Origin of the sequence: Pseudomonas sp. A-B-19, from assembly GCF_019947515.1 — a bacterium.
GTDB lineage: Bacteria > Pseudomonadota > Gammaproteobacteria > Pseudomonadales > Pseudomonadaceae > Aquipseudomonas.
Genome location: NZ_JAGYGN010000036.1, coordinates 1 through 57,671 on the forward strand (window position 1 = coordinate 1; position 57,671 = coordinate 57,671).

The following is a 57,671-nucleotide window of genomic DNA, read 5'->3' on the forward strand; positions in this document are numbered from 1 at the left end:
CCACCCACCCGGCCCACTGTTGCTCGGGCTCTTGCACAACTGTGCCGTAGAGGCGCTTGATGCGATTCTGGAGCAATGCACTGCAAGCGGAAGAGCGCTGGAGCGGTAACGCGAAGCAGCCCGTCAGGAGCTTTGTAGGCCCCAAACGGCGTGCAAACCACATGTCCTTGCGGTTGTCTGAAAATGGCAGCTGCCTTTCGGCCCGGCACAGCTGCGGCACGGCGAAAGTCGCAAGGGTTAGGGCTAGCGGACTAACTGCTCGCCGAGTCGTAAGGCTGGCCGCTGAACCATAGGCATTGCCGGCGATAAATACGCGCCCGGCCCTGATCTCACCTCGCTCAGTTTTGACGGCAACCCAGCCTTCCTTCGGTCGAACATCGAGCGCACTGCAACGTTCGATGATATGCCCACCTTTGCGGTTGACCGTGTCCGCCAGTTGGTACACGAACGCGAGGGGATTGATGGCACCAGCATCACTAAAATGGAGGCCTTCGGCATACTCAGTAGTCCCTAATGCAGTCTCCAGTGCTTCGGGCTCCATGGGGTCTACCTTGACCCCCAGGCGCATCCAATTCTTTGCCAGTTTATGGGCCTCAACCCCTGCAGCTCCAACCATTGGTAGTACCCAGCCTTTGACAGTTAATTCGGATGGGGCGTACTCAAAAACAGCCTTCGCTGTTTCGCTCAGTGCGGCTAAAAATGGCGCTGTATCCTCGCCTAGCATATGTTGGAGTGACTCCGGCGAGTGCCTCGATGGTATGGGTACCACAAAGCCCGAATTGCGACCACTTGCCCCAGAGCCAACGTCCCCGGCCTCCAACACAGTTACCGAGTAACCTGACTCCAGCGCCCGTAGCGCTGCTGCTAATCCGCCAATTCCCGCTCCCACTATCACTACATCACTTTCAAACGGAAGGTTACCGGCGCGAGCGGTGCGACAGGGCAGTTGTGTTTGCCAACAAGAAGGCGCCGCCAGCATTTCGCTTATGGCCTGGTTAAGCATGGCGCTGCACCCTGGCTTCCAAGTTGCTGGTCAGTGATTCCACGATGCTTTGTGAACGTAACGCCAGCAAGCTGAACGAGCCTGCGTCCCCCATGCCATGTGAAGACTCGCATAACCCGTTGAGGTAGGTGGGCAAGCCGTTGAGCAAGTCGACGCGATAATCCCTGGCAATGGTCAACGTGTCGATTTCATTTTCACGGGCGATTGGGGCTAGCAAACTCGGGAAGGGCTCCTGACGGTCTCCGGTGCCGAGGTCGAGAAAACCCGTGGCCAGAATCACTAAATCGAACGACTGGCTATGAATGCTCCCTTGAAGATACTGCCGACTTTTGATTTGCACCCCGTTAGGGGTAGGTATGCAACCGACCATGTCCTCACTCGTTCGTAGTTGCAACCGACTTTCACCTTGCAGCATTTGCTCATATTTACGTACATAGAGCTGGTTTAGGACATCGATGTCGGCAGACGAATAATTGGTATGCACCAGTTCCTGACGTAACCGCGCCTTATGTTCTGCGCTGGCGTTGTGGAATGTGTCGACAAATGAGGGAAAGTAGACCTCGTCGGAAAACGGGCTTGTATCCTTCTGGCGATAGCCAAAATTACGTGTGAACCCTACGACCTCTCGTACGCCAGTCTGATCACTTGCGTGCAGTAAAATCTCTACCGCGCTCTGACTACCGCCGATTACGGCTATGCGGCATCGCCCATCGGTGTCTGCCACAGCTTCAGCGAGGGCAGGCAAATAGTCGTTTAAATGGCGTACGCGTCGATCTTTGATCCCCGCGAAAGGGGCAGGAATGTGAGGCGTACGGCCAGGGGCGAGCACCAAAGAACGAGCAAGAAATACCCCGCCATCGACGCAGCACACTTTGTAGTGGGCGCCTTCGCCATTTGATGGGTTTACTGCTTCCACCGATGCAGCTTCACAACCATAGGCGACGATGTCTTCAAAGAAATTTGCAGCCCAAGAAACGTACTGGGCATATTCCGCACGCAGAGGATGATGCAACGGAAGGTTCAAATGCTCGTACAGGCGGTCTTGTTCGAACAGGAAGTTAGTGAAGCTGTAACGGCTACGCGGATTGCGTGGGGTCACCAGATCTCGCAACGGATGATTCTGGATATCCGAGCCCGGCAGCAACATGTTCGGCTGCCACAATGGGCCCAGGCGCTTTTCAAGAAATTGCACGCTCATGCCTGGAGCCAATTCTTCCAGGGCGATTGCCAATGCGATGTTTGCTGGGCCAAATCCGATACCCAGTACATCAACGATCTTTCCACGAGTGCTCATGCCAGCACCTCCACATGGCGAGTACTTTGCGTGACTCGAGTTGAACTGATCATTTGTGCAGCCAGAGCTCGGTCAAGCCGCTCCAATACCAAGTCGACTTGAGCGCTGGTGATTACCAACGGCGGGAGAAAACGCAGCACTGCACCATGACGTCCACCCGTTTCAATAATCAGGCCCTCGTTCAGGCAGGCACGCTTAACACTTGCAGCTATGGCTCCAGCCGCCTGCGGGTGACCAAGTGCATCGACGCGGCCATCCGGTTCCACCATCTCCATACCTAGCATCAAACCCCGTCCACGCACGTCACCGATGCATGGATAGCGATTCTGGAGCTGCAACAGGCCCTGGCTTAGTTGATCACCGACAACCTTGACGTGATCCAGCAGCCCTTCATTTCTGATGAACTCCAGGGTTGCGGCTCCGCTGACCAAAGCGATCTGATTGCCCCTGAACGTACCGGTGTGTGCTCCCGGCTTCCATTGGTCGTACTGATCTAAATACAGCAACAAAGACAGTGGGTAACCACCACCGATAGCCTTTGAAAGAAGGATGGCGTCCGGCACGATATCCGCCTGCTGGAACGCGAACAGGTCGCCACTGCGACCAACACCGGCCTGGATTTCGTCAATGACCAGTGGAACGTCGTGCCGTTGAGTGATTTCCCTCACTTGGCGCAGCCAATGCGCGCTTGCTGGAATGCAGCCCCCTTCGCCCTGTATTGCCTCAAGTAAAACCATTGCTGGTTTACCAATGCCACTTTCCGGATCGCTGAGGGCGTTTTCCAGGCAAACGAGGCTGAGCCGCTCTGTCTCTTCCGGACTGGTTCCGGCGCCAAATGGGCTGCGATAAACGTAGGGGTAGGGCAGAAAGTGCACTTCGCCTGGCAGGCCAGTAATCTCTTTTTTTGGTGCTAGGTTGCCCATCATACCGAGCGTGCCGTGAGTCATACCGTGATAAGCACCCTGAAACACGATGATCGGGCGGCGTTTCGTCGCGGTTTTGAACAGCTTTAGGGCAGCCTCGGCGGCGTCGGCTCCCGTAGGCCCGCAGAACTGGATCTTCGCTCGTTTGGCGAAGGCAGGCGGAAGCATCTCGTAGAGCTCCTGGACGAAATGCAGCTTTGCCGGAGTCGCGATATCGAGGGCCTGTTGCAACTGCCCGGACTGCAGAAACTGGATGACGCGTTGCTGAACAAATGGGTGATTGTGCCCAAGGGGAAGAGCACCTGCGCAAGCAAGGCAATCCAGATAACGGCGCCCATCGATGTCTACAACCTCGGTGCCTGCACCTTGACTCAGAACTGTTGGAATATTCCTAGCGTACGTCCGGGCATTGGATTCCAGGCGCGTGAGAAAATCGATAGATGATTCAGTCATAATTGACATTCCTTGTCAGATAGAAACAGATTCAATGACCTGGGTTTGTTTATTGGTGGTTGCGGCCTCACCCAAGGCACGAATCCAGCGGCGGTACTCAATACCCATTCGATCACTAACCACATGCATTTCCGCTTGTGGGTCTAGTGGCAGGCGCGGGGGGCGTTGGGATTCGACAATACGGCGATCCTGTTCGAAAACAGTATTTTGTCGAGAAAGGATCTGTTCGAGCGTGAGATCCGGGCCAAAGTTAATAGCGACTATCAGCCAGATAATACATTGCGATTCATCCACTGGAGTGGCATTGAAAAAGGTACAGAAGCGTTCTGTTTCACCGGTTTTTTTGACGAAATATGCAGTCGTAGGATTCAGGACTGAATAGGTATAACGGGCATTAACCGGTATCCCACGATGGTCTCCGTACGGTTGAAAGACGCAAATTTCAGAAGAGTGCAGGCCATGCTCGTCTTCCTTCACGTTGTACCGCTTCAGCGGTTCAGGCGCGTCCGGCAGACCATTGAGATTGGCATGCACAAAGGGGAAGTGCGATGCATCGATGAAGTTTTCGAGTGAGCGCAACGCGTTTGCGTTGTACTGGTATGGGCCTGCAAACACCTTGCGAAAGCTTTCGTCATGCCACTGTGGCAACTCCGGCAGCGGTCGCAGCGGTTCCTCCAGACTTACCCAGACGTATCCGTAGCGCTCTTCAGCGTAGTGGCGAAAAATCAGGCGCTGTGAGGAAGGCCCTTTTCGGTCGGGATGTGCTGGAACTAACGTGCATTCGCCTTGACTACTGTAGCGCCATCCATGATAAGGGCATTCGATCTGTCCTTGTTTGACGCAACCAAGTGACAATTTTGCACCTCGGTGGCCGCAGTAATCCTTCCAAGCATTGACTTTACCTTGGTCGTCTCGCCACAAAACCAATTCTTCGCCAAGTAACCGCACGGCCTTGGGTTGGTCGTCGCCGACATCCGTACTCAGGCAGACCACATGCCATTGCCCTGCGAGCGCTCGGTAATCGAGTTCGTTGGGATTCCATTCACCTTGGTATAGCATTCCATCTCCTTGTTTTTAGCGCATGTTGGTTGCAAAGCTGTTTTTACAAGTCGTCCAGTGCCAGATACTTTTCAGTTTGAATTATCAGCTCGCGCTCCGAAAAACTCGTTAATTCAGCCGACATTGCATGGCTATCCCCTGAGCGTTTGAGTTCAACCAGGGTTTTTTTCATAGCATGGATGGCTGCCCGTTGCAGATCCGATGGCACGATGACAAGTTGATAACCAAGTTCTGCAAGTGCTTGTAGAGAAACGAGTGGGGTTTTTCCGCCATAGAACATGTTCATGAGTTTTGGCCCAGGAATCCGTTGGGCAATAATCTGAATTTGCTCCAGCGTCTCCGGCGCTTCTACAAAAATCATATCGGCACCCGCATCAACGTAACGCTGTGCTCTAACAAGCGCTGCTTCGAAACCTTCAATTGCTATCGCGTCAGTGCGAGCGATAACTACGCAATTAGTGTCATGCAAGCTAGCGCGCGCCACTTTTATCTTCTGGCACATCTCTTCGGTATCAATAAGCGACTTGTTATCCAGGTGCCCGCATCGCTTAGGGAATGTTTGATCTTCCAGATGGAAGCCGGCAACACCGATGCGTTCCAGTGCCCTCACGGTGCGTTGCACGTTGGCAGTACCACCAAATCCAGTGTCAGCGTCTGCGATAACGGGAATATCGCTGGCTTCTACAATTTTCTCAATCCGCTCGATAACTTCAGTAAAGCTCAGTAAGCCGATATCTGGATACCCAGCAGATCTAGCGATAGCGCCACCACTTGCATACACAGCATCAAAACCAGCCAGGTTGACTAGTCTTGACGACAGGCCGTCATAGGCACCAGGAGCCATAATGGTTTTTCCTGAATTCAATAGATCACGTAGAGCTTGAGAGTTTTTCATTTGTAAACCTCGCTTTAAATAGTTAATTCCAGGCAAGCGCGCCTGATGTGTTTTTAATTGCCACCCAGATAGGCTCGATACACGAGAGTAATGCCACTAGCCAGTATGATAATATTTATTAGCTTCGTGAACGTATTGCGAGACATTTTAAATGAGATGTGCTCGCCAGCCCAAAGGCCTAACATTAAAGCTGGCAATAAGTAAATCGCAGTCACAACTAACGCAAGGTCGGCGTATGCTCCCGCTATGGTGAGCATGGAAATGCGTACGAGCGTGCTAATTCCTATCAATGTACTTTGAGTGGCACTTGCTTTCTCTTTGGTGTTTATCCTGCCGTTCAAATATATTGCGTACAGGAAGCCACCGCTGCCAAAAATGGCGCCAAACAGGCCGCCGCCCATACCCAAGGGCATTGCCCAAGCCGCAGATATGTAACTAATTCGTACAGGCTTTGTAAGCATATACAACGCGTACAAGGTCACGAAACACCCCATCGCGAGCATTAAAACGTCAGATTTGGTTTTTAGGAGCACCGCTATGCCAGCCATGCTGCCAATGGCCATGAATGGCAGCAGCCTAGCGAGTTCAATGCGCACCACATGCTGATGAGATCGCGCCAGTTTTCCAAATGCAGCCGCGCAGTCAAGGAGCACCAGTAAAGGGATCACTTGCGACAGAGGCATGTAATTCACTAACACAGGCCCCGCTACCAGTGCCGTTCCAAAACCTGCAATAGAAAAAATTATGTATGCCAGGCTGATGGTAACGAACATTACTACCAAGGTCGTATTGTCGAAAGGGGCGTGGAGAAAAGCATCTGGCATTGTCGGCATTTCCGTTACGTGTTTTTTCATTACCCTACCCAACAGGGCAAAAAACCACTAATATGAAAATGACATCTTACTGATCACATTTTGGCATAGCTGTTATGATATCAATGAAGCAGTTGCGATATTTTGTAGAAATCGCGGAACATGGAAGCTTCAGTGTCGCAGCGCAGAGATTGTTTATTGCTCAATCAGCGCTAAGTCGACAAGTGAAGGAGCTAGAAAGTAACCTTGGTACGCTTTTGTTCGAGCGTACCGCAAGACAGCCCCATCTAACACATGCTGGGTTAGCCTTCTTACCTAGGGCCAAATCAATTTTAATTGACGTCGATAGCGCAGCTCGACTGGCTACTTCGGTAGGCAACGGTCAAAGCGGTACTATTCGGCTTGGTCATGCCAGCACTGTTCCGCTTATAGGAAATTTAAAAGATGTGCTTGGGATTTATCTTGAGGGTATGTCCGATGTTCATATTGAAGTGTCGGAGGAGTCTTCAGAAGCACAGCTGATTAATTTAGTTAATAATCGCATTGATGTTGGATTGTTTCGATTGCCGGTTTTGCATCAATTAAATGACATTAAGCTTCTTACCCTGTTTCGTGAGAAGGTTGTCGTCGCAGTTGGGCCTACCCACCATCTGGCATCAAGAAAATCCATATCACTTGCCGAGTTGAGAGACGAGTCATTCGTCTCGATAGCACATCCAAAACGCGGTGGGCTTAGCTATCTTTCATTTGAGCTTTGCGCTCGTGCAGGATTTGCGCCGAAGTCAGCGCAGGTTTATTCGTTAAAAAGTACGCAATCATTGCTTATCCAAGCAGGATTCGGCATAGCTCTGCTTCCCGTTTCGATGGTTGATGCTTCTTCCTTGCATGCCATTGATATCACAGATGAGGGTTGTGAAAGTGAGGTCGTTCTTGCCCATCACGAGCGTGATTCCACTCTGGTCGCGGCTTTCGTTGAGCACTTTCGAGATGCATTTTCCGTCGATTGAAGTTCAGCGTTATAGCACGGTAGAGAGTCGAAAATAATCGATAACGTTCGCCAAAATCGGCCTGCTTGTTGGCGCCGACGCCGAATTGACCTAGTGCCTAAAGCGAATCTAACATCCACTCGTTAGGATGTAATTGAGTCCTTTAGAGCGATAAATCGCTTCTTCGGGCACTTGGGCCCGGCTCAAGCAGGCAGTCAGGTGAGCATCTCCTTCACTATAAAAGCAACATTTCCATATGCTCGACCTCAACTCCAAGCTGATGCAATACCTGCTGGGTAAAGCCTGCGAGTATGACTTTGGTGGTTTGGCCGCAATGCTCAAAGCTCCTGAGCTCGGCGAGGGGGCACTAATCGGAGCAATGTTGCTGTGGCAAGGCCCGCAGGGCAAACACATGCGGCAGGAGTTTGTAGCCATTCAGGTAAACGATGGCAGAGCCACGATGAACCCTACAAAAGCGACTCAATGGCTGCTGACGCCAGCCGAGCACAGTACCCAGAGCGCAGGTGAGGATGCCTCTAAATTGCTGTTCGGGGTCGCAGCGGAAATGGCTAACCAGAGACTTGCAGATGCAAGTAATCCCTACCTAATACCTAATACCTAATACCTAATACCTGAGAATCTGGATTGGGCTGCGGCAGGCTGGACACAGCTTTCCTGAGTACGTAACTCTAGGCCTATGCGTTAGGTAAGCCACAATGCCATTGCGCCTAGAGTTCAGCCGATTTGGATAAACGACGCACGCAACATTTCTAGCGCCTATCCCTCGGTTATCGGTACCCCGCCAAACCAAGCCCATTGGCTCTATTGTTTGCTTCAGTCCTTTGGGGCGATTGTCGTATAGACCTTTATGCCATTTCCTCGCATTGAAATGTGTGAGGTCGGCTAGCAGGGAGGGGCACGCAGCAAATCCTGCATCTCGCTCTAGCTGTCTTGCGTCATAGTCACCCCACGATGCCCAAGCAGCGTTTGGATATCGCGTAATAAACGCTCCTAGCTCCTGGCCAACTTCCATATAGGTTCCTGCACTCTCCACATCCGCTTGTTGAATGGATGTGAGCTTTTTGCAGAAAACGGTGAGGGTTGGATTGATTTGGGGGCGAACGACGCGCTGGAACTCATCGACGATCTCAAGCGTTTCCAGATCGATTACAACCAGGCCAATTCAATCGTTTCCATCTGATCGGGGACGACTGCAAGCAACCTTGGCGATTCCGACTCATCAACCTCATCTCAGGTTGCCTCAAGGTCTACGCAATAGAGGTAGCGGTAGGGCGCGAGAAGGTTCTGGATGGTTTGAAGGTGAAGAAGCTTTGCTTCGATGCTCATGGTGAGGATGACCTGGCTGGATCGGATCAGTATATGGCTGATCTTAAATGCGGGGATCAGGAAGATGTGTTGGCCGGAGGGTTAACGTAGAAGCTCCGTTCGTCGCAGTTAACGAATATCAGCGTCAAGCTTACCTCTGCCTGGTGGAGAAAATCGCTGGCATTTGGAGCTCCTTGTAGATAGCGAGAAACCTGAATCCTGAGGTGAATATCAATGCGATCCAACCAGCGATCCTGATTGACGGAAATGTATCGCGCAGCAAGACATACAAGGTGCACCCCAGCAGGATTGGTGTGGCGTAGATCTCACGTGACATCAACAACGAGGCCCTGCCGGCTAGCACATCACGCGCTATGCCGCCTCCAATACTGGTCAGCACGCCCATCATCACTGCCAAAGGTGCACCAAGCTGTAATGCCATCACTTTCTCAGTAGCGACTAATCCGAACAGTGCGGCCGCAAAACCATCGAGATACAGCAATAGCTGATAGCGTTTGTGCAATCTATTGGTGAGAAAAAATGCCAGTAGTGAGGTAACCAATGCGACCCAGATGTAGTTGAAGTCTGCAATCCAGAAAATCGGTTGATCGAGCAGTAGGTCTCGAATGGTGCCACCACCAATAGCAGTGATGATGCCCAGCACTACGGCCCCGAACAGATCGACACCTACCTTTTGGATAGCCAACAATCCGGTAATGGCAAACACGGCGGTGCCCAGCATTTGCTGAAAATAAAGCATCCATTACTCCGTTCTCAGGGTACCCATCAGGTGAACGATGGCGATGTGGGGAATGCAGGCGCGCGCCATCTGCAAGGCATCGTCGTTGGCCTGGCAATGCGGGTTGTAAATGTAGAGGGTGCTTCACCCACCGGAAGTCTAGTGGGTTTGTGCCCTTCCCACATCGGAGACTGCATTGAGGTGGAGGAGAGGGGGAGTGCTCGCATAAGAGTCGTCATCGTGCCTTTTCTGCCATAGGCGAGATCCAGGATGAATGTGCTGTGGTGTTCAGGCACAGGGGCGCCTTGTGGGCCGGTTGCCTGAGAAATCCTGCGTCCCGGATAACGGTGTTAGAAAAGCATTTTCAGATCGGCACTCTCCGCCATCGCCTTGTTGCCAACATCACCGGGGTGCAGGTGGTCTCCCGAATCAATAAGTGGCAGCAAGCGAGTGGGGTGTTCAGGGTCGCGGGTCAGGAGATCGAAGTCGATCACTGCGTCGAAGGCGTGACTGGTTCGTATCCAGTGGTTGATCGCCTGGCGCAATTGTTCTTTTTCCGCGCTGTGATAATTCTTCACGATCGTTCCCTCCAGGGCGCCTTCGACGGGCATCAGCGTTGTTCCAATGATGCGAATGTTGTTCCGGTGCGCTTGATCGATCAATTGACGATAGCCAGCAATCAGTTTTTCCTTGGGCGGCACGAGCCTGTCTGGTTCGAAGGAGCTCCCCGGCCAACTGATGTCATTGATGCCGAGCATCAGAATCACCGTTTTTACCCCGGGTTTGCCCAGCACATCACGCTCGAAACGTGCCAGCGCGCTGACCCCCATGCCATCCTCGAGCAGACGAGCCCCGGAGATGCCGGCGTTGAGTACGGCGAGCTTCTGTGTAATCAAGCGCTGGGCGAGGAAGTCCGTCCAGCGTCGATTGCTGTCCAGGGTCGAGCCATTGCCGTCGGTAATGGAGTCGCCGAGCACCACGAGTGCACGGGTGTCGGGCGGTGCATCCACCAGAATGTCACTGAGAAACAGCCGCGCCTCCACGTGCTCGCGGCCTTCCAGCCGCTGAGCGTTGACCTGTTTTCCGGGTGTGATGAATGCCGTTTGTTTGCCATCCCAGTGGAAAGTCGTCAACGGCGTGTGCTGCGGCAGATAAAAAGAGATCGCAAGCTCACTGAGTGCTGGCACTGCCAGGTCTATCGGGTCACTGATCCGCGTTTCGCCGGCGGCGATGCTGACCTGCTCCTGATCGCTGAACGTCAGGCTGTGCCCGGAGCCCGCGCGAATGTGATCGATACCCTCTACGAAGGCGACACGCGCGGCACCGATGACCAGCGGTTGCCGGCCATATTCGTTAGAGACCACCACGCGTATACGGCTACCGCCGCTGCTGATACGCATTGTCTGGTGGATCGTGCTATCGGCCAGTGCTTGAGGAATTCGCGTGGGCAGCGGCAACTCATTGCCCCAGGTGGGTTGAGGGCTGGCCATCCAGGTAGTGACCCAGTTTTCCGTTGCCATGACAGGGCTTGCAGCAAGCAGGGCAGTCAATGCGAGAGACAAGGGTATTCTCGAGGGAAGGGCAGTCATCCAGGTTTCTCCTTGGGCGGTAATGGTTCAGGAAGGCCAGATTGGTCTATTCAAAATGAGTGTGATAGAAGGGGAAATCCCATACAGCCCATTCCTGAATCGAATACTCATGGACAATCTTAAGGCGATGCAGTGTTTCGTCCGCGCCGTCGAGCTAGGAAGTCTGTCATCTGCCGCCCGTGAGTCGGGCAGCACCCAGCCCACGCTCAGCAAGCTGATCGCCGCTCTGGAAAAGCAATTGGGAGCCCGCCTGCTGATTCGGGGCACGACCGGGCTGACACCTACCGAACCGGGAAAGCGGTTCTACGAACGTGCCAAAGGCGTGCTGGAGGAGTACAGCGAAGCTGTTGCAGAGGTGCGCGGTCTGACTGAACGCCCCGAGGGTTTTCTACGCATCAACGCTCCAGTCAGTCTGGGAGTGTTGCGTCTGAATGCGTTGCTGTTGTCGTTCATGGAGCAGTACCCGGCCATTGAAGTCGAGCTGATCCTCAATGATCGTTTCGTCGACCTCACTGAGGAAAATGTCGACCTGGCCCTGCGCCTGGGGGGCAGTTTGCCACCGAACGCCGTCGCCCGACGCATAGCGACCTCACCGCGGTATCTGGTGGCAGCCCCTGAATACCTGCGCCAGCATTCCCCCTTGAAAAGCCCGGCAGACCTGAACGAGCACAATTTCCTGCGGTTTGCTTGGTTGACCACAGGCGATCATATGGAACTCAATGGCCCCCTGGGTGAGCAGGTAAGCGTCACGATTCAGGGGCGCTATCGAACCAACAGCTCATTGGCCATTCGCGACGGTCTTCTGCAGGGCGCCGGGCTCTGCATCACCCCGGCCTGGCTTGTCAGTGACCTGCTTGAAGTCGGGCAGTTGGTACGTGTTCTGCCCGAGTGGAATGGCCCGCCAAACGACGCTTTTCTGATTTATCCCGAGCGCCGCTACCGCGCACTGCGTACGCGATTACTGATGCAATATCTGGCCGAGCGGGTGGGGCAGCTACCTGGGTTCATGCCCTAGCTAAAAACCGCCATTGACGCGAACCGGTTGGATCACAGGGCGAGAGGCATATCGTTATCGTTTCCAACCAACGAGTAACGAGACGACAGGCTTTTTCAAACCTGTTGAGTGACTGTGCGGAGTTGATGATATGAAATTGTTCAGGCCGTTGCTTCAGCGGCCCGTAGCCTTGCTGTGGGGAGGGTTGGCGCTCTCTTCGATCGGTGACGAACTCTTCGCGATTGCCATCGCCTGGATGGCGGTGCAGATCGCCGGAACCGATGCAAGCTGGCTCAGTGCTTTACGCGGTGCTGCCGCGTTGGCAGGTGCTTTGCTGGGAGGAATATGGGCTGAGCGCTGGGACCACCGTCGCACGATGATCGGCGCCGACCTGGCGCGGGCCGGGCTTGCCTTGATTCCGGTGCTGGCTTGGGGGCTCGGCATCATGAGTCTGTGGATGCTGGCGGTGCCGCTCATGCTCATGATGATCGTCAACTCGTTGTTCGAGCCGGCGCTGCGCGCCAGTCTTCCGCGGATTGCCGCGGCGCCGGACCAGCTGCAATCGGTCAACGCGCTGTTCGATGCGATCATCCGGGTCGCCCGTGTGATCGGGCCAATGCTGGCAGCGGCGATTACGCTGCTGATTCCGATCGAGCATCTGTTCACCCTGAACAGCATCACCTTCCTGATCTCCGCGTGGGCGGTCATGAAGTTGGGCAAGACATTGCCGCGCCAACCTGTCAAGGCAACAAGCCGGCGTGCCGGATTTACCGCCGGTTGGAGAAGTCTTGCGGGACGCAGCCAGATGCAGGCGGTGTATGTGTGTGCGGGACTGGGCAATGTTGCCTGGAGTGTGGGTATATCGATCGGCATGGCGCTGGCAGTCGTCAAATACGATATCCAGGGATTCGGCGTACAGGGTTTTGCTGCCTACGGCCTGATCATGGGGGCTTACGGGGCAGGGAACCTGATCTCCATTTTTGTTGTGGGCAATCTGCAGATCCGTCGCTTGTATCACGGGTTTACCTTCGGTTCCGTGGTTAACGGCCTGGGCATCGCGATCATCGGTGCGGCGGTGCTGTACCTGCCACCGGAACACGTCCTGACGGGGATGATGGTCGGCGCAAGTCTTGCGGCACTCGGCGGGCCACTGATCGACATCTCCTTCATTCTGCTGATTCAAACACGGTTCAGACAAAGCGAAATCGCCGGGCTGGCACGGCTGCGTTTTGCGGCGCTGGGCGCGTCGATTCTGATTGCCGGTGCCTGCGGTGCTGCTCTGTATGCCCGCTTTGAAACCGGCCTGGTGATTGTCGGTGCCGGGATTTTCGAAGTGATCGTGGGGGCAATTGTGCTGCTAGCCCCCAAGGATAACGAAGTCGTACAGGCGAACAGGGAAGACGGCCCTTCGTCGTCATCCTTGGCGGATGGCAGCGAGGTGGCCCGATGAAACTGTTCCGTTGAAGATGCCGGGAGCGCCGGTAACTTCGTGGCTGACTTTGCTGTTCCTGGTGGGCGTATTGGTAATGATGGCATTTGATTATCCAAACGGAACATTGACCGTGGCAGCGTTACCGGTTGTAGCGATTTTATTGGTCGGCGGCTGGTATCTGTTGCGTCGTCCCAAGGCTGTAATGATGACCCCGACTATGCCGTCGGTGACCCCAACCTGGAAATTCCTCGAATAATCCGCAGTAAATCTACTCCTCTACACGGACGGCAATACCTCAGGGGTTGGCTGTCTCTCTTGCATTCCTTTTTTGCATCGTGACTTGGCCTTTTCGCTCCAGACGTCATCTCTTGGTGCGTTTTTGTGATCATTAGTAGTGCGTCGCCATTAATCATCGTGCTACGCGGGAGGCTTTGTATTACAAAGGCAATAAAAACAGTGAGTAGAAATTTCCCGCTTATAGGGCACAAAACTCACTTGAGTTGCTAATTGCACCGTTTTCGTACGCTTCAGAGTTGTGCAAGTTTCAAGTGGAAAAAACGTTTCAGTAAGCTTTACGATTTCCGGCTCAAAACTGACACGAAATGTCGCCAAGGCATCTTTATTGAAGGGTTTTTTGCCTTTTTGCCACCTGTAACACTACTTAGGCACAGCCCTTGCAAAAGTACTTTCAAATCACCGAAAGTGTGGTTTTCTACGAAAAAGATAATGGGGAACGTTATAAATTGGGCGCCAGAAATCAAATCAGAAAGGCAAAATCTCTGGCGTCAGAACGCGTCAACAGATTGCCGAAATCATGAGGAATTTATTTTCGCATGGGACAGGAAGTTAACGACGCACACTGAGGTGCTCAACAGAAACAGTACTCACTAAACAACGTAAGGCCTAATTTTATTGAAATAGCGAAGTTATAAGAAAATGCCGTCTGTATCGTGGCAAGGAGTAGGGTATGTCCCAAGCTTTTTTTAACGAAATGTATGATGCGAGTGGTGGTTGCCGCCCACATTACCAGGAGTTCGCACGTTGGTTGGCGGACACACCTCTGGAGTTGCTGGATCAACGTCGTCGCGAAGCCGACCTGTTGTTCCACAGAGCCGGCATCACCTTCACCTTATACGGGGACGAGCAGGGCACAGAGCGGTTGATTCCGTTCGACATCATTCCACGCAGCATCAAGGCCAGTGAGTGGCAGACGGTCGAGCGTGGCTGCATTCAACGGGTCCAGGCATTGAACATGTTCCTGGCCGACATCTACCACGGGCAACGCATTCTCAAGGAGGGCATTATTCCGGCCGAACAGGTGTTGGCCAACGAGGGTTATCAGGTCGCCATGCAGGGCCTGAATCTGCACCGCGGCATTTATGCCCATATCTCCGGGGTCGATCTGGTCCGCGACGGTGATGGCAGTTACTACGTGCTGGAAGACAATCTGCGCACCCCCAGCGGCGTCAGCTACATGCTCGAAGACCGCAAGATGATGATGCGCTTGTTCCCCGAACTCTTCGCCGCCCAGCGTGTGGCGCCCATCGATCATTACCCCAACCTGCTGCTGGACACCCTCAAGAGCTCCAGCCCCCTGGACAACCCCACTGCCGTGGTGCTGACCCCGGGTCGCTTCAACAGTGCTTACTTCGAACACGCGTTCCTGGCCCGTGAAATGGGTGTGGAGCTGGTGGAAGGCGCCGATCTGTTTGTCCGTGACGATCATGTCTACATGCGCACCACCGCTGGCCCGAAACAGGTGGATGTGATCTATCGCCGTCTCGACGATGCGTTCCTCGATCCGCTGTCCTTCAACCCGGACTCCATGCTCGGTGTGCCCGGCCTGATTGCCGCTTACCGCTCGGGCAATGTGGTGCTGGCGAACGCCGTCGGCACCGGTGTGGCCGACGACAAATCGATCTATCCCTATGTCGACGACATGATCCGCTTCTACCTCAGCGAGGAACCGATCCTCAGGAACGTGCCGACCTGGCAATGCCGCAAACCCGAAGAGCTGTCCCATGTGCTGGCTCATCTGCCCGAACTGGTGGTCAAGGAAACCCAAGGTTCCGGCGGCTACGGGATGCTGGTCGGCCCGGCCGCCACGGCGGCGGAAATCGAGGACTTCCGCCGGCGTCTCAAGGCGCGCCCTGAAGCCTACATAGCCCAACCAACCCTGTGCCTGTCGACGTGCCCAACCTTTGTCGAAAACGGCATCGCTCCACGCCACATTGACCTGCGCCCGTTTGTGTTGTCGGGCAGTGAAACCCGTCTGGTGCCCGGTGGCCTGACGCGCGTGGCATTGCGCGAAGGCTCGCTGGTGGTGAACTCGTCTCAGGGCGGCGGCACCAAAGACACTTGGGTAGTGGAGGACTAAGACATGCTTTCAAGAACCGCTTCGGACCTCTACTGGATGTCCCGTTACCTGGAGCGCGCCGAAAACCTGGCGCGCATGCTCGAAGTCAGTTACTCGCTGTCGCTGATGCCCCAGGCCGGGCGCACCGATGGCCGCGCCGAGCTGGCGATGTCGCTATTGGCCGCCGGCACGCTGGACGACTACAACGAACGCTACGGCGAACTCAACACCGAGCGCATGCTGCACTTCTTCGCGCTGGATGAAACCAACCCCGACAGTATCTATTGCTGCCTGCAGGCGGCTCGGTCCAATGCTCACGCCGTGCGCGGACGTATCACTGCCGATATGTGGGAGAACATCAACGCCACCTGGCTGGAAATGCGCAATATCGCCAGCAATGGTCTGGGTCGATACGGCATCAGCCATTTCTGCGAGTGGGTCAAGGAGCGCTCGCACCTGTTCCGCGGGGCGACCTCAGGCACGATCATGCGCAACGATGCCTACTGCTTTATTCGCCTGGGCACCTTCCTCGAACGGGCCGACAACACCCTGCGTCTGCTGGATGCGCGCTACGAAATGTTCGGCGAAGAGTCGGAGGAGGTGAGTGATAACTCGGCTCGCGGCTACTACCAGTGGAGCGCGTTGTTGCGGGCGCTGTCGTCGTTCGAGGCGTTCAACGAGATCTACCGTAATGCGCCCGGCGCCGAGCAGGTTTCCGAAATGCTGCTGTTGCGCGGCGATGTGCCACGCTCGCTGCACGCCTGCATCGAGGAACTGGACCAGATCCTCGCCAGCCTGCCAGGCAACAACGGTCGTCCGGCCCAACGCCTGGCCGCAGAACTGAATGCGCGGCTGCGCTACACCGGGATCGACGAGATTCTCGGCTTCGGTCTGCACCTGTGGCTGACTGATTTCATCTCCCAGGTTCGCCATCTCGGTCAGACCGTTCACGAATCCTATCTGGAGGTCGTATGAAACTGTCCATACGCCACGACACCACCTACAGCTATGCCGATGAAGTCTGCACCAGCATCCAGTTCCTGCGCCTGACACCGCAGAACAGTGATCGTCAGCGCATCCTGGAATGGCACCTGGAATTACCGCGCCTGGTCCGCAGCCAGTTCGATCCTTACGGCAACATTCTGCACGTCTTGACGATGGACGAGCCCCACGGAGCCCTGGTGCTGACGGCTTATGGTCAGGTGGAAATCGACCCGGACCGGGAGCTGGAGCGCGACAGCCAATCGCCTTTGCCGTTTTTGCGCACCAGTCACCTGACCAAAGCGGACGATGCCCTGAATGCCTTTGCCGTGCAGCACTGCGGCACGCGGCGTGATCGGACGGCGCTGATTGACCTGATGCATGGCCTGGCCGAGCGCATGGTCTACAACCCGGGCGCAACTACCGTGGACACCACGGCAGCGCAGGCGTTTGCGGGGGGAGGCGGGGTCTGTCAGGACCACACCCACGCCTTCCTGGCCTGCGCCCGCAGCCTGGGGATTCCGGCGCGTTATGTCTCCGGTTACCTGTGCACGGAAGATGTAAACCATTTGGCCAGTCATGCCTGGGCCGAAGCGTGGCTCGACGATAGTTGGTACAGCTTCGATGTCACCAACCGCCTGGCTCGACCCGAGCGTCATTTGAAGCTGGCTGTCGGTCTTGACTACCTCGACGCCTGCCCGGTGCGCGGCATGCGTCGTGGTGGCGGGGCCGAATCGATGCTGGCGCGGGTACAGGTGACGTCACTGTTCCAGGTCCAGCACCAATAAACCAGCAGCAGTCACAGTAACTGACCATGCCGTCGCAAAGACGGTATGGCCTCTTATCCAAAACTCACGAGTTAACGCAAATGACTTATTGCGTCGCTATGCACCTGGCCGACGGGCTGGTGTTCATCTCCGACTCACGAACCAATGCGGGCATCGATCAGATTTCAACGTTCCGCAAGTTGTTTATTTTCAGCACGCCGGGCGAACGCGTGATTGTGTTGCAAGTCGCGGGCAACCTGGCCACTTCGCAATCGGTGGTCAACCTGCTCAAGCAGCGTTCCATGGGGCAGGGCCCGCACCTGTTGAATGTCCGCTCGCTCTATGACGCCACGGTACTGGTGGCCGAAACCGTTCGCGAAGTCGTCGCCCGGGATCACACCAAGTTGGCAGGCAAGACCGACTTGAGTTGCTCATTTCTGGTCGGCGGGCAGATCGCGCACGGGCCGATGGACGTGTACAGCATTTACCCGCAAGGCAACTTCATTCAAGCGACCGAGGACACGCCTTTCTTGCAATTGGGTGAAAGCAAGTACGGCCGGCCGATCCTCGATCGCAATCTGACACATCGAGCGTCACTCGAGGAGGGCCTGCGTTGTGGGCTGATCTCGTTCGACTCGACCATGCACAGCAACCTGTCGGTGGGCATGCCGCTGGATCTGCTGGTGTACAGGAAAGACAGTTTTAGCGGTGCCAAAAGTTATCGCATCACGGCCGATGACCCGTACTTCATTCGTGTCCGAATGCAGTGGGCTGCCGGACTGCACGACATGCTTGCCGCACTGCCGGAGCCGCCTGACACCTACATGTCGGGGGCCGCCAACAAAAACTGACGTGTCACCTTTTTTTCAGGCGCCGCCCGGATTCCCGGGCGGTTTGTCTGCTGCAGCAATCGGTCATTACCAGGGCGCACGATTTTGATGGAAAAGTTTCAAATTCATGGAGTCGCAAGGAAGACACCTGCAGTGGCGATCTGCCTCAATACATGATTTAACATAATATACATTACACGTAATTCCATATTCCCATGATTGACCCTGACCACACAGATCTTGAAACACGCAACCACATCATCCTAGTCCGCGGAAGCCATTCCGACCCTAATTTCGGAAGTAAACTCACCTAAGCGGCATTTACCACCTATTACGATCCATTTTACTGGTTGAATTGACCGTCCGTCCTGTAGACCCGTTTCGCGATTCTGTCCACTGATGCCATTGGTACGAAATTGCTTCCTGGTGCGGTTTGCCTGAAACTCGGCAGTCGTTCAAGCGCCCCATTTTGCGATGACGGTCTCAAGCGCTCTAGACAGAGCCTTAAGCGCGAAGCGAAACATGAGTCATAGGCAACGAATATCCCCGTTCGCTTTTTGATCAAAACACGATCTGCGGTTTGCGATCGGATTTCTGACCAAGGGTCTAAATCATCTAATTGGAAGAAATTCCCACCTCATTGCATTTGGAAGCGATTTAGGGCCGATGGCATCACTTTATCCCACGAACCACAGCGAGCCTCCTGATTACACTACCGCTGGACGACGCACCCATCAGGCAGCGAATTTGATCAAGCGCACAGCGACAGCTGATTCATAAAGGATAGCCGTGAAGCCTCAAACCATAACCTAGGTTTGATCTCCGGCTTACCAGCCAGCCTGGCGAAGCGCAGTCTGTCACCTCAGACTGCCAGATACCCGAAAATCCCGACACTTTGCCGATCCGATCATGCTCCAGCCTAGTTGCGATTCCGGTCTACCTCGATCCTGTTCGGTTTGGTAAACGAGAATCGCCGACTGCGAAATCCGGGGCAAATGACCTGCGCGCGTTGCACTCCAATGCAACAAATACAAAACTACCCTTCTTTCTGATGTAACTCCGACCCTAACTCAACTAAATGAATATTTAGTTCAGTTAATTCTGTGTGATTTCGGAATTGACCGCCTCCTCCTATACAGAGTTACCCTTTCGTTGAAAATAGTCAGGATCTAGTAACACTATGATTTCCCTCGGCGAGGCGCCATGCTGCTTCGCCAAGCTGTCCAGATCAGCCAAGAAACGCACCATACTTGCAACCCTGGGTTCTGACAATTCTGCACACGCGTCTGCGTATTCTTTACCAATTACATTATTGATATCGAACAAGCGCGCCACGCTTTCAACATCAAAAAAGCCCTCTTTCACAAGCCCATTCAGGGCTTTATTGCGCTTAGTCGACATTGACATTCACCCAGCCTCTCACCCGAAAAGGCTTTTCCGAGCTGTGGGAAGCCTCCACGTCCTTGAGACCTAGGATGTAACGAAGTTTCAACACGGTCTCAAGGCTCAGGGCTCGTTGATCTAGATCCCCTCTGACCAGCAGGAGCGCAATGACCTCCTCCGAACTGAGCTTGTATTTCTTCATCAGCTTGGCGAGCTTTTCCGAGAAATCAGAGTCAGGCGTGGTGCTCTCACCTTTCTGAAGGACGCTTATTTCCTGCTCCAGCTCACTTATACGCTGCTGAGCGAGGCGGATCGCTTCAAGGCGGTTCGGGGCATTCATAAACTGGCCTCCACCTGCCGGTCTGTTGCATTTTAACTGACTAAGTTTGACCGTTTGTCTGATCAAAAAACCGATATTTACCAATAGTGTAAAGGTTCAAGTGCCCCCTGATGGTTCGTGGCGGTACTATGCCTAATACGCATAGGCGTGGCCGATAGCCGGCAGGATGGCATCTCAGGCATTGCTAGGCCTCCCTTCAATATTTAGCATAAATTGACAGAGAGCACCGCTTTGCCCTGCCTAGGTGCTGAGCAGATCCGGCAATTTATGTGATAAATGTGCGTGCCACTTTGGATCGGCTGTCGTAAACCTAGCCATCGGCTAGCACCGCCGTCTCGACCCGGTGGGCTTCGATCTTCACGCCTGCGCGCTCCGCTTGCCTGTTCCAGCATGGTGGTCATAGCTTGGAGTCCTCAACGAAGTCGGTGCTCGATACGAGCCACCTGCTCGAGGCTTCAGGCTCTGAAATTTCTTGCGAAATTAACGCTACGCACCGCGATGAATCCGCTTCGCAATAGCCACCGCGTATTCATCGATACCCAAGGGGGCCACTGGAAAATGAGCTTTCGCTCTACCATGAGATCATTACCCTCATGAGCGCCCTGCTCCTTTCAATTACGGCATCCACACCGGTAGTTTGGAGTTTCCAGGTTTGTCGATGATGATCGCTAAGCTTTGCTTGGCCCGCGTAGCAGCAACATAAAAGGCAGCCGCGGACGTTGACTCCAGATAAGTCTGCTTCTGGATGAAGGCCTTGATGGGCGCGGTAGGCATGATCAGCACACGCTCGAATGTGGCGCCTTTCGACACCTTGAAATTGATGAAGTCCAACGCGAATTCCTTACCAGAAGCTATGGTGCTGCGCAGGCACTGAGGTCGGTACCGCCCGACGTATTGGTCGACATGTTTTGAATGCACCAGGTACACACCATCATGTTCAGACACCACGTGGTTCTCAGATGTGGTTTCTGGGAAACCCCATGACTCATCAAAAATAGTGTCAGAGAACGTCGCTATCTCAGTTCGGCAGCGGTAAGTCGTGGTCGCATAGTCAATGCTCAACAACCCTCCCTTTTCGCGCACAAGAAACCACTCAAGCGCACCTGCGTACCCATACTGTTTGTTTTTCTGTCCCCTCGGGTTGGTCGAGAGTACCGCCTGGCGAACGTCACCAACCATGCGGACTTCGATACGTGACTCAAGCAATTCATGGACGATTTCCCAGTCGTAGCCACTGAGATCTTGTACCTCGTCGATCAGAATCTCGTCGTAGAGACATTCCAATCTGCGTATCAGCGCCGGGGTGGCCGCCATCAGTTCCTGTGCGAGGCGACCAAGCTCGCATGCATAGACCTGGTTGCTACCTTCCATAAATCTCTGCTTGCCGTTCGCGTAAGCAATTTATTCATGGCGATTATCCTCTGGGGTAAGCTTCACGTGCTCAGCCCACTGCTTGGAGTGCTGAGCACATGAGCACCTTCAATACTATCTATACTAAATCCGCGGGAAGCGGCGACCGCGCTGACGCCACAGTTCACCAAGCGGAGGATTTTTAGGCGATGGTCGGGGATGTCCGCGGAGGGGCAGTGATAGGGTTACAAATATGTCTTCCAGAATGTGTTTGATTTTGATCGACCCAACTACTGTAGTATCCCAGGCGAGCTTTGGTTGCAAAGAAAGCTCTTTGAATGCTTTAACATAGCTGGCATTACTGAACTCGGACGAACTGTCAACGTTGAAGTAGCCTGGGTTACCAGAAAAGTGGTGTGCGATTGCATTCCGAACCCAGTTGATAGATGTGTCTTTCAGTTGACGAGTATGAGTCTGAAGGTTTTTTTCGGCATGTATTTCATGAATTGAGAAACCGATAATACTTTGAGTTAATTTATCGACCGCGAGTGTGATAATCGGCTTGTACGGGAGCTGATTGAGCTTGTACGGGATTCTACTTAGGTGTGCGCCACCGTTTAGTGAGGGAATTTGATTTTTCTCATTCATTTTTGAATTTCCTCTAGCTTTCGAATTGAATTTTTTTACCCAAAACAACTAGCCTAGGATTTTTTTCTGAAGAGTCAAGGGGCGAATCTTAACTTCATGAGCTCAGTGGAAGTGCGAAAAAACTAAATTATGTTTCCATCGCGCCACAAAGGCAATTCCGCCAATCTGTAGTTTTTTTTCAATCGGCGCGCTGTCAATTTATATTAATTGTTTTAAGGGTAAGTGCTAGTAGAGTAAAATCAATAGGTTAGATAGTGAGATGGCCGTTAATGCTGGCAGTTAATATTTAATGAATTGCCAATTCGGCAATATTTGGAATTTTGTTTTTTGCGCTGAGACCTCAAACAATATAATTATATTGTCAGATTTCCCCAATTGGTTGTGATGATTTAATTATTACAGGTGTGGCTTGTTATTGCATTTTAATATGTGCGATTCGTCGGTTATGATGAGAGCTAAAAAACAGTCATCAACTCGCCGCAACTAGGGTTGCGTTTTCGGATCAGCAACACTGGCTTTGTTTCGGAACGCATTCACTGAGCACAGTAGTCGATTATGATCATTCAACTCCCTCCCCAGTCTGACAAGCATCAACTCACAGCAAAAGCGCCGATCCATCACCTAGCAGATCACAAAGAATTCTTCCTGCTCTTCAATAACAGAAGTTATTGGCAGAGTGAGGAACAGTATCAATATAACTACAACCTCTTGAGCGACCGCCTTCTAACACTCAGTACTTCCAAAGGCTGTTCCTTGAACAGCCTAAAGCAAGATGCTAAATATCTACGGCGTGAGTTTAAGAGAGTAGGAGCGGATATTAAGCTGCACTCCATTCATACCGCACTTTCTGGCGCGCTGGGCTATAGTTCATACATTCTTGCCAGGGACTGTAGAGCCGTTGACGACTTCATTGATAACCTTTGGCCCACAGATGTCGTGCTAGGCAAGAAATTTATGGAGGGTCGTTTATGTTTGGAAGAATGGCCATCGACAAAATTATTCCAGTCGCTTAAATCGCGCATTTCTTTCAACAAAAAACGTGACAGAATCGCCAAGCTAAACGCTGAAGATCTCAAAGTTATAACGCGCAAGCGGTATGCGATGTCCTACGAGGAAAGTCGCCTCGGCCGTAAGCAGGATCCTGCCGACTCCACTGTCGATGGCCACGGTTTCTTGCTCTCGCAGATCAGTTACAGCGGCGGCCTTGTGGAGTGCCTTTATCTCATCACGCAGAGCTGAGATCTGCTCCATGAGGTGTTCAGCCACCCCAGCGGACTTGGCCTCTCCCTGGCGTAGTACCTCAATTTGGGTGTTAAGAGACTGAACCAAGGCTTCCTGAGTATTGAGGGCTTTGGTTTGCTGTGACGATCCCCACCACACTGCACCCTACTAAGCCATTTCAGGTGCTAGCATGTGGCACACTGCCAGCGGATCTGGTCGGGACAATAACAAAGTGAAGGGCTGTCGGTATGATTAGAAGGTTCCGGCTGGAGCAGAAGTCTCATTACGAGAGGCTAGTGATAGCTCAACGTTTGTCGGACATGCTGGTGAAGTTCCTTGATGGCCGGCTCGCTCCACTGGCGATCGGAGCCGAACAGGGCGGTATCGAGGAGTGGGATGACGTCGTGATCCAGCACTCTCAAACCTCCTTCGAGCATTTGCAAGTCAAACGCCAAGCCAGTGATTTCTGCACCAAAGATTTTGACAAGGCAAAGTACAGGGCCAAGCAGGTAAAGAGCGGATCTGCGAAAACGACATTACAGCCCTTACCTGGCCCTAACCCGCCCCCTTTGAATGCACCTCTCAAGCCCAAAAAACCACCACAGGAAAACTCTGTCCTGGATTCAGCGTTCGCTAGCCTAGCGAAGCATGCCAGCCAAGGAACATTCGACGCCCTACCCGATCGCCAATTCAAGTTGACCCTCGTGGGCTCTAGCATGAAGGTAAAGGCTGATCTGACTGTCGACCATGTCGATGCTTTATGCAAACTATTCCGCCAAGACGGAGTCAATCTCATTGATCTAGCTAGCAGCAAGGATGGCCCTACAGTTAGGGCCTACACGTGGCTGACGACCTGGTGTGGCTTCGCAGATTGGGCCCAGATCAGGGACGTACTTTGTCGAGTCACCATAGTCTGCGTGGGCAACGACGCTACTTTGGAACAACGTTGCGCTGAAACTCTAAGCCGGCATTTCACCAATCCTGAACGTGCTCTTAAACGGCTGCTAACGTACATCACCTGGGGCACCTCCCACGTTTCAACCCTAGGATGCCATGCGGTACTGAAAGAGCTTAAAGACGAGCTTCGCCCAGATATCGAAACTTGGGCACAGTATCTATTAGACGAAGAAGTTTTACCTGCCGGCAGGTCATGGTCGTTCGCTGGTACCCACGATCTTGGTGGTAGGGCTTCCTGCTCTGCGCATGGGGTTGTGGAGCACATGTGGAGCAGCGAACCTGGGAGCCGTAAGCTCAGAATATACGCCCCATACACGCCCTCCATCGGAGCAAATCTCACTCTTCCATCTGCGATACTGCGCATGGCTTTGCACCTGCCTAATGGCAGTCAGAGCCTAATGTTAGGCTTGCCAGCGTGGCGCGGTAGCGTCGGTCATGAGGTCGGGCACACTTTCGGTTCCACGGAGAGCGACCTGAACAACCTCCCTTGGCTCGAAAACCCTGAGCGGCTTGCTTGCGAGTTGGATCATGAATTCAAGACACAAAGCGCAGCCCGGGCTGAAGCTGAAGCGCTCGCAAGCGCCATGGACGATCTCGTATGGCAACGTCTCATACGAGGTGTCTCTGAAAAGCTTGCAGCGATTACTGATCTGGCCCTCGCTGACGCGATGGAAGCGGTTTGGCTGGAATGGTTGGACGGATTCGCGACGGATCCAAAGAGCCGCCGCACGTTTCTGGAACAGCTTCTGTACCCGCCAACAGAAGGGAAAAACGCCAAGCATGCTCTTCGCCTCGGCCCCCGCACCGTTGACTTGCTGGTCAGCGCAGTTGAGGTTCTGTTGTTGGTTTCGGTGGGTGTCGGTGGAATTGGCACAAACTGGCAATCGTTCCCGAATTGTGGGGCGGTACAGAGCATCGCACTCAAGTATTGGTCAGGCCCCGCAGGCAGCGCTCCGGAAGTCAGGGAGTTATCTGACGATCCGTTGATGACGGTTATCGGCCCTTCCCCTCCCCCTGTCGTAATCCTATCAGGCGTGAGCGCCTCTCCCTCAGAGCTATTGAACATAGGGATGGCTGACGACGCTGAGGCGGCTACCAGCATGGCGGCCGAACGCCAGCCGAATCTGCTCGTCACCCGGTCTGGGGCGTTTAATCATCTGCGTAGGGGGAGCCTGGCCTCTGTGCGACAACACTTCACTAAGCAATGGCAAGATCGACTACTCGCCCGCGAGTCAGCCATCGAGACGAACGCGAAAGGACTTTGAAATGCTAACAATACCGGAGATGGTTGCAGCCATCTCGACGCGGGCCGAAGGTCGCTATGAAGTTTCCTTGTCCGATACGTTTGAACTGGAGTTGCCGTCGATTGCGATCGACTCTACTACGGTGCAGCTCAAGCGGATCAGTCAGGAAGGTGCGGGCTGGCGAACCGTGTTGATTGCAGCTTTTACTTACGATCAGGCAAAAATTCTAGATGCGTTTCGGTGGGCAGCGGATGTCCGTGACATGCTTGCGGAGCCCCAAACAGCCGACCTTTATATGTTCATGCTTATCGAAGGTATCGCATCAGAGGACGCAGCTCGTCTAGAAACGGATGATCGCTTCTGCAGAAAGGTAGTGGTCAGAGAGCAGGAAGATGTAGGTTCCTTTCTAGACCGTAGTTTCTTGGCGACCCTTTCGCCCGCCGGTAGCTCAGACAACATCAGTGATCCACTGCTAGCGTCCCTGGGCTCACTGGGGCTGTCGCATTCCTGGGTGGTGCCACACCTCGAAACATGGCGAGAATTATTGTTATCTGGAAAATCAGGCGGTGATATCGCAGAAGCCCTGAAGGTTGAAGCGTTTGGTGTAGAGGACTCCCAATGAAACAGCTGAAGTCCATTACGCTTTCCAACATCCGCAGGTTCGGCGCCGATACCACGATTGAGCTTAGCCGCGGTGCAACCATTCTCCTCGCGCCCAATGGCACCGGAAAGACGGCAATCTTCGAAGCCATAGAGTTCGGTCTCACTGGCAAGATCTCCCGACTCGGCGACAATCTTTCCCCAATAATTCGAGACACTCAAACCATGGCTCGAGTGAGCCTGGATTTCGGTGAGGTGCAAGCCTCTGCTCAGGTCAGCAACATTGGTGACGTTGAAAGAACGGGCGACCTAAGCCCTCTCTTTCCAGACACAAACCCTGAAGACATTCCGTTTCTGCTGAGGCTTACGCACCTGCTGGATCAGCGTGAAGGGGAATGGCTGGTAAAAGCAGACCCAAAAATTGCAGGCTCGCAGTTAGCCCGGTTGCCAATTGGCAAGGATGGCACCCAGGTTAGTTCTGCTCTCGGCGGCATTCGCCGCGCGCTCACTGAGCAACTGAAACAAGCCAAGAGCTCACTCGAGGCACTCGAAGCAGAATTTAGTGAATGGCAAAGCCTTACGCTTGAGCGGGATCTTGCAGCCTCTCAGTCTCAAGGCGCGCTTCGTAGCAAAGAAAACATCGCAGAATCCATTTCGGATATCGCACGCCAGGCGAAGAGCTTCGAGCAGTTGCCCGCTGGCCTACTCGTGCCGCCACTGGGCCAAGACGGCTTGGAAACGGTGCACGACGCACTTGAGCAATTGGTACAAGCCAAACTTAACCGCCTTCGAGATCAGATCACAGCGCTCGCTGAGGTCGACGGGCTCATCGGTCGATTCGTTTCTGAACAGGCACGTTCAGAGCAGCTTGGTAACGATCTGATCGCTGCTAAGCAGCAGCTTGCAGAGAAGAAACAAGATCGCATCCTAGTCGCTACCAGTCATGAGCAATTTCAACAAGAATTGGTCACTGCGCAAGGTGAGCGTGATGCTATTTCTCAGCAGCTCAACCGGCACGTGAACGAGAGCCAGGCCAAGGAAGCGGTCGATCAGCGCAAGCAGGTACTGGAGACCGCTGACAAGATTCTGGCCAGCGCTGAGACTCTGGCATCCACCTTGCGTACCGAAAATGAAGGCAATCAGCAACTCGGCGTCCAGCATGAGCTTATTAACAAGCAACGAAACGCGTTGCTGTTGATAGATGCTGACCTCCTAACCGCTCGGGAACTCCTTGTACGTTGGGAACAGACTCTTCAGGACGTTGCAGCGGTTACGGGTGCCATCAGTGCTGAGGAGGCACGAGAGAGTATCCTTCAAGAAAAGCTTCGTATCGCGGTTACGTCGAGGGTGGCCGCGGAAGCTGAAGAACTCACTGCGAAGAGCCAGCACCAGGCTTTGACTTCGGCCGCTGATTCAATCCGGCAAGCCGTTGCAACCATCGCAACCCATTTGCCTGCCGATCGCGGTGATTGTCCCCTCTGTGGCGAAGAACACGGCGCAGTAATCCTTCATGAGCGTGTCGCCAAAGCTTTGGAGGCGATAGACCCAAATGTCGTCGAGGCTGAGCGACGCCTCAAGAAGTCCACCGATGCGTTGCGTGAATGCACAGAGGCGGTAGAGAGCGCCGAAGCAGAGCTGAGAGCCTGCAAAAGCACAATTGTCGAGTTGGAACACCGGCGGGCGGGTATGCTGACGGACGTCGACGATCTTAAGAACAACGCTCTGCTCGGCGCAGATACAGTACCTCTTGCGAAAGAGTCGATTCGACTTCGCGAAGATGCAAATGCTTCAGCCAAGCTTCAACTCGACATTAAGCAGAGCAATCTTGCGCTCGCCCCCGCCCTGGAAGTCGTTGATCAGACAAAAAACGCCTACGATTCCGCCGTCCGTGCATTGGACGCAGCCCGAGTAGGCCGATCAGAGGCCAGCAGTAGGCTCGAGCAAGCGACCGCGGCGTTGGCCGCAATCACAGCAGACGTCCCGCCAGTAAAAACCCTAGAGGAGCTGTCACTGGCGCAAAACCAAAATACCAAACAGATCACTGACCTGAACGCCAGAGTGGCGGCCGAGCAATCCGTTCTGGATCGCCAGCAGACTCAGCTGGCTGAGTTGACAAATAGAGTATCTGAGCTGGAAACCCAGCTGTCCGACGCCCAGGCTCGCCTCGCTACTGTCCGAGCTTCTTGGCGCCAGCTGTCGTTCGCTGGCGATCCCCTTGCAGAGGTTGCGAGCAGCTATGAGGCTCAGTTGCAGTCATCCGTCAGCGAGCTAACTCGACACTCAGAAACACTTCAAACTATCCAAATCGAGATCGGTGCCTGGAGCAAATTGGAACAGGCGCGCTTGGCTCAAGGTCTGTTAGATCGTCGGCGCGGCGAGCTCTCGGAAGATGAGTTCACCGCTAATCTTCGTCAGCGGGTGGAGAAAGAACAATGGGATCAGAGGCGTCTATCACTTCTTTCTGATGCGATGGACACTCTCAATCAGCACCTATCAACCGAAATCGCTAACGTCCAAAAACATGTCCTAGCCGTCGTACCCCGGTGGCAGGCGCTCTTGAAGCGAGTGGTCAGAGAACCGCGGTTTACCGGGACAAACCTTGATTTCCGCAGCCTCTATCGAAAGGAGCGTGCTGAAGTGTCGGTGCCGCTCCATGGTGAACTGGTTCCGGTGCCAGCGATAGCCAGTGAAGCTCAACTGACGGATTTGCAGCTGACCTTCCTGCTGTCAATGGCGCTGGATCATCAGTGGTCTTCTTGGCGCGGCCTGCTTCTGGATGACCCAACCCAGCATCATGACCTTGTGCATGCAGCGTCAGTCTTCGATGTGCTTCGTGATTACATAGTCGATCATGGCTTTCAGGTTGTAATTGCAACCCATGATGCCCTTCAAGCCCGTTACTTCATGCGTAAGCTGCAAAACGACGGGATCGAAGCGCGTATATGGTCACTCGCGCCAACTCCTGATGGCGTTACAGCCTCAGAAAGTCCGTGGCCAGGTAGAAGCCAATTAACGGTGACTGAGTAGTCGACAGTGCCTCAAAGCTAGTAGCCACCGTTTCTGGCTTTTGACCTGGTGCGGTTGCTACTCGGCGTTCCGTCAACGTCGACCACTACTAAACGAAGCCTCACCAGTGCATTGGTAGCGGAAAGTTACTTACTGCCTTTGAAATCTAACTTAGCGCTCTCCCCCTAAAAATAATGAACAATAAAGGCTGGGGCCGCACTCCCGCTCCAAGACGTGAGACGCTATATCGCTTGAACATGCCCAACCTAGAGAATAACGTCCGATAGTCAGCGCAAACCGAACGCTGTCCGGGCAAGTTCCTCAACGAGCAGCTTGCAGTCATGACGGTTCGTAACGAGGCCATCATTGACGGCAGCGCGGCATGCCTCCCATGCAAGGTTTCATATCCCATGAGTTCGAGACCGATTTGCACAGGCGCCCCCGTTTTGTCCCTTAACCCCCTTACGGCCCGTGAGGCTTGCCAGGTATTGCGTGACATCGCTTTGGGCCTGCGCACCATGCGCCGACTCGGCAGCCAATCTTGGACTGAAATTTACTGCGGACTGAGAACCTAGAGGTGAATGGGAGGGTGACCACGCTTTACAACGATTGCGACACGCTCAACTATTGCGACAGCTGCTATAGCCCAGATGGCCGGGCCTATATCTACGATTCTTTTCAACGATACGGTACCGACCCAGTGGAGCTTCTAAGTGCCTGGGAACATGCACAGCTCGTTAGTTTACTCAGTACCGTATGAGCCATTCCCAGTGGGTAGTCCACCAACATCCCTACATACCTAGCCACCATCCATTCGCTGTTGCCCTCGATGCCATGCTTCATCGGCTTAGGAAAGCCTGAAGGAGTGAATGCTCGACGCAGCAACATTGATAACTCGAACTAGCAGCTTTCGGTTTAACATTCGTGCCCCTCCTCCCGCATTGGCCTAAGGACTCGTCAAATGCCTGGCATCAACCTCAAAAAAAGCAGCCTTGCGTATTACGATCATTTCACGCAAACCATCGTGCTGAAACGAGCCGAACAGCCTGATCTCCTGAACCTTGCGAATGCGGTTTACAACCCAGAGTGGAACGCTGGGTTGTTGCTGGTCGATGGCGCCCACAAGGTTCTAGCCCCGTTGGCGCATGAGTTGCGTCATTGGGTAGATATGAACTGCTCGATCAGAGGCCTGAAGACGCTTCAGGAGGTCTTTCGGCTGATGGCAGACCCAAGCGCCTCGAGCGCCGCAATCAAGCCGCTCAAGCAGGACATAACGCTCAGTCATTTCATCGAGCGGTATGAGCAGGACGACGGTGCGGCTCGTTACCCTTGGCAGGTCGATTTTTCCATAAGCAAACCGAGTTTCCACGAGCCGATTGAACATATCTCGCTTTGCTTCTCTGGCAACAGCGCGCGCGCGAGTAATCGTATTCTGTTCAAGTCGCCGGTTTACTTGGGCAGCATGCTCGAAACCTGCGCCTACTACCAGGAGCAGAGGGATGTCATGCCCCTGTTCCATCAAGAAGGCATGCCACGAGATGCGCGTGGCAACGCTGAAGCAGCGACCATTCAGTTTCTCCAAGATCCAACTCTGCCTGAATACCATGCCATCATTCATGCGATCTCGATCGCCGCGCGCCAACGAGAGGGTACACATGGAATAACGCTCGCTGCGGGGCTTTGCACTCTGCTACTCAACATGCCGCAACAGATGCTTAAAGAGAGCTGTCGGCGGGTGGAAGATGGCCTGAAAGGTCGCCAATACGGCTGGGGAGTTTCTGCCGCTGATCAAATGCGCGCGATGTCGGCAATCAATCCCGAAGCTGCTCTGATTCACAATGCTGTGGCGGAACTAGGCAGACGTTCGCACTCTGAGGCGCTTGCTTACAGTGATGACCTAATCTTTGACCTGGTGCCCTTTTGGAAAAAACGCCGAGCGGAATTTTTCGAGCGCAGCCACATGCATTTTGTGGCTCAGATAAATGCCATCCAAGGCCCAGAATACTTTCGAGCCGCTATCCCTGCATTGATCGAAAATAATCAATGGCTCATGGAGCAGAAAACCTTGGCGCTGACGCTCAATAGGCTTCCTAAGCGCCCCCCAATAATGTTCGGGGACGGCTTTGTACTTGATGGCGCTCCAGAGTTTTCCGGTTTAGTACCGAACTACTTGGAGGCCGATACATCAGAAGCGACTGCGCTGCTCGGAATTCGCGAGCTTTCTACGGAGCCAGCATAGACGAAGCCCGCACGGTCACTGTTCATACCACAACGCTGGTCAGGGCGCGGAGCCTGACTGGCAGGTTACCTGCAAAAAACCACTTAAAAGCTGCGCAAGCTTATTACCGTATTCTGGTTGGCCGTCTTGGTCTCCCCGTGCGGTGCGGGCGAACTCAGTCAATTGTTTTTTCTGGCGACCTAGCGCGAGCCACTGGGCGAAAATCGCCTCCCCCTTTGTTGATCGTTGGGCTACTTCGAAGTTGACACAACAGATACCAATTCCAAGTATTTGTATTTTTGCTTCTTCGCCGCGGCCTTTGCCTCCTGCTCGGCTACCAGCTTGCTCAGGCTGCTCGAGTCGTGAACAAAGACGTTGACCTCACCGTCATACACCTTAGATACATGTAAGGTCACACGAAGCTTGGACGTATGGTAGCCAGTAATTTTCTTGGGGCGGGTTGCTGGGCTTGGAGTTGCTTGGATCGGTGCTGTATCAACTGATGGTGCTGCTGCCTTGGTCGTCACCGGATCCACACTGGATCCGAAGAGTGCCTTTCGCATTTCTTCTTCACTTAATTCAATAGCCATAGATCTGCCTTGGAAAACATTGAGGGCTTCATTCGTATGCCCGTCATACTGCGATTGGCGATTAGGCAGGGGCTTGTCCATTAGCATGGTCGAAACCTCCAGATGTCGATGATAGCACCGGGATTGCCGGCCCTGCTCTCGCCAACCACGATCCCGGATCTTCGTCGCAGGTTGCTCTGTCGATGCAGCCAGCTTGGGAATGCGTGCGCTCAAAAAGATCGTGCGCGCGGTCAGGAACCGCCGTGACCACTTGAGCCACCCGTGGGATGATGCTTTCTCCGAACCTGCCCCGGAATCTTGAGACACTTGAGCAATACTAGCGGGCACGAAGACTTGAATGGAGAGGGAGCAGCATGAGCCTAATCGACGAGCTAGATAAGAGCCTGGAGACCATCGGCGAGATAGCTGATCTGCTTGAAGCACAGATGGGTAGATGCGAGCGCGGCAGAATGCCCTTGGTGACTTGGGTCACTAGCCGCTTTCACAGCCCGATGAGCTGGAGAAGGCTGCTCGTAATTTGCCTCGATTGCCACCTGAGCTACGCATGGATTACGCCGCCTAGATTCACACGTTCAAGCACGGCTAAGCCATTCGGTGAATGGTAGGCTAAAGGCTTTGAGTAATGAGGGCACATTTGTACTCCGCGCAAGATGGCGTGAACGAAAATTGGCTACGAGAGCGTAATCGAAGACAGGCACTGTGGCAGCTCTCCGAAGTGCAGCTCAGCGATCAACCGCCTTGGAGATTTTGCAGCGCCTGGATGCCTTGAGCGACTCGATGAGAGAGCCCCCTTGAGTGAATGCCAGATCGACTTGCAGCAGCTTGCCGAGCTACCGCAAGAGTCTCACCGGATTGGCTGCGGGCTCATCCGCGACACCGATATCCCCGAACCTTAGAAAGTCCGTTTTCAGTAGTACTGGGCATCGATGCGCGTGTCCGTGTCCTAGAAGGATTTTATCGGCACGACTGGACAGACTTTCATCCTTCGGAAGCTGCATGGCCTGTAGCAGGAATGGAACTCGACCCACAGCCCGTCTATGATCGGCCGATCTCAAAATGCCTGCATGGGGGTAGTTCATCATGGACGAGCAACTCGGACGCTTACACGCTACAGCCTGCTTCAATTCAGCCTCCACGTTTAACGAGCCAACGCTGCGTAGCAAAGCGTATGCAAACGCGGCGCTCACCGAGTTTGTCAAACTTCAGCGTGAGCAGCCCGAGATCCTGAGCACGCTCCTCAAGGGGGGAAGTCAGGGCGCCAAACGGTTGAACACCGACCCTTACCAAGGGCTTCGTGAGGTTATCCAGAACGCTGATGATCTGAACGCCACCTCCGTGCAGTTTGCTGTGCAGACCGTCCAGGGCAACAAACAGTTGGTCATCGTTCACAACGGATTGCCTGTTGAGTTGCCCCACGTGCTGCCGATGATCTATCCATTCTATTCCACCAAGCAGAAATCAGCGGAGTTGAAGGGACGGTTTGGCATCGGCCTAAAGACCCTCACCCAGCTGGGCGAAAATCTTACAGTCCACAGCGCGCCCTTCCATTTCGGCTCACGCGATGACCATGTGGCAATGGTGGAAGAAGCCATGCCTATTGACGATTTCTACGACCCCCACGCCAACCAGACAATGATCAGCGTCGATCTCTATCCGGACTATGACCTTGATTCCCTGGAAGCCTGGTTTGATGAATGGGCACCCAGCGACCTGATCTTCCTGGACAACGTACGCGCCATTACCTTACTCGACTTGGACGAGCGCGTTTCACTAAAGCATTTGGCGATCCAGCAGACGCTACCCGCTTGCCACTTTAACCTGGCGTTAGCCAAGCACCAGAGCCGTGTCACCCACTCGACCTTCTTGGTGGACAACGCCCTTTGGGAGCGCTTCGTTTGTGAAGTAAAGGTTCCAACCGGGAAAGCACGCGCTGCAAAAGCGACAGGCGATTACACCCCAATCGGTATTGCGATGCCGGCAGAGGGTAATGCTCGAGGACGGCTCCATGTAGCGCTGCCCACCAAGATTCACACCAATGCTGCATTCTCCCTGGACGCTCAGTTCGACCCGTCTACTTCCCGAGAGGACATGATCCATGGCGGTTGGAATCAGTGGCTGACGGAAGCGTCAGGGCAGTTTCTCGGTGAGCTGGCCATCCACTTGGCGCAGCAACGCAATACGCTTGCTTGGTTAGCAGTCCCTATTGGGGCCAAGACAGACAGCAGTTCCGAATGGCTCAACAAATTGTTCAGTGAACAATGGGCCAAAGCGATAGATGCCTTCAAAGCTTGCTCGACCCTGATCGATGGTCGCTACGCTTTGAGCCAGATTTCGTACTGCGATGTGTCGATCGACGGGATGCTTACGGAAGCCGACCACCTCGCGGTGAGCGGGTGGCCAATGTTGCCCGAGTGGATGCGAGATGATAACGGGCGTTGGCGGGTGGTTTTGGAAGCACTGTCCGTCTCACATGCGTTAGAGCTCGGGGATGTGTTCGAACACTGTGACCAGGACGGATTCGAGCGAAAGCCTCCAGCATGGTTCTTGGACATGGCCATGAGGTGTCTCGATCTGGATGATGACTATCCGCTGCTCGACACCAAATGGGTGCCGCTTGCAAGCGGCCAGCGAACACAGGCTAGATGTGACTACGAAGCCGATTCCTGGCTAACAGGCCAGCCCCCCTCGATTGACCTTGCCGCTCGCCATCAGCTGACGCATGTTGTCCACCCTCTTCTGCTCTCTACGCCTTATGCACCACTTGTAGAATGGCTATCAGAGAGCGCCAACTACAAGGCAGAGGTAGCCGCGCTGGATGTCCTTGAAGCCTTCGCCAGGCGCTTCGCAGAAGGCCCCATTGCAGCAGACAAACAAGATCTTCTGGATCTGCGTGACCTGTTTGAGCACGTCGACACAAAGAATACCGACTTGGGCCATGAGGTTGGAGCAGCCCTGCTAATTGACGCGTTTAGCTATGTCGTGCTCGATGATGGTCGAACAACTACGACGAAGGTGCTTGCCTCGCCCACCAACGTGTACTTGCCGGCATCCATCGCCGACTCGCAAGACGCCTGGTCGAAAGCCGCGGGCAATACGCCGGAGCTGCTTTGGGCATCGGCGAACTACGCCGAGGTTTTTAAAACCAGCAGAGCAGACCAACGAACAACTCAAAATGAGGTTGCTACAACAAGTCGGAAGCGAGGCGTGAAGCGTTTTCTATCATTGCTTGGCGCTGAGATTTCACCTCGCCTTGTTGAGGCCAACACCGACTCCGCGCACATTGTACTCCCCTCTCAGTTTGCAGCTCGTCGCTACCTGGGCCGAGCACGCGGAGGGTTACGACGAGATTTCGTCTCGCCCGATCTTGATGCCGTCATCCGTAACATTCGACAGAGCCCGCCCCTGCCGGTATCGCGCAAGGGTCGAAAATCTCGTACGACCTTGGGAGCTTCCGGCCCCTCAGCGGTTGAGAGAGCGATAGAGGTGTTCCGTTGTATAGATAGCGACTGGGCCTCCTTCGAACCCTACAGCAGAACCTTCGCCTACCGAGAAAGCGGCAGAAGCGATAGCTCACCGGTACCCACCACGTGGCTCGCGAGGTTAATTGACAATGCGTGGTATCCGAACTACGCAGGTACACCTTGTAAGCCTACCAGCCTCATTGTCGAGACGAAGGTCACGCTCGCGATGTACGACCATCACACGGATTTCGCCAGCGGCTTGACAGAAGCAGACGCCAACAGCGAATTTGCTCGCGCGCTGGGGATGCGCGTTAATCCGCCCGTTTCACAGCTAGTGGCGGCCCTAGAGCGTGCTCGGCAAACGTCGTCATCTGACGATCTCAGTCTAATGAGGTTATACAAGGCTCTGGCTGGCCATTGCCCCCAGAGCACCTCCGCCGTTGCTCCTGAAACGATGATCGGCGACATGCAGGCCTTGAGTCTGCGTGGAAAATTCGGCATTGCGCGATCGTACAAAGGGCTCATTGCCCCGTGCATTACGACTTCCAAAGGCAGCAAGGAATGGTTCAGTATGCGAGCTGTCTTTGCCGGCAAAGACATCTTTCACGGCAGGCAACCTTTCGTTCTGTATGACCGCAGCCTCACCCCTTTGTGGAACGCGCTGGGCATCACTCAGCCTGACTTGAAAAGCTGTATCAGAGAGCTGGAATGCCTGGCTAAAACAGCGTATGAGCGTGAGCACGATGCATTGTTGCTCGACATCTATAGGCACATGGATAGGCATCTGGACAAGGCGACTGCCGCGGATCGACGAAGCCTGAGCCTCCTGCCTTTGCGCTCAGGCGATACCTGGACGACAAAGCGCCCACTGTATTATTCGCACTACTCAAATCTCAAGTCCGACAAGATCGCCTTGTGGGTGCCACCCTGCGCGGTTGACACCATTCCCCGATTCGTTAACGCCGCAGGTCTGGAGAGGCTTCCATTCGCTGCAGCCGCTCCTGTGAGAACGAACGCGACTACCGACGAGCTGCACTTTCGTTTTCACACCGCACTTCGCATGCTCAAGGCTGACCTTGCGAGAGATGATGAACGCTCGTACAAGGCAATGGAGCCATGGACTCGGTTCGACAACGCCAGCGTAAATCTGCATCTGCCGGGACAGCTGATCGTCAACGCAGCACCCAGAGGCTTGCGGCAAATTCCAATGCAGCTTCACGCCTACTCCGATCTGCCCGCTCTTGCTGTGCATTTCGATGACGAGAAATTTATTGGCAGAAGCGAGTATGGCGGCATCGCCATTGCGGGTCTGGGCGATGGCACGTGTACGCGAGAAATCGCGCTAGCGTGGGTGTCCGCCTGGGCTACCAGCGAAGACTGCGAGTACATCCCTGACATCAGTCTCGCTACTGAAACTGTGGAAACCAGTCTTGATGCGTTGATCGCCGAACAGGAACGTTTGGGTGGAAATAATCGCAAGCGAGTAATCAAGCGGGATGCTGGGGTGACGGCTGCCACAGACAATCCTGAGCGCCCCATCCAGACACGCAAGCTGAAGGCGCTGCCTCCCGAGTTCCAATTTACTGTTGATGTCGTTGACGGATGCGATCTGACTTTTAAGGGGCCGCAGCCGCGCAAGACTGGCCCGCTTATAAATCAGCCGCTCACGCCTAAACGGTCATCTTCGACCTCGGTGCCAGAAAGCGCATACAAGCAGTACTCTTCCGCAGAATTGCAGCTCAAGGCTTGGGCTTACCTCGAAGCTTCGCTGCGGCGGGATGATGCTGTTCTGGTTGACCTACAGGCCTACCGAGGGATCGGCGCCGACGGCGCTCTGGATAAGGCCACATTCATTGAGATGAAGTCGTTCGCCCGCGGGGCTCCCGCGGAAATCACGCTCACTGAGACCGAGTTCCGCCGTGCAGAAGAGAGCAAAACCAAGTTCTATTTGGTGATCATTTCGGGGTTGGAAGAGGGATACGAAACTGAGCTGCGTATCTACATCAATCCCACCGAAAACCTTCCATGGACGCCCAAGGGTCAGGTATCGATAGGTGGACTAGCCAAAGGGGCTGCGTTGGTTCTGAAGGAGGTTCTGGACTGATCGAGGTGAGAGGACATGCAGCGACCTGCTTTGGTGCCTGAGGGAGTGGCTCTCAAGGGGGAGGTGACCCGCTGACGGGCAGTGGAGTGAATCACTCTCCGTAGCGCTCAAGGAGTGAGGCGCGAAACCCTCACTCCCTAGGGTGAACGCTCCGATGCAAGCCATTGACCCGCCCTCAATCTCAGACTGAACACGCGCTCACTTGCTCGGGAGTACGTCGATACCATATCGGAGTGTGGATTAGAGGTCATTGAAAGGTGCTAGTGGGCCCGCTGTCGTTCTGCTTGCACAACCCACAGAAGGCGAAGGTCGGTGTCCAGGACGCCTTTCAAACCGATAAGAGGGGCATGTTCTCTGAGGCTCTTACGGCCTTTCTATCTGACGATGAGGCGGGCGGCCATTGATATCTAGTGCCGGCAGCATCCAGCTTCATAATCGGAGCTAGAGGGCCGAATGACTCAACCTTTTCCGCGAGCATTTGGGATAGACGCTGATGAGCGAATTTCCAACCTGAGGTGCCTTCATCATGGCTACGTGGATTTCCTGTGATCTGATCCATGCTTCATCTCCTCGGTCATTTCGAAGGTTTGGCGTGCCCGGCGATTTGCTTATCCTCTACTCCTGAAGAGGCATTGCTACCCTCCTCCAGGCCTGGCTCATCAACCCTAGCCTGCCGCAGTTGCTCATTCTCTTTCTGTAGAGTCGCCAACAGCACTGCGGTTTCTTGCTCGCGCAGATCGGCTACAACGGCGGCCTGGTGGAATGCCTTGACCTCTTCGCGCAGAGTTGAGATCTGCTCCATAAGGTGCTCAGCCACCCCAGCGGACTTGGCGTCACCGTGGCGTAGCGCCTGAATTTGGGTGTTGAGAGACTGAACCAAGGCCTCCTGAGTGTGCAGGGCTTTGGTTTGCTGCCTGGCTTCACCGAGCAGGCGTTCATTGTCACGATTCAGTCGCGTCAAATCGTCCTGTTTCACCGCGATGGTCTCCCGCAGCTTGCGCTGTTCAACTTGCATCTCATGCAGTTGAGACTCGTGCTTGCGTTGATCCTGATCTCGCTGTTCCTTCGCTGCCTCTCGATAGTGCTCGAGCGCTCCACGGGCCTGGACGTGCTTTTCCTCCAGCGATTGGATGTGTTTGTCCTTTTCAGCAACCAGCGACTCAAGGTCGGTGCAGCGCTGACTGAGGCCCGCGTTACGGGTCAGCTCAGCCTGAAGTGAGGACTGGGTGGTCGCAAGTTCAGCGTTCTGCGTCTCTATCGCGACCTGTTGGGTGGCCGAATTACGTTGTGCGGTAGCCAGCTCCGATCTGAGCTCGATGATCTGGTTTTCCAGCGCGGCCCGCTGCAGGTCAAAAGCTGCGGTCGCCTGGGAGATTACTTCCTGGCCCTCCTCCATAAGCTGATCCAGCAGCGTTTGCAGCATGCCGTTGAGCGTTTCGCCCATACGTTCACGTGATGCCACGGGCTCTGGACTGGAGGGCTCAAGCTCTTTCAGGTACCGAGAAATTGTTGTCTTGGAGCCCGTATTTCCGAGCTCTACGCGCACTGCATCGATGCTGGGGTTGACTCCCCTGGCCAGCAGCGCCTGACGTGCTTCTTGCACAACAGCTTTATTGATTCCGCCTCGGGCCATGGGGTCTCCTACGATTTAGTACTGTATTACATGTCATGTAAATACATAACACTGAATTGAAAGTTTACGCTGTTTGATCTTGATTTTCTAGAAGCCCATAATAGTGCTTTATGGCTTCTTGACTCATTGTGGCGCCCGGAAATCCTCCTAGATGCGTATGCAGGCGCAAACGTTCCGATTTTGAAGGCAAAGTACGATGGAAAAGGCAGATCGGTACCTCAGCGCCGGCACCAGGGAGAACACCCGGAAAAGCTACCGGGCGGCGATCGAGCACTTCGAGGTGACTTGGGGCGGATACCTGCCCACGACCGGCGTGGGCGTCGTTCGCTATCTGGCGGAGTACGCCGACAAGCTCTCCATCAATACGCTGAAGCAGCGTCTGGCAGCTCTTGCGCAATGGCACATAACTCAGGGTTTCCCTGATCCGACCAAGACGCCTGACGTTCGCCAAATGATCAAAGGCATCAGGGTCGTGCACCCTGCAAAGGTTAAACAGGCCGCCCCGCTACTGCTGAAGCACCTGGAGCAAGCGGTCACATGGCTTGAAAGGGAAGCTGCAGTCGCCCTTGAACGCGGAGATTACAAATCGCTGGTACGTCACCGTCGCTCGGTGGCGATCATTTTGATCGGGTTCTGGCGCGGCTTTCGAGGCGACGAGTTAGCCAGGCTAACGGTGGAGGACACCCAAGCCATAAGCGGTGAAGGCATTACCTTCTTCCTGCCCTACACAAAGGGTGACCGTCAGCATGAAGGAACGACGTTCCAAACGCCGGCGCTCGCCATGCTCTGCCCCGTGGAGGCCTACATCAACTGGATAACAGTTGCCGGGGTCGCGAAAGGCCCGGTGTTCCAGCGGATTGATCGCTGGGGCAATCTGTCAGGCAAAGCCATGCAGCCGCATAGTCTGATCCCCGTGCTCCGCCGCATTTTCAAAGAGGCAGGATTGCCAGCGGAGCTGTATAGCAGCCACTCGATGCGGCGCGGCTTTGCAACCTGGGCGTCCGCCAACGGGTGGGACATCAAGGGGCTGATGAACTATGTGGGCTGGAAGGATATGAAGTCCGCATTGCGCTATGTGGATGCTAGCGTGTCGTTCGGCGGAATCGCTTTGCGGGCGGCCCAGCAAGCTCCCTCCATTGAGAGTAAAAGGATTTCCGGTAATCAATCGCGCACTGATTGACGCCTAGGCACGAGAGACCTGGAGGTTTTCTACTCTACCCCCCCGGTTGGCGCCGGACGTCACTCAACCGCCAATGCTCCCCTGTTTGCTATGTCGATGCTGGGGGTTCGTTTGCAGGGCTAGCCATACGAGCCCCGATTGCGCAAATCGATACACCGTAAGCTACGCAATGTGAAGTTGGGACAGAGAGGAAGGAGTAACGCTATGGCATGGTTTACGGATGATCGTTCGGAGCGGGAAAAAAACAGAGAAAAAGCCTTCATCAAGGCTGTTAACAACCAGAAGACCCTCTCCGTCACCGCAGATGGAGGCATGTCCATTGACCCCATAGAGATTCAGGACAAAGTTATAGCGGCGCGGTTAGAGCTTCGGCATCTCGTCACACAAGAAAGGAAAAAGTGATTTCTGAGCAAGGTGAAGTAGGCTGTTGTGTTTCAGATCCGCAGGCCGAGAGGAACGCCGTGTCAGATAAAAAAATGCTCACAGCTCGGGAGGTCTACGTAGTGCTGCGTGATGCCCCCACGTTTTCAAGCTCCATGCGCAGAATTACAAACGCCAGCTGGGATGAGATCTACTGCGGGCTGATGACCGTTAACGTCGGCGACTGGGTGATAACGCTCTACAACGACTGTGGGGCGTTAGACTACTGCGATAGCTGTTACAGCCCCGACGGCCGAAAGTACGAATTCAGCTCAAGAGATGCATCCGATCCTATTGAGCTACTGACTCCTGCGGAGCATTGCCAGCTCGAGGAGCTCCTCCGCCGTATCTGATTCGGGCTTAAAGTTTCGCTCGCAGAGCACGTACCGACAAAGCCTCTACGAAAAGCATGACATCACGAAAAAACCAGCTGATTACTCAGAGTGGCTTATAGCTCCATTCGGAATTCAGCTGGATAGAAGCCTGCCATAGGTCTGCTATTCATGCTCGCCGTCTCCAAGGCATCCAGCGGTTCATTCCCCATTGCCTCCATCAAAGCGTTGGCAAGCCAAACGGCGTCGAGCATGCCGAAGGAATAGCCCATGAAGTCGAATACAAGTTCTACTCCTCCATCTTCAATTGTGTAGACGGTCACCATTTCAGCCCTTTCGTGCTCGCCTGACCAAGGCTCAACGACATAGACGTCATCTTCTTCTTCGTGACAGTTGAATCTCCCCTCGGCTGCGTAGTCCCACTCACCAGACGCTCTTTTTCGAAATGTCCTCGTAAGCTTGCTGTCGCATGCCGCAGGCGTCGGTACAAAACCTGCCAAATTTCCAACTGTGACGAGGACAGCATCGTAGAGACAGCGTGCGATATCTTGTGCGACGGCGTTGGCGAACCTAATCGGCATGATGTCTAAATTTAGACTGACATAGTGATCCCCCTCTCTGGATACCTGGCACGAATACAGCTCCTCATATTCACGTCCACGCCAGCAGATAAATTCGCGTTCCGAAAAAAATGCTTCTGGTTGCACTTCAGTTTTGCCCACAAATTTCTCCAATACGTTGTTCTTAAAAATAACAACGGACGTTGTGCAGAAAAACTTTAGGAAGAAAGGGTGAAATACTTGTGGAGGCTAGAATCCTAGGCCTCTGAACCAGACACACCAGGATGCCGGTCACAAGGTGTTGTCCGCCGGCAACAATGCTTCGGACTCCGAGTCAGGAAGCGGATTGAAAAGATTACGTCCTGGCAGGATGCAGATCCGACCACTCATACGAACACTAGGCTAGGCGCCAAGCTATCAGTCGAAGCACGACATTGAGCCGGGCCGCGGGGGCCCGAAATATCGATCATCTGATGGATAGCATCAGGCATCGCGAGCGAGAGCTGCTCTAGGAGTATGTAGGTACGGGGGATTGATGACGGGACTACAGGACGGACGCCCCTCCTCCATCTAGCCTGAGAAAACACAGTCCCCGGCCACTGGCAGTAGCTGTTCACGGAAAGATTGCGAGCGCCGCAAAAAGCTCAGGACATTTCTCCCCTCATCATCGATGATGTTTCCATAAATCGCGGCGTTCAGAGAAAGGCATGAAATGGTTCCGGCGGTGCATGACATGGATTTGGCGAGACACGAGACCACTGTCAGAGCAGGCACAAGACAGAGCGTTTATCACCGCAGTCAACGGATTGAAGACTCTGCGTGTGACCCGCGAAGGCGGCATGTCGATCGATCCCGAAGAGATACGCGAGCGTGTAATTGCGAGTCGTCATGCGCTTAAGCATTTCGTGAGAAAACCGTAGGCATCACCTCCCCTGACCTTTCGCCACTGGCTGTCTTGGCAACGTCTCAAAAGGAAACTCTCTGCTACGCTGGATTTCGGCGCCATCAACGCTGAGATCGCCTAGGGGCATATGCGTTCGTGGTTGAGCCAATCCAACAATGCTCAGGTTTCATACAAGGACGACAGCATGACTGACAGACGACCCTTGAATCCGAATGTAACTGTTCCCAAGCCAGGCGGTGGTGTCCAGCCTCGCTCGCGGAATCAAGACGGGCAAGTTCGCGATAAGCGTGATGACGCTGGAAAGCCCAGAAAGAAATAATTGAGAGCAGCAAAATGGCAGGTTGCTCAGAACATGAGAGCGACCTGCTTAGGCGACCGCGCTGCGAGCTAAATGCTTGCTGGTCACTGGTCACTGGTCACTGGCCATTGCTCTGCTCATGCGGGTACTCCATGTTCTAGCCGACCGATGAGGTCGAGCACTGCTTGCGTTTCAACTCTGGTACGTAGCCTCCGCAGGGGCGCTTTCCTGCCAAGCCCGCGAGCCGGTGAGATAATCCAGTTTCGCACTGCCAAAAAATCCCCTTCAAACAGCTCATAAGCGGCGTCTAAGATCGAAGTCAGCGAATGCAAACGATCGCTTTGAGCACATGTGAAACACCCAGCTTTAGCTCTCCGCGCCAGTGTCGAGTGAGACATGCTCAGGCCCTCCCTCAGCACTCTCACCTAGATCTCAGCTTTGATGGAAAGCTGTTCGAGGAAAGAAAATGGCAAACCATTGCGAATGCACTCATGGAGCTTAGAGCCGCGATTAGGTAATCCGAGGCTAGCCCAGAGGCCGACGGTGGGAAGCGCGCCTGGTTGATACTCTTCGACAAATGGCAGCATCAATTCACCTATGCACCAAGGGGTACTCTGTCGAACTCAAAACGGGAATCCGTTAATGACCCTCAGATGGGTCATTAAGTCTCAAAAGCGAGGTTAATGTCCCTTTTAGGGGTCACTAAGTGAGCCTATGAGGTCATGAACTCCAAATCCCCGACGTCATCACGCCGATAATTCACTGAGCGCCAGAGTGAGCCAGGTAGCGCAATTCTTCTGCGCTACCTGGGTGATCATAGCGATCTGAATACCAAATAATTTTTCCCCCGCCGTCGCAAAAAAATCCTCTCATTGCTGCCATCCCCCGTCGATCAACGGCGAAGCCTAAGGGTATGCTCGTAGAGTACTGATTTAATTGAAGAAAAAGCCAAAAACTTGCGCTTTTTGTCTTGACATCAAGCCTGCTGTGGTCTTCCCTAAGATGAGCACCCAGGAGAAGAGATATGCGCCATCTATCCTCGCTCAAGTTAGCTCGTGCCCTACCTGACCCTGACGACTCAGACGCTCCCTGCTACATCGTGTACAGGGTCTTTGGTTGTGTTCAGTCAAAAGATGCAAACCTTGATGATTTGCCTCAGCCCGCTGTGCATCGCTTTGCTGTAATCAATCCGTTATGTGTAAGTGGTGACATCTTCCAAATCCTGGAGGCCGCATGTGAGCTCGGGGCACTATCGCCAGTCAAGCTTATGGACGTGAGCGGGGACTCTCTCTATATCTTCTTGGATGCAAAGGTAGGCAGCACTACTTTTGCTGCAATTGAGTCGCTATGGTCAGTCGTCACAGGAGCCAGCGCCCATCGTCGTATGGCCGTGAACTTCGCGAGCGAGAGCGAAATTTACTCTGGTCGCTCCGACTATGTTTTTTGGCGGGGAGCCAAGGAAGTTCTCGAGTCAGAGGCGCTTGGGCTCACACCGGATGTGCTACCTGCGGAAGCCGCCTCCACATATGAAAATGACCGGCCTGAGGTCATTGAAGCACCCCGGCTTCAGTCGAGGCGTGATGGGATCTTGATCCCCTCCTCTGGCCTAATGTATTCCGATCTGTCTGATCTCCTGACACGGTCAGGACACCGGGGCAAGAACATGACCGAGCGAAAGCTCCTCCCCGAGACGCTGACACCTATAGAGAGCTATTTGGCCTGGATCAGTAAGCACACGATTAGCGGGTTGCCTCGTTCAAAGACAGCGGAATACTGCTGTCAACGTAAGGCACGCGCCATTTCGGAATACGAACTAAAGATGCTCACGCGGAAGAAAGAGTGGCGTGCTAAAGCAGCACCTTGAGGTATAGCCTTCGGCGGCTATAGCGAAGAGGAATGGCTAAAGTTCGTGCAGTACTGGCACGGCGTAAGGGGGAATTGCTCCGGTAGCATGGATAAAGCGGTAGCCAGTTACGTCCCATCAATGATGCTGACATTGGTCGTAACGCCCCTGCCCGATCTGCGTAGCGGAATGGTACAAAGCCATTCACAGCACGCCATTGCAAAATAATTTTTCGTTTGTGCTCAAGGTTTTCAAAAATCATCCGTTTTTCATCTGTATGTACATGATGAGAAATCAGCTTTGAACCAGTCGACGATTGCTTTTATCGAGCGCCTAATTGGCGCCATCGCGTTTTCTCAAACGATCCAAGGCAATCGGCAGCGGAGAGCATGGGAGCGATTGATCAATTACATCGGATCGTCCGACTCCCTTCCGGAGTTTGACAAAGCTTCGGCCCGGGCGGAGGGATATGCCCAGGCCCTGGTAGACAGCGAACAGATCGACACCAAATCCACTGAGTGCGACCTACTGATAATTGCGACCATTGATGAATGGCGCCGGCATCACATCCACTCAAATACCCCGACCCGCGTGTAGCACCACCCTCCCCTAAGGAAATCGATGTCCCCCATATTTCAGCGCTACGCCGATGACGAAGCTTCAGATATCACAATCCAAATGCCTCAACGGATTCTGGCGACCTCAACTCACCAGTGTCCTATTGATGTCCTGGCTTGCCGATTGGAGAAGTACCAAGCAGATCCTTCGTCTGTCCACGATAAATATCCTTGGGCCACACGGTTCGTAATGGGCATTCCCGTTCCGTCCTGGCAGCGGCACTTAGTGTGGAATGTGGGGCAAAAGGCTCGATTCATTACTGCTGCCTGGTCGGGTGCAGATCTGGGGAGTTATCTCACGAACGAATGGAGCGGTTCCGCAGGTGCAGACAGGACTCTGGCCGAGAACAGTGAGATCCTGATCGATGGCCAGCAGCGTTTGCATAGCTTAGAAGAGTATTTTCTGGATCGTCTGGCTGTCCCAGATCTTCTAGGTCAGCCGAGGGTTTGGTCTGAGATTAGCAATGGCGAGCGTAAACGTTTCTTGTCTTCGATCTTTGCACATTCCAGTGTCTGCTCTGACGACGAGGTGGCGTTGCGCAAGACTTATGATCTTTGCGCTTTAGGTGTAACGCCTCGCACGCACGATCAACGCGCGGCTCGATAAGCTTCGGATGCTTTGTTGTTCGGGCATGCCCCTTCGGGGATGGCTGTCGTAAACCACGCCCCGTCTTCGACGGGTCATGGCCCTGCGGGCTTCCATCCTCTTGCCCTGCGACCTACCTGGTCTGCGCGCTCCGCTTGCACATTGGCCTGGGCCACCCGCTGTCTTGGATATCCTCTACATCAATCGCTTCACCACGCTGCACGAACAGCGTTATGCACTTTCTTCCTCAGCCTGAAAGACCTCGATGAGCTTCTGGTTGTAGTCATCTAGATACCTTTGCAACCCTTCGCGATCAACCAGCCGAACAGCTGCCGTACTCGCCAATTCTTTTGCAGACCGGGTGAAGTACGAGTTAGTGACCACCATGGCCTCATCGCAACCGTAGAATGCTTTGGCTGAGATGGCCTGCTGCACAGCGGAATTACCCACCGAACCTGAGTAATTTTTCGCTTGGATCACCATGTTTTTGCCGAACCGGCTCACGAACAGATCAGCACCTTGGTCAGCCGTTCTTTTGGTCTCTTTGACGTCGTAGCCAATGGTTTGGAAGATCTCGACAAGAAAATCCTCAAACTTGAATCCGTCCATGGCATCCACGAGATACATCGTGATGAACTGGTCTGGATTGAAATGCTCAAGCTGGCTCTCCAGGCGCTCCACCAAAATATCGAAATGAATCTCCTCGCACAGGCTCAATGCGTTGCGAAATGCTTGCATTGGCAGCAGTGGGATTCCAGCCGTGGTGGCGGCTTGAGGGTTGACTTGGACTCCTGAGAAAGAGACGTCGTTCTCCCACAGGAAGTAGTAGAACAAAGCGAGGTTAGCTCTGAAACTGACACCTGCTTCCTCTATCCAAGATCTTAAAGTATCAGCCAGATTTGTCTTGAGATGACGACTGAGTTCAATAGAGAAACCGTTGTATTCCGAGTTGAACGCGGTGGTCATCAACAACTTATCTAGTAGAGATGGAAGCTCTTCAAGCTCATCGAATCCCTTGCGGATCAGAACCTCCCTGAATAGCTCCCGCTCCGAGTAGACGCCATCCATCCTAGGCCCAGGCGCTCCACGCTCATCAGCACTCCCGGCGCTTTCGCGTGTGGTGTGAATGAAATTAATGAAGTACGGCTGCTTTAGCTCGGAATACTTCCTGAGGACGTTATTCAGCAGATCGTTGAGCTGGGCCTGTTCCTTTTTCTTCCCCAAAAAATCTTTTAGGAGACCTTTCGACCTGTACTGAAAGTCCGGGTAGAAAGACGGGTCGAGTGGAGTCAGGTGGCTGGAGCTCAGCTCAGACGACGGTGAAAGCCCAGAGCTTGCGCACCAAGGACAGGTCGTTTCAAACGTCGCACGATTGCATCCGTTGCATTGGTAGATCATCTTGCTCGCCCCTTCCAGAAGTCATCACGCGGCTTGGTGCATGTCCCGCCGGCGACCATAGCGCAGTGCCATCAAAGCGTCCATATACCTCTTTACTTAACGATGATCATCCGTTCTATAACTGCACCAAGATCTATAACTAGCGCACGACGTATCGAGTGGGTTTCATTCGCGCAACGCTCCTCCACCAGCTTTCGCAAGGTGTCCAACCTAGCTAACCTTCACACGCTCACTGAGCATGTCCTTTCAAATGGTTTTTATCGAACAGGGCTTACCCGGACAACCACTGCTCTCGGTCAAGGCCCACATAGGGCCTACAAATTCGATGCGGGCTGCTATGATGGCCAATAGCCTAGAGGCTAATCCGAAAATTTGCTAGGAATGCACCATGTCGGAAACAGTGAATATTGGCGAAATTGCAGAGGCGCTAGTCCAAGACATATTTTCTTATTTCAAATGGGAAATAAAACCCCGATGGAATGAAAATTTCAACTGCCATTGCCCTCACCACCTTACACCAACAAAAAAACAAAAAGACAAACATCCTGGCGATGTGATTTTTTTCTATGAAGATCCATACCTCGGCTCAACCATCTATTTGCACTCAGATTTGAAAGCCTACAAAGAAGAATCAATAACCAAAACCAAAGTTCGTGAAGCTTTCAAAGCACTAGCCATGTCCATTGAATGCGCGCAGTCTTCTGAATCCTGGAGAAGCACCTTCGGCATAGATACATTAGAAGAACATGAAGTTCGTGGACTATTGATTGTTCATAATCACGACCATGGTTACCAAAAAGCATTTAGTGACCTTATCGACAATATCGGCTTCGACTCCATCCCGATTCCGGCTAATGTCTGCCTTCACTTCTTTGGCCCTGAAGATCTGATGCGCTTGTACAGCATAGCAAACGACATCATGCGTCTAATCCACCAACGCAAAATCTCTTCTGACTATACCTTCTATTACCCCGACCTAGTGATGCGACACCGGCAGGGTGATGTCTGGGGTCAGCCGGCTACCGTAGAGGCGCTTACCAGTCCCTACCTTATTCTGCAGCACTATAATCTACAGTCAGGAAACAACTCACAAGCTGGCTACGTCGTATATTACAACCGGCCTGGCGCATCTCCCGAAGAGTTTGAATACCTTCTCGACAGTCTTTCCCGTTACCAAATGCTCGAGTCCGGCAAAGAGGTTCAGATTCGCGTCACCCATAAGTCGCCACATCAAGATGTAACGGCAAACTTCAACCTTGCAAAAACAAAGTACGCGAAAATGTGGGGTTTCGATCCCATACGCGAGCAGGTTTTAAACGGAATAAAAATTTCCTCTATCACATCAATGGTAGATGGTTACAACATTGCATGGATGGGTTGGAGAGAATGAAAAAGAGAAAATTTGGCCCTGCGCTGTATTTCGCATCTGACAAAAACGTATTTGACGCGCTCGTACAGAAACATAAAGTTGACGCACAGACGTTAACTACTCTTTTCAGAAATAGAAACACTATCGTTTCTAAAGCTACCGACCGTGAAATATTAGCTGATTACTTTTCCCGGCTTACTCATGACTACTACGATCACAAGCTCATTTCCGAAAAAATTGGAATAGCCCCTCGCAGGGAACGTTCAACGACCGTAGAGCTTATGGGCGAACTGGACGTAAACAAAGTTCGCTCAGCCATCGAAGATTTGAGACGAGAGATCATCGAGTCTGGAGACAATGCTTACGTCTCACGAGACGGTGATAACTTCAGCTTAACGATTCAATACTCCAGATTCGATTACAAAAAATCCGAGTTCGCGCAGCTTGTTGTCAAGGATGCGGTAATAGAGTTCACGAAAACAGACGGTGGATATAGCATAGTTTCACCCCAGAATGACTTCACCAACGACATTCGCGACGAGATAGTTTCAAATATAACAACCCAAGCACCCACCCCAATTGAAAAGTTTGTTGTCACACTTTTTGACAAGCCTTCACCGCAGGTAAGAACGAAGTTTTTCATTGAGCTGATCGATGGGCTTGATGGGTTTAGCAAGCGGGATGTCACGGATGTTTACGTATACAAACCGAAGCCATCTGATGAAGATAGAGATGATCTTACAAGCGACGAAGACGAAACACATATCGAAAAAGTGTTGCTCCGCGGAAACGGCGTGAACAGATCGGGAATTCTTAATGATTTAGTGTCATCAGATACTTACTTCATTATAAAAATTTGCTGGCTGACCAAGCGGGTGCTAGGAAACGGGGACATTTATAAGCTTGAGGCATCTTTTGCAGACCCCAAAGACTGTCATAAATTCTCGGTACTATTAAAGTCTGTTCATCCAAATATTGATGGAAAATTCCCTCGATCTAGAACTCCTTTAAAACCCGAGATCGATGAACTGTCGAAGGCGATTGAGACGTCCGCTAAAAAAGCCATGTCAGCTATAAAATAGTGAGGCAAGCATGATCTCAAGATTTAAGTGGTACGCCGTTCGAGTTCCTTGTTCCGTGGAGGAACTTCTACAGAGGCTGGCGCGAAGTCGGTATGAGCCCACACTGCATACGGGATTTATAGTTGATGTTCCAGAGCGCTCATTCCAGTTTATCTGGAGAACGTCAATTTACGCTACTACCATAAGCCTTGACGGTATTAGCAGGCAGGACGAGGTCGTGTCAATTTGCAGTCAAAAGGTGAAAATACTTGGTACTGATCAACTAATATTTCGGATGGAAGATCCACCTCGCTCTTCAAAAGAGCTTCTCAACAGGTTGGATAAAATACTTGGCTTCGGGTTTAGCTGCGAGCAAATATTCGTCACTGACCAGATAGTGAGGGACTCAATCAAAACATTCCAAGCTATCACCCTGAATTCGTTGAAGCTATCAGGATCCATAAGCTCCATTTCTGCCATTGCACGTGTAGAGATCGCCTCCAAGGTAGGAATAGATCCCGAGAGCATTGAGGGTTTCGGTTTGTCGCAATCAGTCGTGGATGCAGGATCTTACTCGGTGCGCTACAAGGGTTTGACGGGCCAGGTGGGCTTCACGAGAACGGGGATTTGTAAGCTCAGCGGTGACCTAACGCCTCGAATCCAGGCGTGCATCGAGACGACCCTGATGAGTGACCTCAAGAAGTAAATTCATCTCAGTAAAAATACCACGGCAGAATCTGCCTGACCTGACCTGACCTGACCTGACCTGACCTGACTCGCGCGCGCGCGATCAGCTCCGACTCGCAGGCTTACCCCATCAACTCTTATAGGCACACAAGGAGTACAGATGTACTCCTTGTGGCGCTTTTCCCATTAAGACGAGAGATAAGCTTGCTCGCGCAACAAAGCTAGCCAGTACCCTAGGGTGAAGGGCGAGGTGAGGCGTATCTGCACCTCACTTTTCACTTCCAGGGCCCCACCTTGTCCGTCTTGGTTGAACGCAAGGATTTGCGCAGGGGTGTGGGTATTTCTAGTGGGGGCATCAGCCTCATCAAGAAATTGCCGAACGATGGAATCCGCCAAGCTCGCTTCAGCAGGAAATGTTGGCTTCTTTTGCCTTACGGGCAGTTTGAACTCGATCACTTTACCCAACATGGCTGGCTAATCTCATTTTCCGGGCTTTCTTACGGTTTGAACTTGATCCGCATTGGCTATCAGCGCCTTGGTTACGGCTTGGCTGATGATTTCGTCAACGCCTCCCAGCGTCTTGATGCGCCCTTCTCTAGCGGCTCCTCCCGAGCTTGTATTGCCAGTACGAGGGTTTAGGTATGGTTTGGTGAATGGATCGGACATGGGGTACTACCTCCACTGAGACAGTCCTACCCCTTAATCATATGCTTCTGCTGTTAGCAGTCTGTATTTGCCGCCGAATGGCTGGGTGACTTGTTTTCTTGATTGGCGTGCCGCCTACGGCGGATGGCTGTCGCAAACTGCGCCCCGCGATGCGGATCTCGGCCCTGGAGGGCTTTCACCCTGCTCGCCTGCGCGCTCCGCTTGCAAGAACTGGCCTCGGCTTAGGGCGCTGTCTGTGAATTATGGCCTTGATAGCGGCAGTTCCTTGACTCTCAAACCTGGAGCTTAGGCGATGACTCACTAATGACGACACCACTTTCCGAGTAGCGCTGATGGTACTACTCGCATAGCTCTACCGGAGAGTGGTGAGCAGCCGCCTTCCGCGGGCCACGGACAGGAAGCCCCACATCACACCGGAGAAAAGGCGGCAGTACTTTGACGTGAGCGAGTAACCCGGGGCAGCGCCCCAAGAATATGGCTCACTTTCCTTTGCGAGGAAACTGCGATTTGACTGCGTCTCAAAATATTAAGAAATGTTGTATTTTTGACATTTCTTAGGCGTACGAGAATGTCTTCGAAACCATGCTTCAATAACAACTGCTCGGGCCATAGTATTTGATACTTGAAGTCACCCAAGCCTGTAATGCTTCGTGTACGTCCTGCTGCGGGATAAATTCTTGCTCTAACCTCCCCTTCGTGCGTTTCACCAATAGGCAGAACAACTCGGCTTCAGAGTCCGTCAGACCAGGTGGAGGCGTATCTTGCGCTCGTACAAGCTCTTTTACGGCCGAGCCACGCTTATGTTTGTCAAAGGCGGCTTTGGACATCAACAGTGATGTCACCTCACCATGCTTCACACGAGCCCGTGCGAGCATCTGCAGACCCCAGGTGTCCATGTCTCCCCAGTAAGCAACTGCCTTCTCGCGATGCCAGGTTGACCCCAGCCACTCTAAGTCTAGGCCACATCCTAAAATCGCAACTGTTCCAGGCACATCCAGCAAGTGGTGAAGGCATTTTTCGTTCTCCACGACCAGAAGCCGCGCTCCAGGCAATGCCACCTGAGCAAGCTCTGAAGTCGTCACTTTCTGTCGCTTGAACGGCAGAAGCCCGGCCTCGAGTGGTACTACCAGCACCCAGTGGTTTGTCTCGTCATAAGCGTCCAGAAAGCCACACAAACTTTGCTCTGATGCTTCCCCCTCGAAAAGGACGTCTAACAATTTTCTCAAGAGCGCGTCGTTCCGCTCAAAGAATTTCGTGTCAACGCCATATCCCGAGAGCAGTCGCAAAGGCTGACCCTTCGCACATCCTGGAGTCAGTTTCGAGGCTAGCACAGCCGCCTGAATGACCTCATCGCTCGACCGTTCTTTCCAGAGAAGCCGCCGGGCGATGAGCAATTTATGGAAATGTTCGGGCACGTGCTCGACTAGATACCCCAGAGCTTCGTACTCCTCGATGATCGATTTATCACCCGTAGCGGTCACCCACTCAGACGGGGTGCGCAGACACCATTTGCTTGGGAAGTTGATTTTTTCGGCTCCGTTTCTAAATGAGGCGCTCGACCATTCAACCCTTCCAATACTGACCCCACGCCATGCTTCCACGTGTCTTTGGAGCTCTGATATCCGTGTATTGAAACACCGCGCAGAAGGCCTACCGATACTTAGCTCCCACGGCCAAGCGGCTGGATTGAGAAGCTGCTTGAGGCGAACACCTGATTTTTGCCATTGCTGGGCTAACCTCTGGCGAAGATCTTCCGGCGATTTCATATCGTTTCACTGAGTATCGACAGGGCCACTGCCGTCATCATTTCTGTCTCTAGCTTTCCTGCTGTGATAGTAGGTTTCGAGCTCTTTCCAGCTCATAGACACCATCGTCGATGCGCCATCTTTTTTGTGGACTATGATGGCGGATCGAGTGTGCAGCCGGAGGAGTCGTAGCTCCTTGTTGGGGGTTACAAAGATGGGGTGCAGCCCGAACTCATTAAGTGCAGCGATGATTCGCGCAGCAACGCTTGCGGACGTTCTAGAGAATGCTTCGTCGAGTACCACGGTGCCAAAGAGCGGTTTGCTTTCCCCTACAGGACACAGGGCATACCCAAGCGCAGCAGTGAGGATGTAAGAGGCGATAATTTCCTTTTCGCCCCCGCTATCGCCATATGAGCCTTTCCTGCCTGCTGTTGCTTCCTTAGTGAGTGCATCAACCACCGCAACCGAGAACTCTAATCTGAACCTCGAGTCGAGCATTGCCCGCGCGCCCAATGTCTTTCTTTTATCGCATGCCCTCCTGAGGCTCTCCACCACGACCCTCAACGCTCGATAGTGGGTCTCGCCGACGTCATCCGTAAAGCGAGCGGTGTTCAGCTTTCGCTGTGCTGACTGTAGGGATACCAAATCCTTATGAACAATCTTGCTTGTAACGAGGCGAAGATATTTTCCTGGCAGAAACTCAACACGTCGCAGGGTGTTATTAAGTTCCTCGATACGTTCCTCAATCAGTACGACCTCTTGTTCAACAAAGCTCAAGAGCTGGGTAACACCGTCATCGGACGAGCGATTCAGATAGGTAAGGAAGCGCTCGACTTTTTCGGGAAGAGCTTCGGTGGTGAGGATCCTGAGCCGCTCTAGGTATACAGGCGCATCGGTTACTTCAAGACCAACTTCAGCCAGCGCACCAGTATCAATTGATTTGGCTTCAGACATCCTCTTGATCAGATCACTTTCCGCCCTGTTCAATTTTTCGTACAATTCTTTCATCTGAACTATGTGGGCATGCGAACACCGGAGCTCAATATTTTCTAATTCTTCCAGTTCAGAAGCAATCACGACGGGAAGGTGTTTTTCGAGTTTTCCACGTTGTTCTGGTGTTAATCCTTTTTCAGCTAGCTCCGACTTCTTGCTGAGCTTATCCATAGCAGTGCCAAGTCGGTCTTTCAATCTGGTATAAACATCGCGTGCATTGAGACACTCAATCTCGAGCTCGTCCGCTTTCTTGATACCATCATCCAGAAGCAACTTGGCTGAAGCGACGTCTGTACCGGGTTGAGTGAAATAATCCAACTGGCCTTTAAGGTCGGTCAACAGATTTTCAGCGCCACGGAGATCTATCAGACTGAATTCGACTTCGTTGATGAACCTATAAGCCATGCTGACCTCTTCGAGATCACCTAAGCGATCCCGTGCAGCTCTCAATGCTTCAAGGGCAAGCTCAAGCTGATTACCTGCATCAGAGATTTGCTGACTCAAGAATGTCAACCGATCTCGGTTATCGAAGCCTGTGAACCAATCAGAGTTCAATAGGCGCTGATCTCGCTTTTCAAAGAAGTGAGGCTGCCCAGACATCATTCCCTCCTTAGTCATAGCGTGAGGGGTTGCCTGCAATGCATCCGAGCTTTCTACGCAGTGACGGTCGTTTTGTGCAAGTAACGCTTCTACCGCTTTCTTGAACGGATGTGGTTTGAGCTTGAGCTTCCGAACGTACCCGTCAGGCAAAGTCTCTCGAACCTTTAGATCCAGATCGACCTCAAGGACTCTCACATGCAGATGATTGTCACGGGCGTTGATCCATCGTAAAGCATGTGTAGCTCTGTCAGACGGAACCAAGATTCGAAGCCTATGCCCGCCGAGCGCCCGCTCAATCGCGCCTCGCCACTCCTGTTCTTCTGGCTTCACTTGCACCATCTCAGCCACGAAGGGCAATTGAGCCTCATCTACCTGGAGGTGCTGGGCAAGTTGGCTACGAAATTGGTGGTATCGCGTTGGTACGTTTGAGCCCGGTCGTTGCTTGACCTCCTCAACCTCCAGGTTCAATGCCTGGAGACGCCCGCGAACATCCGACTCGTTGATCCCCAACTGAAACGCCTCTGAGCGCTGATCTAAAATCTGATGCGTTAGTTCCTCATACCGTTGAATCGCCAAAGCTTTATTTTGGGCAAGGCCAGCTTCGGATAGCTCTTCGGTAAAGCCCAGCCTGCGCATCCGCACCTGGTACTGAGCTGAAAACGTTGCTCTGACGTTCCTAGTAGAATTCCACTCGTCCACGCGCTTTTGCAGTTGATCAATGCTGGCTCCGCCCTTCTGCAAGTAGGCTTGACGGAACATCTCGCATTGTTGCAGCAACTCGTATCGCTGCTCACCAAGGTGCTGCATGGTGAGCGCCGCCTCCTCCGCTTCCTGCTCCAGTCTTCTTTTCTCTGACGACCAGCGTTGGTGGGACTGCTCGGCGAACCAGATCGGCGCTAGCTCGCCAGCAAGCTGCAGTTCTTCAATACTTTCTGTTTGCGTCTTGTAGGTTTCCCACTCCCCCACTATGGGCTTGAGCTTTTGCTGTTGTGCCCGAGCAGTTTCCAGTTCGTGGTGAATAACGTTGAGGTCATCGAAGCTTTTGACGACCTCACCTGCCCGCTTGAATGCAGACCGGTCATCCAAGACAAGATCGCGAAAAATTGTATCAATATCAGTTAGTTGCTTAATACCAGCAGCTCGGTTCAACAAGGCGAAAGCGTTGTCACCGACCTGGAACAAGGCGCGAATTTGTGCGAGGTAATCCCTGCGGGTAGAGTGATAGTTGAGTCCTTGAACATTATTTTCTAATTGCTCGAGCCCATGCTTACCCTCCTCGTAAAAAATGGCGAGCCAAGATTCCAAGCACTCTTCCGGGTTGGTGCTAAAAATCCAATATTTACCAAGCTCTGCCATCGCTGAGCTGGTACCTTCGAAATGAAATATCACACCCAAGCGAAGCAGTTGCTGCCCTCGCCGAAGAGTGGCACATATCCCTGAAACTGTTTGCCCAAGACGGGTACCTTGCTGCTTCGATTGTTGCCCATCGCCCAGCCCAGACACTCCCCGGACATATGACACCAAGTCTCTGTCACTATCATTCCCACCTGTAGAAGCAAGGTTGTAGCGAGGATTTTGGCAAATTAATGTCATAAACGCGTCGACGATTGTCGTTTTTCCGCTGCCTGTTACGCCAATCAAGGACGTTCCATCGGGATCGATCGGAGAGAGGTGCAGACCGTCGAAGCTACCCCAGTTGTAGATCTTTAACTCCGTCAGCACATAGCCCTCAGAGCTCCCGCTAACTGGATTACTCATGGGAGTCCTCTCCTTCCTCGCTCATAGGTGAGAACTGGTCGGTATTAAAATCGTGAGCTAGCAGCCACTGGAGCAAAGCTGTCAGATTTTCAGGGTTTGCGACGTGAGCGATCAGTGGGCGTATCGTGAACCTGTCACTATGCTCATTCATGGAAATGAGATGGTGATTTCTCAACTGCAGGAGCAACCTAACCGCCCTTTTCCGATCTTTGAAGTCGGCACCGTGCTCTCCGAGATAGGCCCGCAGATGAGTAATCACGTCATCTACGGTCATTTGAGGAATGGTAGCTCCTATACCGTTCTCCATCTCGCACTCGATCAAATATTGTCTAAGCACTGCAATCAGCAGCGTTTGCTCAAGGCTGAAGGCATGATGGCGAATCAAAGGATGCGTCCACCCTTCGACGATGACATCGGACGCATGGAGCACTCTGATGAAAACCAAACCTCTGATTTCGTCAAATTGAACATTAAGATCGAAGGGCTCAAAAATCTGATCCACTAGCTCGGCGTTTGCCAACGCGGCCCGGTAGAGTCGCTCATAGTCTGCCTCTTCGATGAAACCGTGCTTAAACAACTCCTGAACCACTTCTCTAATCACGCGGGGGGTTCGTTGATCGTCGTCCTCCACGTCCAAATCATCGATTTCCAGATCTTCCAGCTCACGTTCCTGCTCCGCATTTTCGCTGAGTTCCTCTTGATCACCAGGCTTGCCTGTCAATTCATCAAAAATACTCGGCATGTCAGAGCTCCCATTTGATATTGCGAAGCTTCTCGCTCTCAAGCTGGGTAAAAGGCAGATGGAAGCGCCACCGGCGATGGTCTTTGTCTGTCAGATCAAGTGGGGCTGTCTGCTCCTCGTAGATATCTATTCCTGCTTCCCGGGCCATGGTGATCCAGATGGTGAAGCACTCAAGGTCGTGCGTCGGAGGAAGGAGCGAAGCTAGCTCCACCAGGGACAGTGGACGCCCCTGCTCTGCTAACACTCTCAACGTCTCTCTAATGAATGCATCTCGATCCAAGCCATCAAAGGAAAGCCAGAACTCCTCTTCAATTTGATCGAGAGATACGTGGCGGCGACTTAGGTCGAGAACCGGTGCTTCCTCTCCAGAAATGCCTTTGAAGCGCAGCCGCTCAACCACAGGCACTTTGACCAATGCCATCCCGATCGGAGGAAGTGGCACTTCTTGTAGCCGTACAGCCTGGCGATTCCAATCCAGGTTCACAATCAAGCTGAAGATTTCGTTCAGTAAGTGTCCCACTCGATGGTGCTCAACAACGAGCCCGGTTTTCATGAAGCTTTTGACGTCTCGCTCACTGCGGGCCCTGGCTTGTAAAACCAACTCGGTCTCTTGAATCAAACGCGGCACCAGGCGCAACAGCGCAATCTGCTGAGGCCTGGCCAGTGCTTTGAGAGCAGCTGGATGGCGCATGATGTTCTGAAGACGAAGCCTCATCCG

46 protein-coding genes and 2 pseudogenes (1 of these 48 running past the window's edge) are annotated in these 57,671 nt (G+C 53.3%); 24 read left to right on the forward strand and 24 right to left on the reverse strand.

Annotation, left to right across the window (positions count from 1 at the left end):
• The 6 genes from KGA81_RS26990 to KGA81_RS27015 all read right to left on the reverse strand — a co-directional run.
• The coding region (locus KGA81_RS26990) for an FAD-binding oxidoreductase (RefSeq protein ID WP_317850826.1) at window positions 1–1,003 on the reverse strand (1,003 nt) is incomplete at its 3' end.
• Window positions 996–2,297 (reverse strand): SidA/IucD/PvdA family monooxygenase, encoded by a 1,302-nt coding sequence (locus KGA81_RS26995; protein WP_223550172.1) that lies wholly within the window; start codon window positions 2,295–2,297, stop codon window positions 996–998. The genes KGA81_RS26990 and KGA81_RS26995, both read right to left, overlap by 8 nt.
• Window positions 2,294–3,673: a diaminobutyrate--2-oxoglutarate transaminase family protein gene (locus tag KGA81_RS27000; protein ID WP_223550174.1), complete on the reverse strand. Its 1,380-nt coding sequence runs from the start codon at window positions 3,671–3,673 to the stop codon at window positions 2,294–2,296. Before KGA81_RS27000 ends, KGA81_RS26995 begins: the two co-directional genes overlap by 4 nt.
• A 15-nt stretch (window positions 3,674–3,688) precedes the next feature.
• Entirely contained in the window at window positions 3,689–4,732 is a 1,044-nt protein-coding gene (locus KGA81_RS27005) for an aromatic ring-hydroxylating oxygenase subunit alpha (protein ID WP_108215618.1), read from the reverse strand.
• A gap of 43 nt (window positions 4,733–4,775) precedes the next feature.
• Complete coding sequence (locus KGA81_RS27010) at window positions 4,776–5,627, reverse strand: oxaloacetate decarboxylase (protein ID WP_223550176.1); 852 nt, start codon at window positions 5,625–5,627, stop codon at window positions 4,776–4,778.
• A 53-nt stretch (window positions 5,628–5,680) separates the two neighbouring features.
• Window positions 5,681–6,481 carry a sulfite exporter TauE/SafE family protein gene (locus KGA81_RS27015; RefSeq protein ID WP_317850827.1) on the reverse strand — a complete coding sequence of 267 codons (801 nt, stop codon included), beginning with the start codon at window positions 6,479–6,481 and terminating at the stop codon, window positions 5,681–5,683.
• A gap of 74 nt (window positions 6,482–6,555) precedes the next feature.
• Here KGA81_RS27015 and KGA81_RS27020 point away from each other — a divergent pair, with 74 nt between their 5' ends.
• Window positions 6,556–7,446, forward strand: a complete 891-nt coding sequence (locus KGA81_RS27020) for a LysR family transcriptional regulator (protein ID WP_223550179.1) — start codon at window positions 6,556–6,558, stop codon at window positions 7,444–7,446.
• Window positions 7,447–7,678: 232 nt separating this feature from the next.
• Window positions 7,679–8,047, forward strand: a pseudogene (locus KGA81_RS27025) (ATP-dependent helicase); the annotation flags it as partial.
• Window positions 8,048–8,050: 3 nt separating this feature from the next.
• Here the strand turns inward: KGA81_RS27025 and KGA81_RS30320 are convergent.
• From KGA81_RS30320 to KGA81_RS27040, 3 genes are all read right to left on the reverse strand, one after another.
• Window positions 8,051–8,608, reverse strand: coding sequence for an exonuclease (locus KGA81_RS30320; protein WP_411736577.1), 558 nt, complete (start codon window positions 8,606–8,608; stop codon window positions 8,051–8,053).
• Window positions 8,609–8,902: 294 nt separating this feature from the next.
• On the reverse strand, window positions 8,903–9,511 hold the full coding sequence (locus tag KGA81_RS27035; RefSeq protein WP_223550183.1) for a trimeric intracellular cation channel family protein: 609 nt from the start codon (window positions 9,509–9,511) through the stop codon (window positions 8,903–8,905).
• 329 nt (window positions 9,512–9,840) lie between these two features.
• Complete coding sequence (locus KGA81_RS27040; RefSeq protein WP_223550185.1) at window positions 9,841–11,079, reverse strand: SGNH/GDSL hydrolase family protein; 1,239 nt, start codon at window positions 11,077–11,079, stop codon at window positions 9,841–9,843.
• Window positions 11,080–11,188: 109 nt separating this feature from the next.
• Here KGA81_RS27040 and KGA81_RS27045 point away from each other — a divergent pair, with 109 nt between their 5' ends.
• From KGA81_RS27045 to KGA81_RS27075, 7 genes are all read left to right on the forward strand, one after another.
• Window positions 11,189–12,094, forward strand: a complete 906-nt coding sequence (locus tag KGA81_RS27045) for a LysR family transcriptional regulator (RefSeq protein ID WP_223550187.1) — start codon at window positions 11,189–11,191, stop codon at window positions 12,092–12,094.
• 130 nt (window positions 12,095–12,224) lie between these two features.
• Entirely contained in the window at window positions 12,225–13,523 is a 1,299-nt protein-coding gene (locus KGA81_RS27050; protein ID WP_223550189.1) for an MFS transporter, read from the forward strand.
• A gap of 10 nt (window positions 13,524–13,533) precedes the next feature.
• The gene (locus KGA81_RS27055) at window positions 13,534–13,761 is read left to right on the forward strand and encodes a hypothetical protein (protein ID WP_223550192.1); all 228 of its coding nucleotides are present in this window, start codon (window positions 13,534–13,536) and stop codon (window positions 13,759–13,761) included.
• Window positions 13,762–14,472: 711 nt separating this feature from the next.
• Window positions 14,473–15,882: a circularly permuted type 2 ATP-grasp protein gene (locus tag KGA81_RS27060; protein ID WP_223550194.1), complete on the forward strand. Its 1,410-nt coding sequence runs from the start codon at window positions 14,473–14,475 to the stop codon at window positions 15,880–15,882.
• Between the two features lie 3 nt (window positions 15,883–15,885).
• Window positions 15,886–16,836, forward strand: a complete 951-nt coding sequence (locus KGA81_RS27065) for an alpha-E domain-containing protein (RefSeq protein ID WP_115948004.1) — start codon at window positions 15,886–15,888, stop codon at window positions 16,834–16,836.
• Window positions 16,833–17,630 carry a transglutaminase domain-containing protein gene (locus KGA81_RS27070; protein WP_223550196.1) on the forward strand — a complete coding sequence of 266 codons (798 nt, stop codon included), beginning with the start codon at window positions 16,833–16,835 and terminating at the stop codon, window positions 17,628–17,630. Before KGA81_RS27065 ends, KGA81_RS27070 begins: the two co-directional genes overlap by 4 nt.
• Before the next feature lie 80 nt (window positions 17,631–17,710).
• On the forward strand, window positions 17,711–18,460 hold the full coding sequence (locus KGA81_RS27075) for a peptidase (RefSeq protein ID WP_223550198.1): 750 nt from the start codon (window positions 17,711–17,713) through the stop codon (window positions 18,458–18,460).
• A 1,110-nt stretch (window positions 18,461–19,570) separates the two neighbouring features.
• Here KGA81_RS27075 and KGA81_RS27080 read toward each other — a convergent pair.
• The 4 genes from KGA81_RS27080 to KGA81_RS27095 form a co-directional block, all read right to left on the reverse strand.
• Window positions 19,571–19,840 carry a hypothetical protein gene (locus tag KGA81_RS27080; RefSeq protein WP_217835163.1) on the reverse strand — a complete coding sequence of 90 codons (270 nt, stop codon included), beginning with the start codon at window positions 19,838–19,840 and terminating at the stop codon, window positions 19,571–19,573.
• Window positions 19,830–20,162: a hypothetical protein gene (locus KGA81_RS27085; protein ID WP_223550201.1), complete on the reverse strand. Its 333-nt coding sequence runs from the start codon at window positions 20,160–20,162 to the stop codon at window positions 19,830–19,832. Before KGA81_RS27085 ends, KGA81_RS27080 begins: the two co-directional genes overlap by 11 nt.
• 615 nt (window positions 20,163–20,777) lie before the next feature.
• Complete coding sequence (locus KGA81_RS27090) at window positions 20,778–21,533, reverse strand: UvrD-helicase domain-containing protein (protein WP_223550203.1); 756 nt, start codon at window positions 21,531–21,533, stop codon at window positions 20,778–20,780.
• 123 nt (window positions 21,534–21,656) lie between these two features.
• Window positions 21,657–22,160 (reverse strand): hypothetical protein, encoded by a 504-nt coding sequence (locus tag KGA81_RS27095; RefSeq protein WP_223550205.1) that lies wholly within the window; start codon window positions 22,158–22,160, stop codon window positions 21,657–21,659.
• Window positions 22,161–22,715: 555 nt separating this feature from the next.
• Here KGA81_RS27095 and KGA81_RS27100 point away from each other — a divergent pair.
• The 6 genes and pseudogenes from KGA81_RS27100 to KGA81_RS27125 all read left to right on the forward strand — a co-directional run bounded on the left by KGA81_RS27100 (window position 22,716) and on the right by KGA81_RS27125 (window position 31,427).
• Window positions 22,716–23,399, forward strand: a complete 684-nt coding sequence (locus tag KGA81_RS27100; RefSeq protein ID WP_223550207.1) for a hypothetical protein — start codon at window positions 22,716–22,718, stop codon at window positions 23,397–23,399.
• 230 nt (window positions 23,400–23,629) lie between these two features.
• Window positions 23,630–25,603 (forward strand): ABC-three component system protein, encoded by a 1,974-nt coding sequence (locus tag KGA81_RS27105; RefSeq protein WP_223550209.1) that lies wholly within the window; start codon window positions 23,630–23,632, stop codon window positions 25,601–25,603.
• A 1-nt stretch (window position 25,604) separates the two neighbouring features.
• A complete protein-coding gene (locus tag KGA81_RS27110; protein ID WP_223550211.1) occupies window positions 25,605–26,204 on the forward strand; it encodes an ABC-three component system middle component 1 in 600 nt (199 codons plus the stop codon).
• A complete protein-coding gene (locus tag KGA81_RS27115) occupies window positions 26,201–29,209 on the forward strand; it encodes an AAA family ATPase (protein ID WP_223550213.1) in 3,009 nt (1,002 codons plus the stop codon). Before KGA81_RS27110 ends, KGA81_RS27115 begins: the two co-directional genes overlap by 4 nt.
• A gap of 425 nt (window positions 29,210–29,634) precedes the next feature.
• A pseudogene (locus KGA81_RS27120) lies at window positions 29,635–29,948 on the forward strand (hypothetical protein).
• 201 nt (window positions 29,949–30,149) lie between these two features.
• A complete protein-coding gene (locus tag KGA81_RS27125; RefSeq protein ID WP_223550215.1) occupies window positions 30,150–31,427 on the forward strand; it encodes a hypothetical protein in 1,278 nt (425 codons plus the stop codon).
• Window positions 31,428–31,657: 230 nt separating this feature from the next.
• Here the strand turns inward: KGA81_RS27125 and KGA81_RS27130 are convergent, their stop codons facing one another.
• Window positions 31,658–32,083 carry a hypothetical protein gene (locus KGA81_RS27130; RefSeq protein WP_223550217.1) on the reverse strand — a complete coding sequence of 142 codons (426 nt, stop codon included), beginning with the start codon at window positions 32,081–32,083 and terminating at the stop codon, window positions 31,658–31,660.
• Between the two features lie 993 nt (window positions 32,084–33,076).
• Between KGA81_RS27130 and KGA81_RS27135 the strand changes: the two genes are divergently transcribed.
• Window positions 33,077–37,561, forward strand: a complete 4,485-nt coding sequence (locus KGA81_RS27135) for a sacsin N-terminal ATP-binding-like domain-containing protein (RefSeq protein WP_223550220.1) — start codon at window positions 33,077–33,079, stop codon at window positions 37,559–37,561.
• A 574-nt stretch (window positions 37,562–38,135) separates the two neighbouring features.
• Here KGA81_RS27135 and KGA81_RS27140 read toward each other — a convergent pair.
• Window positions 38,136–39,194, reverse strand: coding sequence for a DNA-binding protein (locus KGA81_RS27140; protein WP_223550222.1), 1,059 nt, complete (start codon window positions 39,192–39,194; stop codon window positions 38,136–38,138).
• Between the two features lie 196 nt (window positions 39,195–39,390).
• Here KGA81_RS27140 and KGA81_RS27145 point away from each other — a divergent pair, with 196 nt between their 5' ends.
• Complete coding sequence (locus KGA81_RS27145; protein WP_223550224.1) at window positions 39,391–40,374, forward strand: tyrosine-type recombinase/integrase; 984 nt, start codon at window positions 39,391–39,393, stop codon at window positions 40,372–40,374.
• A gap of 204 nt (window positions 40,375–40,578) precedes the next feature.
• Window positions 40,579–40,776 (forward strand): hypothetical protein, encoded by a 198-nt coding sequence (locus tag KGA81_RS27150; RefSeq protein ID WP_223550227.1) that lies wholly within the window; start codon window positions 40,579–40,581, stop codon window positions 40,774–40,776.
• Window positions 40,777–41,242: 466 nt separating this feature from the next.
• Here KGA81_RS27150 and KGA81_RS27155 read toward each other — a convergent pair whose 3' ends face one another.
• The gene (locus KGA81_RS27155; RefSeq protein WP_223550229.1) at window positions 41,243–41,848 is read right to left on the reverse strand and encodes a hypothetical protein; all 606 of its coding nucleotides are present in this window, start codon (window positions 41,846–41,848) and stop codon (window positions 41,243–41,245) included.
• 1,177 nt (window positions 41,849–43,025) lie between these two features.
• Complete coding sequence (locus tag KGA81_RS27160) at window positions 43,026–43,286, reverse strand: antitoxin Xre/MbcA/ParS toxin-binding domain-containing protein (protein ID WP_223507731.1); 261 nt, start codon at window positions 43,284–43,286, stop codon at window positions 43,026–43,028.
• 626 nt (window positions 43,287–43,912) lie between these two features.
• On the opposite strand from KGA81_RS27160, the gene KGA81_RS27165 reads away from it, so the two are divergent.
• The 3 genes from KGA81_RS27165 to KGA81_RS27175 all read left to right on the forward strand — a co-directional run bounded on the left by KGA81_RS27165 (window position 43,913) and on the right by KGA81_RS27175 (window position 45,955).
• Window positions 43,913–44,752: a hypothetical protein gene (locus tag KGA81_RS27165; RefSeq protein WP_223507730.1), complete on the forward strand. Its 840-nt coding sequence runs from the start codon at window positions 43,913–43,915 to the stop codon at window positions 44,750–44,752.
• Between the two features lie 279 nt (window positions 44,753–45,031).
• Window positions 45,032–45,328: a hypothetical protein gene (locus tag KGA81_RS27170; RefSeq protein ID WP_223550231.1), complete on the forward strand. Its 297-nt coding sequence runs from the start codon at window positions 45,032–45,034 to the stop codon at window positions 45,326–45,328.
• 24 nt (window positions 45,329–45,352) lie between these two features.
• Window positions 45,353–45,955, forward strand: coding sequence for a DUF262 domain-containing protein (locus KGA81_RS27175; protein ID WP_223550233.1), 603 nt, complete (start codon window positions 45,353–45,355; stop codon window positions 45,953–45,955).
• 210 nt (window positions 45,956–46,165) lie between these two features.
• Here KGA81_RS27175 and KGA81_RS27180 read toward each other — a convergent pair whose 3' ends face one another.
• Entirely contained in the window at window positions 46,166–47,332 is a 1,167-nt protein-coding gene (locus tag KGA81_RS27180; RefSeq protein ID WP_223550236.1) for a restriction endonuclease, read from the reverse strand.
• Window positions 47,333–47,720: 388 nt separating this feature from the next.
• Between KGA81_RS27180 and KGA81_RS27185 the strand changes: the two genes are divergently transcribed.
• From KGA81_RS27185 to KGA81_RS27195, 3 genes are read left to right on the forward strand one after another with little or no spacing between them, the layout of a single operon-like run.
• Window positions 47,721–48,722, forward strand: coding sequence for a hypothetical protein (locus KGA81_RS27185; RefSeq protein ID WP_223550238.1), 1,002 nt, complete (start codon window positions 47,721–47,723; stop codon window positions 48,720–48,722).
• Window positions 48,719–49,783, forward strand: a complete 1,065-nt coding sequence (locus tag KGA81_RS27190) for a hypothetical protein (RefSeq protein ID WP_223550241.1) — start codon at window positions 48,719–48,721, stop codon at window positions 49,781–49,783. Before KGA81_RS27185 ends, KGA81_RS27190 begins: the two co-directional genes overlap by 4 nt.
• A 10-nt stretch (window positions 49,784–49,793) precedes the next feature.
• Entirely contained in the window at window positions 49,794–50,468 is a 675-nt protein-coding gene (locus KGA81_RS27195) for a hypothetical protein (RefSeq protein WP_223550243.1), read from the forward strand.
• 167 nt (window positions 50,469–50,635) lie between these two features.
• Here the strand turns inward: KGA81_RS27195 and KGA81_RS27200 are convergent, their stop codons facing one another.
• The 6 genes from KGA81_RS27200 to KGA81_RS27225 form a co-directional block, all read right to left on the reverse strand.
• On the reverse strand, window positions 50,636–50,917 hold the full coding sequence (locus KGA81_RS27200) for a hypothetical protein (protein ID WP_223550245.1): 282 nt from the start codon (window positions 50,915–50,917) through the stop codon (window positions 50,636–50,638).
• 12 nt (window positions 50,918–50,929) lie between these two features.
• Window positions 50,930–51,115, reverse strand: coding sequence for a hypothetical protein (locus KGA81_RS27205; protein ID WP_223550247.1), 186 nt, complete (start codon window positions 51,113–51,115; stop codon window positions 50,930–50,932).
• Window positions 51,116–51,702: 587 nt separating this feature from the next.
• Window positions 51,703–52,881, reverse strand: a complete 1,179-nt coding sequence (locus KGA81_RS27210) for a Wadjet anti-phage system protein JetD domain-containing protein (protein ID WP_223550249.1) — start codon at window positions 52,879–52,881, stop codon at window positions 51,703–51,705.
• A gap of 6 nt (window positions 52,882–52,887) precedes the next feature.
• Complete coding sequence (locus KGA81_RS27215; RefSeq protein WP_223550251.1) at window positions 52,888–56,211, reverse strand: ATP-binding protein; 3,324 nt, start codon at window positions 56,209–56,211, stop codon at window positions 52,888–52,890.
• The gene (locus KGA81_RS27220) at window positions 56,204–56,953 is read right to left on the reverse strand and encodes a DUF4194 domain-containing protein (protein WP_223550252.1); all 750 of its coding nucleotides are present in this window, start codon (window positions 56,951–56,953) and stop codon (window positions 56,204–56,206) included. The genes KGA81_RS27215 and KGA81_RS27220 overlap by 8 nt, the downstream gene beginning before the upstream one ends.
• Before the next feature lies 1 nt (window position 56,954).
• A protein-coding gene (locus tag KGA81_RS27225; protein ID WP_223550253.1) for a DUF3375 domain-containing protein crosses the window boundary here: on the reverse strand, window positions 56,955–57,671 show its final stretch. 783 nt of this gene lie beyond the right edge of the window; 717 of the gene's 1,500 nt are visible here — the last part of the coding sequence; the start codon falls outside the window, past its right edge; it ends in the stop codon at window positions 56,955–56,957.

Coding starts and splice junctions, on each gene's coding strand:
- KGA81_RS27150 (WP_223550227.1), top strand. CDS start 40,579: ATGGCATGGTTTACGGATGATCGTTCGGAGCGGGAAAAAAACAGAGAA.
- KGA81_RS27115 (WP_223550213.1), top strand. CDS start 26,201: ATGAAACAGCTGAAGTCCATTACGCTTTCCAACATCCGCAGGTTCGGC.
- KGA81_RS27110 (WP_223550211.1), top strand. CDS start 25,605: ATGCTAACAATACCGGAGATGGTTGCAGCCATCTCGACGCGGGCCGAA.
- KGA81_RS27000 (WP_223550174.1), bottom strand. CDS start 3,673: ATGACTGAATCATCTATCGATTTTCTCACGCGCCTGGAATCCAATGCC.
- KGA81_RS27160 (WP_223507731.1), bottom strand. CDS start 43,286: ATGTCTCACTCGACACTGGCGCGGAGAGCTAAAGCTGGGTGTTTCACA.
- KGA81_RS27085 (WP_223550201.1), bottom strand. CDS start 20,162: ATGAATGCCCCGAACCGCCTTGAAGCGATCCGCCTCGCTCAGCAGCGT.
- KGA81_RS27165 (WP_223507730.1), top strand. CDS start 43,913: ATGCGCCATCTATCCTCGCTCAAGTTAGCTCGTGCCCTACCTGACCCT.
- KGA81_RS27195 (WP_223550243.1), top strand. CDS start 49,794: ATGATCTCAAGATTTAAGTGGTACGCCGTTCGAGTTCCTTGTTCCGTG.
- KGA81_RS27205 (WP_223550247.1), bottom strand. CDS start 51,115: ATGTCCGATCCATTCACCAAACCATACCTAAACCCTCGTACTGGCAAT.
- KGA81_RS27005 (WP_108215618.1), bottom strand. CDS start 4,732: ATGCTATACCAAGGTGAATGGAATCCCAACGAACTCGATTACCGAGCG.
- KGA81_RS27095 (WP_223550205.1), bottom strand. CDS start 22,160: ATGAATGAGAAAAATCAAATTCCCTCACTAAACGGTGGCGCACACCTA.
- KGA81_RS27050 (WP_223550189.1), top strand. CDS start 12,225: ATGAAATTGTTCAGGCCGTTGCTTCAGCGGCCCGTAGCCTTGCTGTGG.
- KGA81_RS27090 (WP_223550203.1), bottom strand. CDS start 21,533: ATGGAAGGTAGCAACCAGGTCTATGCATGCGAGCTTGGTCGCCTCGCA.
- KGA81_RS27040 (WP_223550185.1), bottom strand. CDS start 11,079: ATGACTGCCCTTCCCTCGAGAATACCCTTGTCTCTCGCATTGACTGCC.
- KGA81_RS27135 (WP_223550220.1), top strand. CDS start 33,077: ATGGACGAGCAACTCGGACGCTTACACGCTACAGCCTGCTTCAATTCA.
- KGA81_RS27080 (WP_217835163.1), bottom strand. CDS start 19,840: ATGTCGACTAAGCGCAATAAAGCCCTGAATGGGCTTGTGAAAGAGGGC.
- KGA81_RS27100 (WP_223550207.1), top strand. CDS start 22,716: ATGATCATTCAACTCCCTCCCCAGTCTGACAAGCATCAACTCACAGCA.
- KGA81_RS26995 (WP_223550172.1), bottom strand. CDS start 2,297: ATGAGCACTCGTGGAAAGATCGTTGATGTACTGGGTATCGGATTTGGC.
- KGA81_RS27220 (WP_223550252.1), bottom strand. CDS start 56,953: ATGCCGAGTATTTTTGATGAATTGACAGGCAAGCCTGGTGATCAAGAG.
- KGA81_RS27215 (WP_223550251.1), bottom strand. CDS start 56,211: ATGAGTAATCCAGTTAGCGGGAGCTCTGAGGGCTATGTGCTGACGGAG.
- KGA81_RS27200 (WP_223550245.1), bottom strand. CDS start 50,917: ATGTTGGGTAAAGTGATCGAGTTCAAACTGCCCGTAAGGCAAAAGAAG.
- KGA81_RS27140 (WP_223550222.1), bottom strand. CDS start 39,194: ATGGCCCGAGGCGGAATCAATAAAGCTGTTGTGCAAGAAGCACGTCAG.
- KGA81_RS27075 (WP_223550198.1), top strand. CDS start 17,711: ATGACTTATTGCGTCGCTATGCACCTGGCCGACGGGCTGGTGTTCATC.
- KGA81_RS27190 (WP_223550241.1), top strand. CDS start 48,719: ATGAAAAAGAGAAAATTTGGCCCTGCGCTGTATTTCGCATCTGACAAA.
- KGA81_RS27010 (WP_223550176.1), bottom strand. CDS start 5,627: ATGAAAAACTCTCAAGCTCTACGTGATCTATTGAATTCAGGAAAAACC.
- KGA81_RS27185 (WP_223550238.1), top strand. CDS start 47,721: ATGTCGGAAACAGTGAATATTGGCGAAATTGCAGAGGCGCTAGTCCAA.
- KGA81_RS27015 (WP_317850827.1), bottom strand. CDS start 6,481: ATGAAAAAACACGTAACGGAAATGCCGACAATGCCAGATGCTTTTCTC.
- KGA81_RS27210 (WP_223550249.1), bottom strand. CDS start 52,881: ATGAAATCGCCGGAAGATCTTCGCCAGAGGTTAGCCCAGCAATGGCAA.
- KGA81_RS27070 (WP_223550196.1), top strand. CDS start 16,833: ATGAAACTGTCCATACGCCACGACACCACCTACAGCTATGCCGATGAA.
- KGA81_RS27175 (WP_223550233.1), top strand. CDS start 45,353: ATGTCCCCCATATTTCAGCGCTACGCCGATGACGAAGCTTCAGATATC.
- KGA81_RS27125 (WP_223550215.1), top strand. CDS start 30,150: ATGCCTGGCATCAACCTCAAAAAAAGCAGCCTTGCGTATTACGATCAT.
- KGA81_RS27060 (WP_223550194.1), top strand. CDS start 14,473: ATGTCCCAAGCTTTTTTTAACGAAATGTATGATGCGAGTGGTGGTTGC.
- KGA81_RS27020 (WP_223550179.1), top strand. CDS start 6,556: ATGATATCAATGAAGCAGTTGCGATATTTTGTAGAAATCGCGGAACAT.
- KGA81_RS27035 (WP_223550183.1), bottom strand. CDS start 9,511: ATGCTTTATTTTCAGCAAATGCTGGGCACCGCCGTGTTTGCCATTACC.
- KGA81_RS27105 (WP_223550209.1), top strand. CDS start 23,630: ATGATTAGAAGGTTCCGGCTGGAGCAGAAGTCTCATTACGAGAGGCTA.
- KGA81_RS27145 (WP_223550224.1), top strand. CDS start 39,391: ATGGAAAAGGCAGATCGGTACCTCAGCGCCGGCACCAGGGAGAACACC.
- KGA81_RS27130 (WP_223550217.1), bottom strand. CDS start 32,083: ATGCTAATGGACAAGCCCCTGCCTAATCGCCAATCGCAGTATGACGGG.
- KGA81_RS27180 (WP_223550236.1), bottom strand. CDS start 47,332: ATGATCTACCAATGCAACGGATGCAATCGTGCGACGTTTGAAACGACC.
- KGA81_RS27065 (WP_115948004.1), top strand. CDS start 15,886: ATGCTTTCAAGAACCGCTTCGGACCTCTACTGGATGTCCCGTTACCTG.
- KGA81_RS27045 (WP_223550187.1), top strand. CDS start 11,189: ATGGACAATCTTAAGGCGATGCAGTGTTTCGTCCGCGCCGTCGAGCTA.